This window comes from Pseudomonas sp. PvP001 (assembly GCF_040546375.1).
GTDB lineage: Bacteria > Pseudomonadota > Gammaproteobacteria > Pseudomonadales > Pseudomonadaceae > Aquipseudomonas > Aquipseudomonas coleopterorum.
Window position 1 is genome coordinate 2,509,865 of sequence record NZ_JBEPNQ010000001.1, and the last position, 57,671, is coordinate 2,567,535.

Below are 57,671 nucleotides of genomic sequence, written 5' to 3' on the forward strand. Positions count from 1 at the left end.
GGTGGTCCACCCCAGGATTTCGGCCCCGTACGCCAGACCATTCAGGATCACCGCGACGTCTTCCGGCCCGGCAACCCGCCTCCCGCCAGTATTCGCGCCATCAAGGGACAACCTCTACCTCGCGGCTACGGTGCCCGCCTCGACGGTCCCGCGCTGAAGCACCTACCACGTTACGAAGGCTACGAATGGCGCCGCATGGGCACGGACGTGGTGCTGATCGCCATTGGTACCGGGATCGTCTACGAGGTGTTGCAGGGGGTTTTGAACTGATTAATGACTTGAAGATGCAGTGCCTGTCGTGACGCTTTCGCGGCTGTAAGCCGCTCCTACACGGTCGCATTTCTCTGTAGGAGCGGCGTACAGCCGCGAAAACGGTGAGATAGGCGCTGCATAGCGTGGATCAGGGTTACTGAAAGCCCATTAGCAGCCGTTTCTCAAGTGAATGTGAGATATCCCCTCTACCGCCGGCTCTGCTCCTCCATCACCCAATCCACGAACCTTTGCACCATTTGGCCGCGGCGCTTGCGTTGCGGCACCACTACGAAATAGCCCAACGCCGATGTGGCGGCGCCTTCGAAAGGGCGGCAGAGCAGTTGCTGCTCCAGCAATGCATCCACCAGATGGCGCCAGCCGATGGCAACGCCTTGCCCGGCAATCGCGGCCTGGATGAGCAGTGTGTAGTTGTCGAAGCGCAATTGCCCCGGCGCTGGGGCACTGGGGATGTGCAGGGCGCGGAACAGGCCGCTCCAATCGAACCACTGACAGCTGCTTTCACCGCGCAGGTGCAGCAGCGGCCATTCGAGCAATGCATCGGAGCCCAGTGGTAGCGTTCGATCGCTCAACAGGCGCGGGCTGCAGACCGGGAAGACTTCTTCATTGAACAACCAGTGGCTTTCACCCTGACGGAACCGGCCATCGCCGAACAGGACTGCCACGTCGATGTTCGGGCCGAGCATGGCGTGGCTGCGTTCACTGGTGACCAGGCTGACATCGACCTGTGGATAACGCTGATGGAAGCGGTGCAGGCGTGGCATGAGCCAATAGGCGGCGAACGCGAAGTCGGTGGAGACCTGAAGCACTTCGTGCTGGGTCTGGGTGGTGATCAAGCCCAGACAGTCGTCGATGCTGCGCAGCCCTCCCTGTACCGCCTCGAACAGGGTGTAGCCTGCGTCGGTCAGCTCGATGCCTCGGTAGATCCGATCAAACAGGCGGATGGCCAGTTGTTCCTCGAGCCGTTTGATCTGCTGGCTGACGGCAGGTTGCGTCGTACCCAACTCGGCGGCGGCAGCCGTGAAACTGCGCAGCCTGGCGGCGGCCTCGAAGGCGCGCAACAGGTCAAGGGAGAGTTCTCCGAGGCTTGCCAACATAAGCGCTACTTATCCTAGGTATTGTTCTGCATGGGCTTTACCAGGCCACAGCGGCACCGCATGGTGAACGGTAGAAACTTCGCATTAATCTCCACTATGGAATGCCCTGAGCCGATGAAGCGCAAGAACATTCTTTTCATCATGGCCGATCAGATGGCCGCCCCTCTGTTGCCGATCTACGCGGCGTCTCCCATCAAGCTGCCGAACATCAGCCGCCTGGCCGAAACCGGCGTGGTGTTCGATGCCGCCTACTGCAACAGCCCGCTGTGCGCGCCGTCGCGTTTCACCCTGGTCAGTGGGCAATTGCCGAGCAAGATCGGCGCCTACGACAACGCTGCCGACTTTGCCGCCGACGTGCCCACCTACGCCCACTATCTGCGCCGCCTGGGTTATCGCACGGCGCTGTCGGGAAAGATGCATTTCTGCGGCCCTGACCAACTGCACGGTTACGAGGAACGCCTGACCAGCGATATCTATCCCGCCGACTATGGCTGGGCCGTCAACTGGGACGAACCCGACGTGCGCCCCAGCTGGTATCACAACATGTCCTCGGTGCTGCAGGCCGGCCCCTGTGTGCGCACCAACCAGTTGGATTTCGATGAAGAAGTGGTGTTCAAGGCCCAGCAGTACCTGTTCGATCACATTCGCCAAGACGGCGACCAGCCTTTCTGTCTGACGGTATCAATGACCCACCCGCACGACCCCTACACCATTCCCAAGCCGTTCTGGGACCTGTACCGCGACGAAGACATTCCCCTGCCGCAGAACGTGCCGAACCAGGCCGAGCTGGACCCGCATTCGCAACGCCTGCTCAAGGTCTATGACCTCTGGGAAAAACCCTTGCCTGTGGACAAGATTCGCGACGCACGCCGCGCCTATTTCGGCGCGTGCAGCTACATCGATCACAACGTCGGCAAGCTGATGCAGACCCTGGAAGAAACCGGGCTGGCAAACGACACCATCATCGTCTTCTCCGGTGATCACGGCGACATGCTTGGCGAGCGTGGGCTCTGGTACAAGATGCATTGGTTCGAGATGTCGGCGCGGGTGCCGCTGCTGGTCTGCGCCCCTGGCCAGTTCCAGCCGGGGCGCGTGCAGGCGGCCGTTTCCACCGCCGACCTGCTGCCTACCTTCGTCGAGCTGGCCGGCGGCGAACTCGAGCCCGGCCTGCCTCTGGATGGCCGTTCGCTGGTTTCCCACCTGCAAGGTGAGGGCGGCCACGACGAGGTGTTCGGCGAGTACATGGCCGAAGGCACCAACAGTCCGCTGATGATGATCCGCCGCGGGGCGATGAAATTCATCTACAGCGAGCAGGACCCCTGCCTGCTCTACGACGTGGACAACGATCCACACGAACGCGAAGACCTGAGCCAGTCACCCTCGCACCGGGCACTGTTCGAGGCGTTTATGAATGAAGCCCGCCGTAAATGGGACATGCCGGCGATACACCAACAGGTGCTTGCCAGCCAGCGCCGCCGCCGTTTCGTGGCCAGTGCATTGACCCAGGGCACGCTGAAGAGCTGGGATCACCAGCCGCTGGTGGACGCCAGTCAGCAATACATGCGCAACCACATCGACCTCGACGACCTGGAGCGCAAGGCACGTTATCCACAACCCTGCCCATTACATCAGACGCTTTGAGGGGAAGTCCGCATGAAGGTGACCATGAAGATATCCACAGCCCTGGCAGCCAGCTGGTGGGCGCTTGCCGGCTCGCCGGCGTTCGCCGATGAACCGCTGTCTGACCCACAAAGTTGCGCCACCGTGAAGATGGCCGACCCGGGCTGGAGCGACATCGCCGCCACCAATGCGCTGGCCAGCCTGGTGTTGGAGGGCATGGGCTACAAGCCCAAGATCGACACCCTGGCCGTGCCTATCATCTTCGGCGGCTTGAAGGATGGGCAGGTGGATGTCTTCCTTGGCAACTGGATGCCGGCTCAACAGGGTTTCTACGACAAGTTCGTCGCCAACGGCGATGTGGTGCAGTACGCCAAGAACCTGGACGGTACCGAGTTCACCCTGGCCGTTCCCGATTATGTCTACGACGCCGGAGTGAAGGATTTCGCCGACCTGGACAAGCATGCCGATCAGTTCGGCAAGAAGATCTACGGCATCGGTTCGGGGGCACCGGCCAACCTGTCACTGGCCGAAATCATCAAGAAAGACGAATTCGGCCTGGGTGACTGGAAGCTGGTGGAGTCCAGCGAGCAGGCCATGTTGGCCGAGGTCAATCGCAACGTGAAGAAGAAGGCGTTCGTGGTCTTCCTCGGTTGGACGCCGCACCCGATGAACGTGCAGATCAAGCTCAAGTACCTCACAGGCGGCGAGAAGTATTTCGGCTCCACCGGGACCGTGCACACTTTGACCCGCAAGGGTTATGCCCAGAGCTGCCCGAACACCGCCAAGCTGCTCAGCAACCTGGTATTCACCCAGGAGATGGAGAACGGGATCATGGCCGATGTGGCCAACAGCAAGAAAACCAGCGCTCAGGCAGCGCATGCCTGGTTGAAAGCCAATCCGGCAGTGCTGGAGAAGTGGCTGGACGGGGTGAAGACGCTGGATGGCAAGGATGCGCTGCAGGCGGTGCGGGCGAAGCTTTGATTTTATGGGCTTTGATTTGATGGGGTGTCAGTCATGGCCTCTTCGCGGGCAGAGCCCGCTCCCACACTCAGCAAGTCGTTAAGCAACCTCCTGTGGGAGCGGGGCGGGCGGCGAGCTCTCTGCCCGCGAAGAGGCCTTCACTGACACCCTTCAATCGACTCAACCCACCGCCATCTCCCGCCGCAACTGGCTCAGTACCGGCGCCGTATCCACTGCCACGCCGCGCCAGTAGGTGAAGGCTTCCGCCGCCTGCTCGACCAGCATGCCGAAACCATCCAGCGACAGCCGTGCACCCTGTTCGCTGGCCCAGCGACAGAACGGCGTCGGCTCCTTGCCGTACATCATGTCGTAGCAGACCGTGACGCCGGGTTCGATCAAGCTGCTGGCAATGGGCGGCAGATCGCCTGCCAGGCTCGCCGACGTGGCGTTGATGATGATATCAACAGGCTCTTCCAGCCAGTCGAAGCCACTGGCCGCAACCGGACCCAGATCAGCGAACAGCCGCGCCAGCTGTTCGGCTTTCTCGACCGTACGGTTGGCGATCACCAGCGACAGCGGCTGCTGTTCGAGCAGCGGCTCGATCACCCCTCGCACCGCACCGCCGGCACCCAGCAACAGAATGCGTTTGCCTTGCAAGGTCACACCGGCGTTGTCGACCAGATCGCGCACCAGCCCCACGCCATCGGTATTGTCGCCGCGCAGGCCGCCATCAGGCAGACGGCTGAGCATGTTCACCGCGCCGGCACGCTGCGCGCGTGGGGTCAGCACGCTGCACAGGCTGAAGGCCTGCTCCTTGAACGGCACAGTGACGTTGGCGCCCAGGCCTTCCTTGAAAAAGCCCAGGGCACAGTCGGTGAAGCCATCGATGGGCGCCAGCAGCGTGCTGTAGTCCAACGCCTGGCCGGTCTGCTCGGCAAACAATCGGTGAATGGCCGGTGACTTGCTGTGACCCACCGGGTTGCCGAAAACCACATAACTGTCCATGCGAAACGGTTCCTGAATCAAAGGGCGGAAGCTTGTGCCAGCCAGTCGCGGTCCTGGAGGAAGTAATCGGTCAACCGTGCTTCTTCGCTACCGGGTGCCGCCTTCCAGTCATAGCCCCAGCGCACCTGCGGCGGCAGCGACATCAGGATCGACTCGGTGCGGCCTCCCGACTGCAGACCGAACAGCGTACCGCGGTCGTAGACCAGGTTGAACTCGACGTAGCGGCCGCGGCGGAATTCCTGGAATTCACGCTGCTGCGCGGTGTAGGCCATGGCCTTGCGACGCTGCACGATGGGCAAATAGGCGTCGATGAAGGCATCGCCGATGGCGCGCATGAAGGCGAAGCTGGTGTCGAAATCCCATTCGTTCAGGTCATCGAAGAACAGGCCGCCTACACCGCGCGGCTCGCCGCGGTGCTTGAGGTGGAAATAGCGATCGCACCAGGCCTTGTAGCGCGGGTAGACATCGGCGCCAAAGGGCTCGCAGGCCTGCTGGGCGACGCGGTGCCAGTGGATGCAGTCTTCCTCGTGGGCATAGTAGGGCGTCAGGTCGAAACCACCACCGAACCACCAGACTGCCTCTTCGCCTTCCTTTTCGGCGATGAAGAAGCGCACGTTGGCGTGGGACGTGGGCACATGCGGGTTGTGCGGATGAATCACCAGGGACACGCCCAGGGCCTCGAAACCACGGCCGGCCAGTTCCGGGCGATGGGCGCTGGCCGAGGGCGGCAGGCCGGTGCCGAACACGTGGGAAAAATTGACCCCGCCTTTTTCGATCAACTCACCGTCGGCAATCACCCGGGTACGACCGCCGCCGCCCGCTGGACGCGTCCAGGCATCTTCGACGAAGTGCGCGCCGCCGTCTTCGGCCTGCAAGGCGTGGCAGATTCGGTCCTGCAGATCGAGCAGATAGGCTTTTACGGCCTCGGTGCGGGTAGTCATGGCATCACCTTGGAGAAGGGCAAATACCGCCAGCGGCCTGCGAACACGCCTGACCGGCGATCAAGTCGGCGCGTAGCATAGCATCGCTCACTGCCTGCGGCAGTTGACGCCGATCAAGCAAAGGCGTCCGATAGGCCTTCGCCCAACGACAGCAGGAGTGAACAGATGGCAAAGCGTATCCAGTTCGGTTCCACCGGCGGCCCGGAAGTCCTCGAGTTCGTCGACTTCGAGCCCAGGCAACCGGGCCCGCAGGAGATTCGCGTACGCAATCACGCCGTGGGCGTGAACTACATCGACAACTATTTCCGCAGCGGCCTGTACCCGACGCCACAACTGCCATCGGGCCTGGGCACCGAGGCGGCCGGCGTGGTGGAGGCAGTGGGCAGCGAGGTGGACGGCTTCAAGGTCGGCGACCGTGTGGCCTACGCAGGCGGCCCCCTGGGCGCCTACAGCGACCTGCACGTGTTGCCTGCGGCCATGGCCGTGCACCTGCCGCAAGCGATCAGCTTCGAGCAGGCCGCTGCGGTGATGCTCAAGGGCCTGACCGTTCAATACCTGTTGCGCCAGACCTACAAGGTCGAAGCCGGAGAAACCATTCTGTTCCACGCGGCCGCCGGTGGCGTGGGCTCGCTGGCCTGCCAATGGGCAGCGGCATTGGGCGTGAAGCTGATCGGTACCGTCAGCTCGCCCGCCAAGGCCGAGCGAGCCAAGGCACTGGGGGCTTGGGAGGTGATCGACTACAGCCACGAGGATGTGGCCAAGCGAGTCCTGGAGCTGACCGATGGCAAGAAATGCCCGGTGGTCTACGACGGCGTGGGCAAGGACACCTGGGAAACCTCGCTGGACTGCCTTCAGCCACGTGGCCTGATGGTCAGCTTCGGCAACGCCTCCGGCGCGGTCAGTGGGGTCAATCTGGGGATCCTGTCGCAGAAGGGCTCGCTGTACGTCACCCGGCCGACCCTTGCCAGCTACGCGGTGCCCGGTGCGGTACAGGGCATGGCCGACGAACTGTTCGAGATGATTGCCAGCGGCAAGCTCAAGGTCGACGTCAGCCAGCAGTACCCGTTGAGCGATGCGGCGAAGGCACAAACCGCCCTCGCCGCACGCGAGACGATGGGCTCGACCATACTGTTGCCGTGAAGCCGGGCAGGGAGCCGCACGCTGACGGCTCTCTCGCCATATTTTTTAGGGCAAGAGGCAGGGCCAGAGTCAGGTCCAGAATCAGGGCCTGATCACCTCGCCGGGTGACCAGGTCACGGATCACGCTCGGGCTTTTCCGCCCGCCCAGCGCGCCCCCCAGCACCAAGTCCACTTCGCCCCGGAAGTATTGCTCCACGCGCAGGCGACTGCGGGCAGCCGGACGGCCCTGGCGATTGGCCGAAGTCGACACCAGTGGCCCTACCAACGCACACAGCTCGCGCACCTGCGGGTGATCGCTCACGCGCAGGGCCACGGAGTCGTGGACACCGGTGATCCATTCGGGCAACAGGTCCTGATGAGGCACCAGCCAGGTGTTCGGGCCGGGCCAGGTGCTGGCCATCCGATCGATCCAGTCCTCGGGGAAGTCCTCGAACAGGAAGTCGAACTGACGAATGTTGTCGGCGACCAGGATCAGGCCCTTGTCGACCGAGCGCTCCTTGATGGCGAGCAAGCGGTAGACCGCCTCTTCGTCCCACGGATCGCAACCCAGCCCCCAGACAGCTTCGGTAGGGTAGGCGATCACCGCGCCCGCTCGGATCTCGCGCGCCGCTTGTTGCACACGCCAACTGCTCACCATCTGCTGTCACTCCCATTGGAAACTGCCGCCAGTGTACTTAGCTGGCACGTGCAAACCAACGCCCCGCCTGACTGACCACACGCCCCTGCAGTTCCAGCTCGGTGAGTTGCGCCATCACCCGGGGCAATGGCCAGCCGAGGGCTGCGGCCAGACCTTCAGTGGTATGCGCCGCTGCCACCAACGCGTTCAGCAGCGGATCTTGCGATCGTTGCGGTGCTGGCGACGAGGCTGGCGGCAGGCGCTGCCAACCCTGCAAGCCTTCGAGGATGTGATCGATGGTCTCGACCAACTGCGCACCGTCGCGGATCAACTGATGACAACCGCGGGCGCCAGGATGATGAATCGAGCCTGGCAGTGCCCACACTTCGCGACCATGCTCGGCGGCAAGACGCGCAGTGATCAGCGACCCGCTGGCCGGACTCGCTTCGACGACCAGCACGCCCAGCGACAAGCCGCTGATGATCCGATTGCGCCGGGGAAAATTGCCAGGCTGTGCCTGGGCCTGCAGGGGAAACTCGGAAACCAGCGCGCCACGGGCCTCGACGATGGCCTGCGCCAAGGCACGGTGCTTCTGTGGATAAAGTTTTTCCAGCCCGGTGCCCAAGACCGCGATGGTATGTCCACCCACGTCCAGCGCACCTTGGTGGGCAGCACCGTCCACACCCAGGGCCAGACCGCTGGTGATCGTGAATCCCGCGCCTGCCAGGCTGCGAGCGAAGGCCCGGGCATTGTCCAATCCGGGCGGCGAGGCGCGGCGACTGCCAACCACGGCGATCTGCGGCCGCTCCAGTACGCCGGGGTCCCCGCGCACGAACAGCAGCGGCGGTGGATCGGCGATCTCCTTGAGCAGGGCCGGGTAGTCGGGCTGGTCCCACATCAGCAAATGCTGGTCCGCACGCTCTAGCCAGGCCATCGCAGCCGCAGCGGAGTGGTGAATTCCGGAGTCGCGGCGAGCCTGGCCGCTGGCGTCGCTGCAACCTGCACCGCGCCATTGCACGGCCGAGGCATCGAGCGCCGAACGCGCACAGCCGAAGTGCGCAACGACCTTGTGAAAGCGTTGCGAGCCAATGTCGGGAAGTAGCTGCAAGCGCAGGCGCGCTTCGAGTTCGGAACAGGTGTGGGTGTTGCTTTCGAAAAGCGGCATCCGATCATCCTTGAATCGGCAGGCTCGCAAGCAGCTGGACAAGCTGTGGATAACTCTGTGCACAAAAGTATCGGAATGCGCCTGGGCACGATCCTCTCGTACCCAGGCGCCAGGTGCGGCTATGGGTTACCCACCTTGTCCATCACTGCCAGCGAGCGGTTGGCGTTGAGGATCAAACCATAGCTCAGCTTTTCATAGGTGCGGAACACCATGAGCAGTCCGGAACGCTCGTCCGGGACCTTGATCTGCTCGCCAGTGATACGATCGCGCACTGTCTCGCCAGTCTTGTAGACCGCCAGAACGTTGCCTTCGCGCAGCCCGTCGCGCTTTCCGCGGTTCAAGGTGACCACGTCGTACTTGCCGATCTGTGTAACACCTCGTGGCACATCAATGATCACACCATGGATGTCCGACTGCGGCGCGCTGGGAAAAAATGTCGAATTGACCGCACGCTGTTCATCGCTGAACAGCCGATCGCCCAGGCGAACTTCTTCGCGCGAGCGCTGCAGGACCAGGGTAGAGATGTCCCCTTCGGTCGCGACAATTTCGCCACCACCGATATTGTCGGCGTTGATGCCGAGAAACTCCTGGGTATCGGGGTCCGTGTAGGCCTTGCCCTGGCGGAAGATGCCATAGACCGACTGCGCCGGATCGAACACCCCACGTGCGTAGATGCGGTCGCCCATGCCACTGAGCACGCGCTCGGCATTGCCGGCGACGATATAGGGTGCGGCGTTGAAGTCGTCGACCGAATCCATGATGCGGTTGGTCAGCAGAAAGCTGTTGATCGATTCCAGCGGTATGCTGGGAATGGCTTCTGCCACGGGTGTGGTGCGCACCTTGGGCGAGAGCTTGATGGTGCCGCGCGAGGCGCCGCGTTCGAGCATCAGTTGCGGCTGACCGTCGACGAAGCCCAGCACCAGCGAGTCGCCGGGGTAGATCAGGTCGGGGTTGGCGATCTGCGGATTGGCGTGCCAGAGCTGAGGCCACTGCCACGGCTGGCGCAGAAACTTGCCGGAAATGTCCCACAATGTGTCGCCACGGACCACAGTGTAGCGCTGTGGGTAGCCGTCCCTGAGCTGCACCTGCGCCTGCGTCAGGCCGGACATTGCCAGCAGTAGCAGGGCGAGTAGTGATTTCCTCATGCCGTGAATCCCTTTATCATGTCTGTTCACGCGAAATAACGACTTTACCTCACAGTGCAGCACATACGCATATGGCTATTTTAAACATCCTCGAATTTCCAGACCCGCGCCTGCGTACCGTCGCCAAGCCGGTCACGGTGGTGGACGACAGCGTTCGCCAGCTCATCGATGACATGTTTGAAACCATGTACGACGCGCCGGGCATCGGTTTGGCCGCTACCCAGATCAATGTGCACAAGCGCATCGTGGTCATGGACCTGTCCGAAGATCGCAGCGAACCGCGGGTGTTCATCAACCCCGAGTTCGAGTCGTTGACCGACGAGATGGACCAGTACCAGGAAGGTTGCCTGTCGGTGCCCGGCTTCTACGAGAATGTCGATCGTCCGCAGAAGGTCAAGGTCACGGCGCTGGATCGCGACGGCAAGCCCTACGAACTGATTGCCGAAGGCCTGCTGGCCGTGTGCATCCAGCACGAGTGCGACCACCTCAACGGCAAGCTGTTCGTCGACTACCTGTCCAACCTCAAGCGTGACCGCATCAAAAAGAAGCTGGAAAAACTGCACAAGCAGCAGGCCTGATTCCGGTGCCCCTGTAGGAGCGGCTAGTAGCCGCGAACAACGTACCTCGGTGCGTCAGGAAGGGCCCCTTCGCGGCTGCCAGCCGCTCCTACAAAGGGTTGCGGCCCACCTCCAACAGCGAGAACTCCATGCGCATCGTCTTCGCGGGCACTCCCGAGTTTGCCGCCGAACACCTCAAGGCCCTGCTGGCCACCTCCCACGATATCGTCGCCGTGTACACCCAGCCGGATCGCCCGGCGGGACGCGGGCAGAAACTCATGCAAAGTCCGGTCAAGCAACTGGCCCTGGAGCACGGCATCCCTGTGCTCCAGCCAGTGACGCTGCGTGACCCGCAGGCACAGGCCGAGCTGCGTGAACTGGCTCCGGACCTGATGGTGGTGGTCGCCTACGGGCTGATCCTGCCGCAGGCGGTGCTGGATATTCCACCGCTGGGCTGCATCAACAGTCATGCTTCGCTGCTGCCACGCTGGCGCGGTGCAGCGCCGATCCAGCGGGCGGTGCAGGCTGGCGATGCGCAGAGCGGCGTCACCGTGATGCGCATGGAGGCCGGTCTCGATACGGGCCCGATGCTGCTCAAGGTCAGCACCCCGATCGACGCCCACGATACCGGCGGCAGCCTGCACGATCGGTTGGCGCAGCTTGGCCCGCCGGCCGTGGTCCAGGCCATTGCCGGCTTGGCTGCGGGTACCCTGCCGGGTGAAACCCAGGACGACAGCCTGGCCAACTACGCGCACAAGCTGGACAAGAACGAAGCACGCATCGACTGGAGCCAGCCGGCCGAAGTGCTGGAACGCCTGGTACGGGCGTTTTTCCCCTGGCCGATCTGCCACAGCACCTTGAACGGCGAGGCCCTGAAGGTGCTGGCGGCCGAGTTGGCCGAGGGCAGCGGTCAGCCGGGTGAAATCCTTCAGGTCGACAAGGACGGACTGACCGTCGCCTGCGGTGTGCAGGCACTGCGCCTGACCCGCCTACAGTTGCCGGGCGGCAAGCCACTCAACTTCAGTGACCTGTTCAACAGCCGCCGCGATCGCTTCGTGGTCGGCACGGTGCTGGGCCAATGAACCCGCGTCTGGCGGCGGCCCGCGCGCTCGCGGCAGTGCTCAACGGCAAGGCCTCGCTCAACAGCTCCCTGCCCAAGGAATTGGACAAGGTCGAAGCGCGGGACCGTGGCCTGGTTCAGGACCTGGCGTTCGGCACGGCACGCTGGCAGCCCCGTCTCGACGCACTGGCCGAGCGGCTGCTGCAAAAACCCTTCAAGGCCGCCGATGCCGATGTGCATGCCCTGCTGCTGGTGGGGCTCTACCAGCTGCTGTACACCCGCGTGCCGGCCCATGCCGCGATCGGCGAAACCGTCGGCTGCGCCGACAAGCTGAAGAAACCCTGGGCCAAGGCATTGCTCAACGCCGTACTGCGACGCGCCCAACGCGAGAGTGACGCCATTCTGGCCGAACTCGAACGCGATCCGGTAGTACGCACCGCCCACCCGCGCTGGCTGCAGAAATCGCTCAAAGCTTTCTGGCCAGAGCAGTGGGAAGCCATTTGCGCTGCCAATAACGCCCATCCGCCGATGATCCTGCGGGTCAACCGCCGCCATCACGACCGTGATGCCTACCTGGGCCTGCTGGCCGAGCAGGGCGTGGCCGCGCAGGCCTGTGTCCACAGCCGCGATGGCATTGTTCTTTCAGAAGCCTGCGATGTACGCGGGCTGCCCGGTTTCAGCGAAGGCTGGGTCAGCGTGCAGGATGAAGCCGCGCAGTTGGCCGCCGAGCTACTCGACCTGGCCTCCGGCCAACGCGTGCTCGATGCCTGCTGCGCGCCAGGTGGCAAGACATGCCATATCCTGGAAGCCGAACCGGCCCTGGCTGAGGTTGTGGGAATCGATCTCGAAGCGAAACGCCTGGTCCGGGTGCGCGAGAACCTGCAGCGTCTGGGGTTGCAGGCTCATTTGATCGCCGCCGATGGCCGCGATACCTCAGCCTGGTGGGACGGCAAGCCGTTCCAACGCATCCTGCTCGACGCACCCTGTTCGGCCACCGGCGTGATCCGCCGTCATCCCGACATCAAGCTGACCCGCCAACCCGACGACATCCATGCCTTGGCCGTGCTGCAAGGCAAGTTGCTCGACGCCATGTGGCCGACGCTGGAGGTTGGCGGCGTGTTGCTCTATGCCACGTGCTCGACCTTGCCCACGGAAAATACCGAGGTCATCGAGGCGTTCCTCGCTCGCACGCCCGGCGCCCGCGAACTGGACCTGGCCACCTCTGCCGGGATCAAGCAGGCCCATGGCCGCCAACTGCTGGCGCAAGAAGGCGGTCACGATGGCTTCTACTACGCCAAACTGATCAAGATCGCCGCCGTACGCGGCCATTGACGGGGAATAACGGATGAAGATCATCATCCTGGGCGCAGGGCAGGTGGGCGGCACTTTGGCCGAGCACCTGGCCAGCGAGGCCAACGACATCACCGTGGTCGATACCGACCCCGAACGCCTGCGCAACCTTGGCGACCGTCTGGACATCCGTACCGTGCAGGGCCGCGGCTCGTTTCCGACCGTGCTGCGCCAGGCCGGTGCCGACGACGCGGACATGCTGGTGGCAGTGACCAACAGCGACGAAACCAACATGGTCGCCTGCCAGGTCGCCTACACCCTGTTCCATACCCCGACCAAGATCGCCCGGGTACGCGAATCGGCCTATCTCACCCGTGCCGGCCTGTTCGACAACGATGCCATACCGGTGGATGTGCTGATCAGCCCGGAACAGGTGGTGACCAACTACATCAAGCGCCTGATCGAATACCCCGGCGCCCTGCAGGTCATCGACTTCGCCGGAGGCAAGGCGCAGCTGGTTGCGGTCAAGGCTTACTACGGCGGCCCGCTGGTGGGCCAGCAATTGCGGCAGATTCGTCACCACATGCCCAAGGTCGATACACGCGTGGCGGCCATCTTCCGTCGGGATCGGCCGATCCTGCCCCGCGGCGACACGGTCATCGAAGCGGACGATGAAGTCTTCTTCATCGCCGCCCGCGAAGACATTCGCGCGGTGATGAGCGAACTGCGCCGGGTCGACCAGAGCAACAAGCGGGTGGTCATCGCCGGCGGCGGGCAGATCGGCGAGCGCCTGGCCGAAGCCATCGAAAGCCGTTACCAGGTGAAGATCATCGAGATGAATCCGGCGCGCTGCCGCTATCTTTCCGACACCCTGGACAGCACCGTGGTGTTGCAGGGCAGCGCCTCGGACCGCGACCTGATGCTCGAAGAGAACATCGCCCAGGCCGATATCTTCCTGGCCCTGACCAACGATGACGAGGCCAACATCATGTCCTCGTTGCTGGCCAAGCGACTGGGCGCGCGCAAGGTCATGACCATCATCAACAACCCGGCCTACGTCGATCTGGTCCAGGGCGGCGAAATCGACATTGCCCTGAGTCCACAACTGGCGACCATCGGTACGTTGCTTGCGCACGTACGGCGTGGCGATATCGTCAGTGTGCATTCATTGCGCCGCGGTGCGGCCGAAGCCATCGAGGCCATTGCCCACGGCGATGCGCGCTCGAGCAAGGTGATCGGCAAGCCTATCGAAACCATCGACCTGCCACCGGGAACCACCATTGGCGCGATCATTCGCGATGACCAGGTGATCATCGCCCACAGCGACACGGTGATCGAAGCCGGTGACCACGTGATCCTGTTCGTTGTGGATAAAAAATACATCCGCGACGTGGAAAAGCTGTTCCACGTGGGCCTGAGCTTCTTCTGACCCCTGATCCCGCTCCTTCATGGAGCGGGCCCTCCAGCAGCCCGCTCTGTGAAAGCATATCGGGTGGGAGCGGGGCGGGCGGCTGAGCCCTCTGCCCGCGAAGAGGCCATCACGCCACGCCGCTATCTCAATACCACTTCGCCTCACCCGCCGGCCGCTTCTTGAAACGCTTCATGCTCCACATGTACTGGCTCGGATAAGCCCGCACATACTTCTCGACCACAGCGCTCATCGCCGCCACCGAGGTGTGCGTATCGGTGCTGTACATGGCCTCGGGCGCCGCTTCCAGAATGACCTTGTAGCCCGAACCGTCCGGCAGGCGCAGCGCATGCAGGAACACACCGACGGCCTTGCCGCCAGCCAGCATGTTGGGCACGAACTTGCTGGTCAGGGCCAGCGTACCGAGGAAGGGAACGAACATGCCGGCCGATTCGGCCGGTTCCGGGTCCGCCGGAATGCCCACCTGGCCGCCCTTGCGCACCTCCTTGATGACACTGAGGATGCCTTCCTTGGTCGAAGCCGCCACGCGGTTGCCCAATTGCACTCGCTGCTTCTGCAGCAGCTCGTCCACTGCCTTGAGCTTGGGCGGGCGGTAGAAAATGATCGGCTTGCATTGGTTGCAGTAGAAGTGATTGAGCACCTCCCAGTTGCCCAGATGGCTGGTGATGCCGACCACGCCCTTGCCCGAAGCCAGCGCCTGAGTGAGCACCTCCAGGCCCTCGACTTCGCGCACCAGATCGAGCGAGCGCTGCGCCGGCCAGATCCAGGCGCAGGCGCTCTCGGTCAAGGTCTTGCCGATGTCCATCAGGCTGCGGCCTACCAACTGCTCGCGCTCGGCGGCAGGCATGTCCGGAAAACACTTGGCCAGGTTGATACGCACCACATCGCGCGACCGGGTCGGCAACTTCCACATCAGCCAGCCGATGGCGGTGCCGACCCGTTGCACGGTGCGCCACGGCAGCAGCGCGAACAACCGCAAGGCACCGACCATCAGCGCCCCTTTGAACTTATCCACAGATCACTCCTTAATTGCCCAGGCGCTCATTCTAGCCTCAGCCGGCCAGCGCGGCGTAGCGATCGCAATCCTGGGTATGGTCCATGACCATGCCCGAGGCCTGCATGAAGGCGTAGCAGATGGTCGGGCCGACGAAGGTGAAGCCGGCTTTCTTCAAGGCCTTGCTCATGGCTCGGGCTTCGTCGGTTTCCATGGGGATGTCGCTGCGATCGTGCGGATGATTGATCTTCGGCTGCCCGCCGACGAACGACCAGAGAAAACCCACCGGGTCTTCAAGCTGCAGCCAGGCGCGGGCATTCTTGCGTACCCCGTTGAGTTTGAGGCGATTGCGCACGATGCCCGGATCCTGCATCAGCTCCTCGATCTCCGCGTCACTCAGCTGCGCGAGGCGCTGCGGGTCGAAGCCGTGGAGCACCTGCCGATAGCGTTCACGCTTGCGCAGCACGGTGATCCACGACAGGCCGGCCTGGAACCCTTCCAGCGAAAGCAACTCGAACAGGGCGCCCGCCTCGCGCAGCGGCACCCCCCACTCAAGGTCGTGATAGGCCTGGTACAACGGGTCTTGGGTACACCAAAAGCAGCGAGGCATTGGGGCTCCATGGGTAGAGGCGCCGCGGAATCGCGGTATACTCCCGCTCTTTATATTCGCAGCCCTAGAAACAGGTGAATTTCGTGAGCCAGCCTACGCCAGCCGTGCGTACCTTCCAAGACTTGATCCTCGCCCTCCAGCAATACTGGGCCGAGCAAGGTTGTGTGGTGCTTCAGCCCTACGATATGGAAGTGGGCGCCGGCACTTTTCATACCGCCACTTTTCTGCGCGCCGTAGGCCCGGAAACCTGGAACGCCGCTTACGTGCAACCCAGCCGCCGTCCGACTGACGGCCGCTATGGCGAGAACCCCAACCGCCTGCAGCACTACTACCAGTTCCAGGTCGTTCTGAAGCCCAACCCGGACAACTTCCAGGAGCTGTACCTGGGATCGCTCAAGCACATCGGCCTCGATCCGCTGGTGCACGACGTGCGCTTCGTCGAAGACAACTGGGAGTCGCCGACCCTGGGCGCCTGGGGCCTGGGCTGGGAAGTCTGGCTCAACGGCATGGAAGTCACTCAGTTCACCTACTTCCAGCAGGCCGGTGGCATCGAGTGCTACCCGGTCACCGGCGAAATCACCTACGGCCTCGAGCGCCTGGCCATGTACCTGCAGGGCGTCGACTCGGTCTACGACCTGGTCTGGGCCGATGGTCCGTTCGGCAAGGTGACCTACGGCGACGTGTTCCATCAGAACGAGGTGGAGCAGTCCACCTACAACTTCGAGCACGCCAACGTCGACAAGCTGTTCGAACTGTTCGATTTCTACGAGAGCGAAGCCAAGCGTCTGCTCGAGCTGGACCAGCCCCTGCCGCTGCCCAGCTATGAAATGGTCCTGAAGGCGTCCCACACCTTCAACCTGCTCGATGCCCGCCGCGCCATTTCGGTCACCGCGCGCCAGCAGTACATCCTGCGCGTGCGGACCCTGGCCCGCGGCGTGGCACAGGCCTACCTGATGGCCCGTGCCAAGCTGGGTTTCCCCATGGCGACCCCCGATCTGCGTGATGAAGTATTGGCCAAGCTGGAGGCTGCGCAATGAGTGCTCAAGATTTTCTGGTCGAGCTGGGCACCGAAGAGCTGCCACCCAAGGCCCTCAACACCCTGGCCGACGCTTTCCTGGCCGGTATCGAGAAAGGCCTGCAGGCCGCTGGCCTGAACTACAGCGCCAAGAACGTCTATGCCGCGCCTCGTCGTCTGGCCGTACTGATCACGGGCCTGGACACCCAGCAGCCGGACCGCAGCATCAACCTCGACGGCCCGCCGTTGCAGGCCGCGTTCAATGCCGAAGGCGAGCCGACCCAGGCCGCGCTGGGCTTCGCCAAGAAGTGCGGCGTGGACCTCAGCGAAATCGACCGCAGCGGTCCCAAGCTGCGCTTCAGCCAGAACATCGTCGGCAAGCCGACGGCCAGCCTGCTGCCGACCATCGTCGAAGACTCGCTCAACGACCTGCCGATCCCCAAGCGCATGCGCTGGGGCGCGCGCAAGGAAGAGTTCGTGCGGCCGACCCAGTGGTTGGTGATGCTGCTGGGTGACGACGTCGTCGATTGCACCATCCTGGCTCAGAAGGCCGGACGTGAATCACGCGGTCACCGCTTCCATCATCCAGAGAGCGTGCGCATCAGCTCGCCGGCCAGCTACCGCGAAGACATGCGCCAGGCCTACGTGCTGGCCGACGCTCAGGAGCGCCGTGAACTGATCGCCCGACGCACCGCCGAGCTGGCCACCCAGCAGGAAGGCAGCGCCATCGTGCCACCGGCCCTGCTCGACGAAGTGACGGCGCTGGTCGAATGGCCCGTACCTCTGGTGTGCTCGTTCGAAGAGCGTTTCCTGGAGGTGCCGCAGGAAGCCCTGATCACCACCATGCAGGACAACCAGAAGTACTTCTGCCTGCTGGATGCCGACGGCAAGCTGCTGCCACGCTTCATCACCGTGGCCAACATCGAGAGCAAGGATCCGCGTCAGATCGTCGAGGGCAACGAAAAAGTCGTACGCCCACGCCTGACCGACGCCGAGTTCTTCTTCAATCAGGACAAGAAGCAGCCGCTGGAAAGCTTCAACGCGCGCCTGGAAAACGTGGTGTTCCAGGCGCAGTTGGGCAGCGTCTACGACAAGGCCGTACGGGTCTCCAAACTGGCGGCCTACATTGCCTCGCGCATTGGTGGCGATGCCCAGCGCGCCGCGCGGGCAGGCTTGCTGTCGAAGTGCGACCTGGCCACGGAAATGGTCGGTGAATTCCCGGAAATGCAGGGCGTGGCCGGTTACTACTACGCGCTCAACGATGGCGAGCCCGAAGACGTCGCTCTGGCGCTCAACGAGCAGTACATGCCGCGTGGCGCGGGTGCCGAACTGCCCAGCACCCTGACCGGCGCAGCCGTGGCCATCGCCGACAAGCTCGACACCCTGGTCGGCATCTTCGGCATCGGCATGCTGCCCACCGGCAGCAAGGACCCCTATGCCCTGCGCCGTGCCGCGCTGGGCGTGCTGCGCATCCTGATCGACAAGCAACTGGACCTGAACATCAACGATGCCGTGGGCTTCGCGGTCTCGGCCTTCGGCAGCAAGGTGAAGTCCGCAGGGCTGGCCGAGCAGGTGCAGGAGTTCATCTTCGACCGCCTGCGTGCTCGCTACGAAGACGAAGGCATCGATGTCGCCACCTACCTGTCGGTCCGTGCACTGCAGCCTGGTTCGGCGCTGGATTTCGACCAGCGCGTGCAGGCTGTCCAGGCGTTCCGCCGGTTGCCCGAAGCGGCTGCCCTGGCGGCGGTGAACAAGCGCGTCTCGAACCTGTTGAGCAAAGCCGACGGCAAGATCTCCGCCACCGTGGAGCCCAAGTACTTCGACAACGCCAACGAGTTCTCGCTGTATTCGGCCATCACTCAGGCCGACCAGGCCGTGGTGCCCATGGCCGCCGAGCGTCGCTACAACGAAGCACTGACCCGCCTGGCCGCCTTGCGCGAGCCAGTGGATGCGTTCTTCGAAGCGGTGATGGTCAATGCCGAAGATGCCAATGTGCGGGCCAACCGCTATGCCTTGCTGGCACGGCTGCGCGGTCTGTTCCTGGGCGTCGCCGACATTTCGTTGCTGGGGTAAGCCTTGAAACTGCTGATTCTCGATCGCGATGGGGTCATCAACCATGACTCCGATGCCTACATCAAATCGGTCGCCGAATGGCTGCCATTGCCTGGCGCGATCGAGGCCATTGCGCAGTTGCACCAGGCCGGCTGGACGGTGGCGGTCGCCACCAACCAATCCGGCCTGGCGCGCGGATACTACGACCTGGCCACCCTCGACGCCATGCACGAGCGCCTGCGCTCGCTGGTGGCCGAGCAGGGCGGCGAGGTCGGTCTGATCGTGCACTGTCCACATGGTCCGGATGACCATTGCACCTGCCGCAAACCGCGTCCGGGCTTGTTGCAGACCATCGCTGCGCACTACGACGTGCCTCTGGCTGGCGTCTGGTTCGTGGGTGATAGCTTGAGTGACCTGAACGCCGCAATGGCGGTGGCTGCTCAGCCGGTGCTGGTGAAAACCGGCAAAGGCCTGCGTACCCTGACCCATGAACTGCCCGAAGGGACGCTGATTTTCGATGACCTGGCGGCAGTCGCCGGGCACCTTATCCACACTTGACGGTACCCACCGCTATGTCGATCCTGCGGGCAATCAGAATCTTTGCCTTTTATCTGCTATTGGGCAGCAGCGCCTTGCTGTGGTGCACGCTGAGCTTCTTCATCGCGCCGTTCCTGTCGTTCAAGGCGCGTTACCGTTTCATCAACGTGTACTGGTGCCGCTGTGCGCTGTGGCTGACACGCGTCATGCTCGGCATCGATGTGCAGATCAAGGGCGCACACAACGTTCCCAAGACACCCTGCGTCATCGTCTCCAACCATCAGAGCACCTGGGAAACCTTTTTTCTCTCGGCCTATTTCCAGCCCCTGAGCCAGGTGCTCAAGCGTGAGCTGCTGTTCGTCCCGTTCTTTGGCTGGGCCATGGCCATGCTGCGCCCCATCGCCATCGATCGCGACAACCCAAAGCTGGCACTCAAGGAAGTCGCGAGCAAAGGGGACACCCTGTTGAAAGATGGGGTGTGGGTGCTGATCTTTCCTGAAGGTACTCGCGTTCCCTACGGCCAGATTGGCAAATTCACCCGCAGCGGCAGTGCCCTGGCGGTGAATGCCGGGTTACCCGTATTGCCCATCGCTCACAACGCCGGGCGCTATTGGCCCAAGGAAGGCTGGAACAAGCACCGTGGCACCATCGAGGTGGTCATTGGTGAACCGATGTACGCCGAGGGTACAGGCCCGCGGGCCATTGCAGCCCTGAACGAGCGCGTACAGACGTGGAATGAGCAAACCCAGCAGGCCATGGGCGCGCTGCCGGAAAAGCCCGAAATCGCACCGACACCGGTTATCTGATTTCTGTGGATAACTTGTGTATTGTTTCTCGCGTAAACTATTTGAAAACTGCGTAACCATTTGTTGGATATACAGTTTTCTAAAGGCTATAAATCCCTGCCATTGGTGCATAAGTTTTTTGCACGGCGGTGAAAGGCTCGATTTTCGAGCCCTTCACCGCAGCGTCTAGACCTTGTCCAGATCAACGTGCCGCGTTTCCTTCAGACAGAACATCCCCACCACGAAGCTGATCCCGGTCACCAGTACTGGGTACCACAGTCCGTAGAAGATATCCCCTGTGTACACCACCAACGCGAACGAGACCGTGGGCAGGAATCCGCCGAACCAGCCGTTGCCGATGTGATAGGGCAGGGACAGGGAGGTATAGCGGATGCGTGTGGGGAAGAGTTCCACCATCACCGCTGCCAGCGGGCCATAGGTCATGGTAGCGATCAGAATCATGGCAACGATGATCAACACCACCATGGGTTGATTCACCAGGCTCGCATCGGCCTTGGCAGGATAGCCGGCCTGGGCGATGGCAGCCCGCAACGCCGGCTCGTCATAGCCTGTGATGCGCTGCTCGCCGATCGTGATCGCCACATCGCTGCCGTCGGCTGGAGCCGAGGAATACGGCACACCCGATTTGATCAGCAACGTCTTGACCTTGTCGCAGGGACTGTCGAATTTGGCCTTGCCCACCGGATCGAACTGGAAGGTGCAGGTGGCCGGGTCAGCCATCACCGTCACTGGCGCTGTGCGAGTGGCCTGGTCGATCTGCGGATTGGCGTAGTGGCTCAAGCCCTTGAACAGCGGGAAATAGGCGAAGGTTGCCAACAGCAACCCCAGCATCAGGATGGGCTTGCGTCCAATGCGGTCGGACAACCAACCGAAGAATACGAAGAACGGCGCACCGATGATCACACTGATGATCAGCAATTGGTTGGCCAGCGCCGGATCCATCTTCAGCATTTGCGTCAGGAAGAACAGCACGTAGAACTGCGCGCAGTAGAAGGTCACCGCCTGCCCGGCGTTGATGCTGAACAGCGCGGTCAGCACGATCTTCAGGTTCTGCCAGGAACCGAAGGACTCCCGGATCGGTGATTTACTGGTCTTGCCCTCGGACTTCATCTTGGTGAAAGTCGGCGACTCGCTCAGGCTCAGACGAATCCAGGTCGAGATACCCAGCAACACGATCGACAGCAGGAACGGCAGGCGCCAGCCCCAGACCTCGAACTGATCGCCGCTGATGTAGCGGCTGCCCAGCACCACCAGCAACGACAGGAGCAAGCCCAGGGTGGCGGTCGACTGGATCCAGCCGGTATGAAAACCTCGCTTGCCCTGTGGCGCATGTTCGGCCACATAGGTCGCCGCGCCACCGTACTCACCTCCCAGTGCCAGGCCCTGCAGCATGCGCAGGATCACCAGGATGATCGGCGCCGCGATGCCGATGCTGGCGTAGGTCGGAAGCAAGCCTACCGCGAAGGTCGATATCCCCATCAGAATGATGGTCATGAGAAAGGTGTACTTGCGCCCGATCATGTCGCCGAGGCGACCGAACACCAAAGCGCCGAAAGGGCGCACCAGAAAGCCTGCTGCAAATGCCATGAGGGCAAAGATGAAGGCTGTGGTCTCGTTCACTCCGGCAAAGAACTGCTTGCTGATCACCGCAGCCAGGGCGCCGTACAGAAAGAAGTCGTACCATTCGAACACCGTCCCCAGGGACGAGGCGAAGATGATCTTCTTCTCGTCCCGGTTCACGGCAGGCGCGGCCGCCGCGCCCTGTTGCAGATAATCCGCCATATTCGCATCCTCAGTGATTATTGTTGTTGTTCCACTGTTGCTTGTCCCGAGTACTGCCTGTGCTCGGTCAAATCCTTTCCGGCATTTGCAGCGATGTCGCCGGCACAGCTTGCAATGGCTGTGGGTCAAGGATCATCTGCGCAGCCTTTTCGGCGATCATCACCGTCGGCGAGCAAGTATTGCCCGAGACGATTTCCGGCATGATCGACGCGTCCGCCACACGCAGGCCCTGTACGCCACGTACCTTGAGTTGCGCATCCACCACCGCGAGGGTGTCATTGCCCATGCGGCAGGTACCCGCTGGATGAAAGATAGTCGTTCCTATGCGTCCTGCCGCTGCGCGCAACGCTTCCTCACTCTGCACGTCTTCCCCTGGCAGGTATTCCTGTGGAGCAAAGCCTTGCAGTGCCGAGCCTTGAACGATCTTGCGCGTCAGGCGGATGGCATCCACGGCCACCTGAACATCCTCGGGATCGCTCAGATAATTAGGATCGATCAACGGCGCTGCGTCCGGATCGGCAGAACTGATATCAACCCGCCCGCGACTTTTCGGACGCAGGTTGCACACCGAGGCCGTGAACGCAGGAAACCGATGCAGCGGTTCGCCGAAGCGCTCCAGCGACAGGGGCTGTACGTGATACTGAAGGTTGGGGGAGGGCTGCTCGGGGCTTGAGCGCACGAACGCACCCAGTTGGCTGGGCGCCATGGCCAGCGGCCCACTGCGGTCGTACAGGTAGCGCACACCCATGCCGAACTTGCCCCACAGGCTGTTGGCCACCTGGTTGAGGGTGCGTGCATTGCTGACCTTGTAGACCAGACGCAGTTGCAGATGGTCCTGCAGGTTGCCGCCCACTCCAGGCAGTTCGTGCTGCACGTGGATGCCCAGGCGTTCGAGCAATGGCCGCGGACCGATGCCGGATCGCTGAAGGATGTTCGGGGAGCCGATCGCGCCTGCACAGAGTATGATTTCCCTTGCAGCCTGGAACTGATGGTCCTCACCCTGCCAGCGGGCAACCACGGTGCGAGCACGGCCATCCTGCAACAGCACCTTGTCCACTCGAACGCCCGTATGGACCGTCAGGTTCGCCCGTTTGAGCGCCGGACGCAGGAACGCCTTGGTCGAATTCCAGCGCACTCCGGCTTTCTGATTGACCTGGAAATACCCACACCCCTGATTGTCGCCGGTGTTGAAGTCATCGATGCTGGCAATGCCGGATTCCGCCGCCGCACTGCGGAACGCATCGAGAATGGGCCAGCGGTAACGCTGCTGCTCCACGCGCCACTCGCCCTCGGCGCTATGGAATTCCGAATTGCCGGCATGGTGGCTCTCGCTCTTGCGAAACAGCGGCAGGACGTCCTTCCAGCCCCAGCCCGGATTACCCAAGGCCTCCCAGCGGTCATAGTCGCTGGACTGGCCGCGCATGTAGATCATGCCGTTGATCGAAGAACAGCCACCCAGGACCTTGCCCCGTGGGTAGTTCAGGGCACGGCCGTCGAGGCCCGGTTGCGGTTGGGTCTTGAAGCACCAGTCGGTGCGGGGGTTGCCGATGCAGAACAGGTAGCCCACCGGAATATGGATCCAGGCATAGTTGTCCCGGCCTCCGGCCTCCAGCAACAACACCTTGACCGAGGGATCGGCGGACAGTCGATTGGCAAGCAGGCAGCCTGCAGGACCGGCGCCGACAATGATGTAGTCGTAGACGGATGAGATCGATGGCATGGTGTACTCCGCGCCGTTTTATTGTTCTTGTCGTTCCCCATGTTATTGATTAGCTTCGTGGTGAAAACGAAAGATTTCACCCAGGGGCTGAGCGTTTTCGCACAGCGCACCGCGCAGTTGATTAACAAGGGAAAATCGATGTTCGACTGGAACGACCTGCGCTTCTTTCTCGAACTGCACCGCAGCGGTCGCCTGCTGACCGCCGCCAAGCGCCTGCACACGACCCATAGCACCGTCGCCCGGCACATCGAAAGCATCGAGCGCCATCTGGGTACGCCACTGTTCGTACAGAATGCCCATGGCTACGAACTGACCCCGGCGGGGCAGACGCTGCTCAAGCATGCCGAGGCCATGGAAAACGTGGCGCTTCGCGCGCAGGAAGACATCACGCAGTCGTTCAACCCGCTGGGCAAGATCCGCCTGGGCGTGACCGAAGGGATCGGCATCGCCTTCATCACTCCCCGCATCGGTGAACTGTTCCGCCGCTACCCGGGCCTGGAAGTGGAGCTGGTGGCTGTTCCACGCTTCGTCAGCATCCTCAACCGCGAAGCCGAAATCAGTGTGCACCTGGAGCGTCCCAACGCGGACTTGCTGATTACCCGCAAACTCACCGATTACCACCTGGCCCTGTATGCCAGTGCCGATTACCTCGCCACCGCGGCACCGTTGCGTAGCCGTGAAGACCTGGCACAGCACCGCTGGATCGGCTATGTCGACGACCTGTTGTTCAGTCAGGAACTGCTCATGCTCAACAGCTTCTGCCGCAGCCCGGTGGTTGCCTTCCGCAGCACCAGCGTCCTGGCCCAGCAGGAGGCTGCCTGCATCGGTCTCGGCATCGCCGTGCTTCCCGTGTACATGGCCGCCCAGGACCCGCGCCTGGTGCGCGTACTACCTGACGAAACCATTCAGCGCAGCTACTGGATAAGCACCCGGCGCGAGCTGCACAAATCGGTGCGGCTGCGCGTGGTCTGGGATTTCCTCCTGCAACTGTGCGCCGACCAGCAAGCCACCTTACTCGCCACCTGAAGCCATGCCCGGCTCCCACATGGGAGCGATGTGTTGCCGTCATGTGGGAGCGGGCTCTGCCCGCGAAAGAGGCCCTTGCAGCGTATCAGTTGCACCGAGGTGTATCGTTCGCGGGCAGAGCCCGGCTCCCACAAGGGAGAGGTGTGTTGCCTTCATGTGGGAGCGGTGTGTTGCCGTCATGTGGGAGCGGGCTCTGCCCGCGAAAGCGTCAGTCGCGCCACCACGGATTCAGCGGGCTCAAACAACCACCGGCTGCCCGCCATGAACAGCTTCCCCCGCATCGCCATGCAGGGAAATTTTCGACGTCTCGGGCAACGCCAACCCTCCCGCAAGCGCCAGCACCGAAACCCCCATCAGGTAGAACGCCGGCGACAGGTTGCTCCCGGTCATGCCGATCAACCAAGTAGCCATCAACGGCGCCGTACCGCCAAACAGGGTATAGGCCAGGTTGTAGGTAATCGCCGACGCCGTGTAGCGGGTCCGGGTCGGGAAGGTTTCCGAGAGCAGGGCAGCAGTCACCACACCGCTGAGCACTGCGCCCACCGCCAGCATCATCACCCCGAACACAGAGGCGGCGAACGAACCCGAACTGGCCAGCAGGAACGAAGGGTAAACCACCGCAATCAGCAACACGCCAGTGGTGGCCACCGTCGCGCGGCGACCGACCTTGTCGGAAAACGCACCCGCCACCGGACACATCAATGCGGCGAACACCAGCGCGATCACCGAGATCAGCAGCGCGGTGGCCCTGCTCAGCCCACCCACCACCTGCAGGTAGGTCGCGAAATAGGTCGTGAATATATAGAAGGAGAGGGCGGTCAGCGACACGAATGCCCCCAGGCACAGGATTGCGCCGCCATGACTTCGCAGGGTGTCCTTGAGCGGCGAATGGGCGACATCGTGATCCTGTTTAACAGCCTGGAATGCGGGGGTCTCATCCAGGCGCCAGCGCAGATAAAGACCGACCAGACCTAGCGGCGCCGCAATCAGGAAGGGCACTCGCCATCCCCAACTGGCCATCGCCTCGGGCGACAGCGATGCGTCCAGTGCATAAGCCATGACCGCCGCACAGGCAAACGCGCTGAAGGTCGACACCGGGATGAAGCTGCCATACCAGGCACGTTGGGTACGCGGGGCGTGCTCCATGAGGTAGGCACAGGCTCCAGCGTATTCGCCTCCTGCAGAAAAACCCTGCGCGCAGCGGATCAGCGTGAGCAGGATCGGCGCGGCAATACCAATGGCGGCATAGGTAGGCAGCAAGCCGATGAGCGTCGTTGCACCAGCCATGAGCAGAATGGTCATGGCCAGCACCTTCTTGCGTCCGATCCGGTCGCCCAGCATACCAAACACGATCCCGCCCAATGGCCGGAAAGCGAACGCAACGGCGAACACCGCAAAGGTCTTTAACAACCCCGTCGTGGCATCCCCGCTGGGAAAGAACTGCTGGGCAATCGCCGTGGCCAGGAAACCATAGACGGCAAAGTCGAACCATTCCACGAAGTTGCCCACGGCAGCCGCGCAGATCACCTTTTTCAACGTCGCGGGAGAAACCCGCCCCTCCATTGCCTGGTTCATGATCTCCACCCCTGCACAGTTGTATCGAGCGATCGATTATCCGGTGCGTGCCATCCCACGATTGCCAAAAAACGGCATTGGCGTAGTCATGGCCGCAACGCACCTGTGACAGGCCTTCGCAAGATCCACGCCAGCGTCGCGCTCGTTACCTGCCAGGCAAGAGACCCAAGATCAGCACCCATAAAAAAACCCCGGGCCAAAGGCACCGGGGTCTGGTCTGCTGAGCACGTCGACCTATCAGAAGTCCAGGTTCGAAACCGCCAATGCGTTGCTTTCGATGAACTCGCGACGTGGCTCGACCGCATCACCCATCAGGGTGTTGAAGATCTGGTCAGCGCCGATCGCATCCTCGATGGTGACCTTGAGCATGCGGCGCACGCTTGGGTCCATCGTGGTTTCCCACAGCTGATCCGGGTTCATCTCACCCAGCCCTTTGTAGCGCTGGATGGTATGACGCTTGGTGCTTTCGGTCATCAGCCAGTCCAGGGCCTCCTTGAACTCGACCACAGCCTTCTTGCGCTCGCCACGTTTCACGTAGGCACCTTCATCCAGCAGACTGGCCAACTGTGCGCCCAGAGCGGTCACGGTCTTGTAATCGTTGCTGCCGAAGAAATCGCGGTTGAAGGTGATGTAGCTGGCCAGGCCATGGGAAGTGATCTCCACTTCCGGCAGCCAGACGTTGCGCTCACGGTCTTCACGCAGGCTGGCTTTGTACACCAGACCGGATTTCTCGCTGGTGCGCAGACGCGCATCGAACTTGGCCAACCAGGATTGCATGGCTTTATGATCGCCCAGTTGCTCGAGCGAAACCGCCGGCAGGTACACGAAGTGCTCGGTGAGCTCCTGCGGATACAGACGCGACAGGCGCTTGAGCGTCTTCATGACCATGCGGAAATCATTGACCAGACGCTCCAGTGCTTCACCGGAAATCCCTGGCGCCGAATCATTGAGGTGCAGGCTCGCATCTTCCAGGGCCGACTGCGTCATGTATTCTTCCATGGCGTCGTCGTCCTTGATGTACTGCTCCTGCTTGCCCTTCTTGACTTTGTACAGCGGCGGCTGGGCGATGTAGATATAGCCGCGCTCGATCAGCTCCGGCAGCTGGCGGAAGAAGAATGTCAGCAGCAGGGTACGAATGTGCGAACCGTCGACATCGGCATCGGTCATGATGATGATGTTGTGATAGCGCAGCTTGTCGATGTTGTACTCTTCGCGACCGATACCGCAGCCCAGCGCCGTAATCAGGGTGCCGACTTCCTGCGACGAGATCATCTTGTCGAAGCGCGCCTTCTCGACGTTGAGGATCTTGCCCTTGAGCGGCAGAATCGCCTGGGTCTTGCGGTTACGACCTTGCTTGGCCGAACCACCGGCGGAGTCACCCTCCACCAGGTACAGTTCGGAAAGGGCAGGGTCCTTCTCCTGGCAGTCGGCCAATTTGCCTGGCAAGCCAGCGATGTCCAGAGCCCCTTTACGGCGAGTCATCTCGCGCGCTTTACGAGCCGCCTCGCGAGCACGCGCGGCATCGATCATCTTGCCGACCACGGCCTTGGCTTCGTTCGGGTTTTCCAGGAGGAAGTCCGAGAAGTACTTGCCCATTTCCTGCTCGACTGCAGTCTTTACTTCGGACGAAACCAGCTTGTCCTTGGTCTGCGAGCTGAACTTGGGATCCGGAACCTTGACCGAAATGATCGCGGTCAAACCTTCACGCGCATCGTCACCGGTGGTCGAGACCTTGTTCTTCTTGGCCAGACCTTCCTGCTCGATGTAGTTGTTCAGGTTGCGCGTCAGCGCCGACCGGAAGCCCACCAAGTGAGTGCCGCCATCGCGCTGTGGAATGTTGTTGGTAAAGCACAGCAGATTTTCGTTGAAGCTGTCGTTCCACTGCAGGGCAACTTCCACGCCCACGCCATCATCGCGCTGCACGTTGAAATGGAAGACCTGATTCACAGCTGTCTTGTTGGTATTCAGGTACTCGACAAACGCACGCAAACCGCCTTCGTATTTGAACAACTCTTCTTTGCCGCTGCGCTCGTCCTTCAGCAGAATGCCAACACCGGAGTTGAGGAACGACAGCTCACGGATCCGCTTCGCCAGAATGTCCCAGCTGAAATGAATGTTCTTGAAGGTTTCAGCCGACGGCTTGAAGTGAATCTTGGTGCCGGTGGTCTCGCTGTCGCCGACGATCTTCATCGGTTCCTGCGGCACGCCGTGCACGTAGAACTGCTCCCACAACTTGCCAGCGCGGCGCACGGTCAGTTGCAGACCTTCGGACAGGGCGTTCACCACCGACACACCTACGCCGTGCAAACCACCCGACACCTTGTACGAGTTGTCATCGAACTTACCGCCAGCGTGCAGTACGGTCATGATGACCTCGGCTGCAGATACGCCTTCTTCCTTATGCACGTCCACGGGAATACCGCGGCCGTTGTCGGTTACGGAAATGGATTCGTCTGGATGAATGGTGACGGTGATTTCGTCACAGTGGCCAGCCAGTGCTTCGTCGATGGAGTTGTCCACCACTTCGAAGACCATGTGGTGCAGGCCGCTACCATCATCGGTGTCGCCGATGTACATACCGGGACGTTTGCGTACGGCATCAAGCCCTTTCAACACCTTGATGCTGGAGGAGTCGTACGTTTGATTCTCGCTCATGCCTTCACTCCCGATGATCGTGGGTCTGGGTAATACCGCCTTGTTCCACGTGGAACAAAGCAACTGGCGTTTCCGTCTGCCAGCCTTCCCTCAATAATTCCTGGTCTACGCAGGTGATGAACACCTGGCAACGTAAGTCTTCAAGCAAGCGGCACAATGCGCGACGGTGCTGTTCATCCAGCTCGGACGGCAAGTCGTCTACCAGATAGATGCATTGACCGCGGCGGGCTTGGCCGACCAGATGACCTTGGGCAATGCGGAGTGCGCACACCACGAGCTTCTGCTGACCGCGCGACAATATGTCGGCCGCGTTGTGGGCGCCCATTCGCAATCGAAGGTCAGCGCGCTGAGGTCCAGCCTGGGTATGCCCCATCTGCTGATCTCTCAACAAGGACCCTGCCAGGACGTCTGCGAGTTCGCGATCCTTGTCCCAGCCTCGGTAATAGCTCAATGTGAGACCTTCCAGCTTCAACAACTCGGCGAGTGTCTGTTCGAACACTGGCTTGAGCGCTTTGATATAAGCGCGCCGATAGTCGTCGATTTCAGCGCTGGCTAGGCAGAGCTCACGGTCCCATGCCGCTTGCGAAGCAACGTCAAGTGTACCATGCCGAAGCCATGAGTTCCGTTGCTTCAGGGCCTTCTGCAACCGCTGCCAGGTCGACATGAATCGAGGTTCCACGTGGAACACTCCCCAGTCTAGGAACTGTCGGCGGATCTTCGGAGCCCCCTCCAACAGTCGAAAGCTATCGGGGTTGATCAGCTGCAAGGGCAATATCTGGGCAAGCTGAGCCGCGCTTCGAGCGTTCTGGCCGTCGATACGAATAGTGAAATCGCCCTGTCTTTCCCGTGAAATACCCAGGTTGCTATGACCGCCTTCGGCCAGCTCAACCTGGCCAAATACAGTCGCAGTGGCTTGCTCGTGCTGAATGATCGGCACCAGACGCGTGCTGCGAAACGATCGCGCGAGGCCCAAGAGGTGAATGGCTTCCAGCACACTGGTTTTGCCACTGCCGTTGGCGCCGTAGAGGATGTTGATACGCGGGGAAGGGGAGAAGGTCACCGGGTGCAGGTTGCGCACCGCGGTGACTGTAACGCGGGTCAGGGACATTCAGGTGGCTGTCAGAGGCGCATCGGCATGACGACGTATGCCGAGTCGTCATTGTCGGATTCCTGGACCAACGCGCTGCTGTTGGAGTCAGATAGGATCAGGCGAACCTGCTCGGTCGTCATCACTCCCAGCACGTCGAGTAGATAGCTGACGTTGAAGCCGATTTCCAGCGCACCGCCGTTATAGTCCACGGCCACTTCTTCTTCCGCTTCTTCCTGTTCAGGGTTGTTGGCCTGAATCTTCAGCTGACCGGCTGCCAGTTGCAGGCGGATGCCGCGATACTTTTCATTGGACAGGATCGCGGTGCGGCTGAAGGCCTCACGCAGTGCCTGACGGTCACCCAGTACCAGCTTGTCGCCACCTTTGGGCAGCACACGCTCATAGTCAGGGAATTTGCCGTCGACCAGCTTGGAGGTGAAGGTGAACTCACCCGTGGTTGCGCGGATGTGATGCTGGCCCAGCACGATGCTGACATTGCCGTCGGGCTCGGTCAGCAGACGGGCGAGTTCCAGAATGCCCTTGCGCGGCACGATGACCTGATGGCGGTCGGCTTGACCAATATCAGCCTGCATCGAGCACATGGCCAGACGGTGGCCGTCGGTGGCGACTGCTCGGATGATGCCGGCCGATACTTCCAGCAGCATGCCGTTGAGATAATAGCGTACGTCCTGCTGGGCCATGGCGAAGCTGGTGCGTTCGATCAGGCGACGCAGCTTGCTCTGCACCAGGCTGCAGGTCAGCGAACCCGGGCCTTCTTCGACGGTAGGGAAGTCATTGGCCGGCAGCGTCGACAAGGTGAACCGACTGCGCCCGGCCTTGACCACGACCTTCTGCTCATCGACCTTGATGTCGATCAGGGCGTCGTTGGGCAGGCTCTTGCAGATGTCCATCAACTTGCGCGCAGGCACGGTGATCTCGCCAGGCTCGGCCGGCTCTTCCAGCTGCACGCGGCCAACCAGTTCCACTTCCAGGTCAGTACCGGTCAGAGACAGCTGCTGCCCCTGAACCACCAGAAGGACGTTGGAAAGCACAGGCAAGGTCTGGCGGCGTTCGACGACGCCGGCGACCAGTTGCAGGGGTTTCAACAGGGCTTCGCGTTGAATGGTGAAATGCATGGTCTAGTCCCTTGCCTCAAAAGCTGCGTAGTGAGTGTTCACGTGGTCAGTGTACGCAGCAGGTTCTTGTAGTCCTCGCGGATATCCGCGTCGGATTCCTTGAGTTCGTTGATCTTGCGGCACGCGTGCAGCACAGTCGTGTGATCGCGCCCACCAAACACATCGCCGATTTCCGGCAGGCTGTGGTTGGTCAATTCCTTGGACAGCGCCATCGCCACCTGCCGTGGCCGGGCCACCGAGCGCGAACGGCGCTTGGAGAGCAGATCGGAAATCTTGATCTTGTAATACTCGGCCACCGTTCGCTGGATGTTATCCACACTCACCAGCTTGTCCTGCAGTGCCAGCAGGTCCTTGAGCGACTCACGGATCAACTCGATGGTGATCTCGCGACCCATGAAGTGTGAGTGCGCAATGACCCGCTTGAGTGCACCTTCCAGTTCGCGGACATTGGAACGGATGCGCTGGGCGATGAAGAACGCCGCGTCATGAGGCAGCTCGACCTTGGCCTGGTCTGCCTTCTTCATGAGGATGGCGACACGGGTCTCCAGTTCGGGCGGCTCGACAGCGACGGTGAGACCCCAGCCGAAGCGCGATTTCAACCGCTCCTCGAGTCCTTCGATTTCCTTGGGGTAGCGATCGCTGGTGAGAATGACCTGCTGGCCGCCTTCCAACAGTGCATTGAAAGTGTGGAAAAACTCCTCCTGGGAGCGTTCCTTGCGCGCGAAGAACTGGATATCGTCGATCAGCAACGCATCGACCGAGCGGTAGAAGCGCTTGAATTCGTTGATCGCGTTCAACTGCAACGCCTTGACCATGTCTGCAACAAACCGCTCGGAATGCAGGTAAACCACCTTGGCATTCGGATTCTTCTTGAGCAGGTGGTTACCCACAGCGTGCATCAAGTGCGTCTTACCCAGGCCGACACCACCATAAAGGAACAGCGGGTTGTAGCCATGCTTGGGATTGTCCGCCACCTGCCAGGCAGCCGCGCGTGCCAGCTGGTTGGATTTACCTTCCACGAAGTTTTCGAAGGTAAAGGTGCGGTTCAGGTAACTGGTGTGCTTGAGCGCACCTTCTACCTGAACAGTGCGTTGCTCGGAGCGCACGGGTGCCGGCTGCGAGCTGGCGCCGGCCATGGGGTCGAAACTGTCACGCGAAGGCTCTTCGCTGGCCACTGAAGGCTTGGCAACGGCTTCTACAGGCGCTGCCGCAGGCGCGGCTGCCACCGGGGCGGCCTGCACCTGATTCGCGGCTGCGGCGGCTGCCAGCGGCGCGTTGGGGGCAGCGCGGGGCGTCGAGCTGCGACGGCTGCCGATCAGCAACGAAAGTGCCGGCGCCAGGCCATTGCCATGCTCACCCAACAATTCGAGGAGCCGCGTCAGGTACTTCTCGTTGACCCAGTCCAGCACGAACCGGTTAGGCGCATAGACGCGCAACTCGTCGCCTTCGGCTTCGACCTGTAGCGGACGGATCCAGGTGTTGAATTGCTGGGCAGGCAGTTCATCGCGCAGGAGTTCCACGCACTGCTGCCAAAGTTCCACTGACACAGGTATCCCCTGAATTGAAAGCCGGCAAGGCAAAAACAACGGCCATTGTACCGACGCTCCGCACACTTATCCACATGTAGGTCGGGTCCGCTGTTCTGCGGCTTGGAAAAACACGACAAGAATGCTTCGAAAACCGGCGTGTGAGCTCTGTGGATAACCCGCCCTGAGATCTATGCACAAGTGGGGGTCGAGCTCTGTGCATAACTCGCCTGTGGATATCCATCGATTCCATCCACAGGTTGTGCGGAGCAATGACACAGGCGCAGCACGTCTTCTGGACAGGGTTGCGGATCGCCAGAACGCCCTGTGAATAAGGCCTCAAGGCGGTTATCCACAGATATCGTCCTCTCTAAGATCTATAAGCATTACAGAAAAGCTTTAAATAAGTCCCTTCTCTATTTTTATATTTGATCGCCTGAATCGTCCAACCCATCCCCCTGAGCAGGCATCGGCAATGAAGGTGCCCAATCACCGACCGGTGTTCATCAGCTCCCCTCTATCTGAGGAAAGCGGTCAAAAAGTAATAGTTGGTTGGAAATTGACCTTCTGCCGCGCTTTCACTAGAATCGCCGGTCTCTTAAAACGGGGTCCATTCCGGCCCGTTGTGGACGAACCAGGTAACAACCATGAAACGTACTTTCCAACCCAGCACCATCAAGCGCGCTCGCACTCACGGTTTCCGTGCTCGCATGGCTACCAAGAACGGCCGTACCGTCCTGTCGCGTCGTCGCGCCAAGGGCCGCAAGCGTCTGGCAGTTTGATCCTTCGGCACGGGTGGTGAGTCAGGACTACGGTCGGGAAAAGCGTCTGCTGACAGCCCGGCATTTCAAAGCAGTCTTCGACTCGCCATCTGGCAAGGTACCCGGCAAGAACCTGCTGCTCCTTGCGCGTGAGAACGGCCTCGAACATCCCCGTCTGGGGCTGGTCATCGGTAAAAAGAGCGTCAAGCTCGCCGTTCAGCGCAATCGCTTGAAACGCTTGATGCGTGACTCGTTCCGTCTGCACCAGGGCATCCTGGCGGGCTGGGATATCGTCATCGTCGCGCGTAAAGGTTTGGGCGACGTGGAAAACCCTGAATTGCATGAGCATTTTGGCAAGCTCTGGAAGCGCCTCGCACGTAACCGGCCCGCTCCAGTGGTGAAGACCGAACCTGCAGGAGTGGACAGTCAAGATGCGTAAACTGGCAATCGTTCCGATCCAGTTCTACCGCTACGCCATCAGCCCTCTCATGGCGAATCACTGTCGTTTTTACCCCAGTTGCTCTTGCTACGCGCTTGAAGCCATCGAAATCCACGGCCTCTTGCGTGGAAGCTGGCTGACCGTTCGTCGCCTTGGCCGCTGTCACCCATGGAATGCCGGTGGTTTCGACCCGGTTCCAGACGCCCCATCACCCCGTTCTTCTTCGATAGCCGAGTAATCATGGATATTAAACGCACGATCCTGATCGTCGCCCTGGCAGTCGTGGCCTACGTCATGGTCCTGAAATGGAACCAGGATTACGGTCAAGCCGCCTTGCCGACTCAGAATGTGGCTACCCAGAACCCGACGCCGGCGTTGCCGGAAACGGTACCGGGCACCAACACTCAAGCCAGTGCCGATGTACCCAGCGCCAATCCTGATGCCAATCTGCCTGTGCCGACCCCTGTTGTGGTCAGCAAGGACCTGATCTGGGTCAAGACCGACGTGCTCAACTTCGCTATCGATCCTACCGGTGGTGATATCGTCCAGCTGAACCTGCCCGAGTATCCTCGTCGCCAGGACATGCCGAACATTCCGTTCCAATTGTTCGACAACGGTGGCGAGCTGACCTACCTGGCCCAAAGCGGGCTGACCGGTACGAACGGCCCGGATGCACGTCCAAGCGGACGTCCCGTGTACAGCGCCACGCAGAAAAGTTATCAACTGGCCGACGGCCAGAACCAGCTCGTGGTCGACCTGACCTACAGCGACAATGGTGTGAACTACCTCAAGCGCTTCACCGTCGATCGCGGTGAGTACGACCTGAAAGTCAGCTACCTTGTGGATAACCAGAGCGCGCAGAACTGGAGCGGCAACATGTTCGCCCAGCTCAAGCGCGACAACAGCTCCGATCCTTCGTCGACCACGGCCACCGGTACCGCTACCTACCTGGGCGCAGCCCTGTGGACAAGTGGCGAGCCGTACAAGAAAGTGTCGATGAAAGACATGGACAAGGCCGGCCTCAAGGAAACCGTCCAAGGCGGCTGGGTCGCATGGCTGCAGCATTACTTCGTGACTGCCTGGATTCCTGCCGCTGGCGACAGCAACAATGTCATGACGCGCAAGGACAACCAGGGCAACTACATCATTGGCTACACCGGCCCGACACTGTCGGCAGCGCCAGGTGGCAAGGTTGAAACCACAGCTACGCTGTACGCCGGCCCCAAGGTTCAGGACAAGCTCAAGGAGTTGTCCCCAGGTCTGGAGCTGACGGTCGACTACGGCATCCTGTGGTTCATCGCTCAACCGATCTTCTGGTTGCTCAAGCACATCCACGCGATCCTGGGGAACTGGGGCTTCTCGATCATCTGCCTGACCATCCTGATCAAGCTGCTGTTCTTCCCGCTGTCGGCCGCCAGCTACAAGTCGATGGCGCGCATGCGTGCCGTGGCGCCGAAATTGGCTGCCCTCAAGGAACAGCATGGCGATGACCGGCAGAAAATGTCCCAGGCCATGATGGAGCTGTACAAGAAAGAGAAGATCAATCCACTGGGCGGCTGCCTGCCGATCCTGGTGCAGATGCCGGTCTTCCTTTCCCTGTACTGGGTATTGCTGGAAAGGCGTCGAGATGCGTCAGGCACCTTGGTTGCTGTGGATAACCGACCTGTCTATCAAGGATCCGTACTTCATCCTGCCGATCATCATGGGTGCGACCATGTTCATCCAGCAGCGCTTGAACCCGACGCCTCCGGATCCGATGCAGGCCAAGGTGATGAAGATGATGCCGATCGTGTTCACCTTCTTCTTCCTGTGGTTCCCGGCAGGTCTGGTGCTGTACTGGGTAACCAACAACACCCTGTCGATCGCCCAGCAGTGGTACATCACACGCAGCATCGAGAAAGCCGCGGCGAACAAACCTGCCGTCTGACGGGTTGCTCGACTAACCTGTGTACAAGGCGCCCCCTCGTGGGGCGTTTTGCTATCTGAAATTCGACCGGAGTACCTGCATGAACGTCGTTCGCGAAACCATCGCTGCCATTGCCACCGCCCAGGGTCGAGGCGGAGTAGGGATCGTACGCATCTCCGGACCGCTGGCCAGCCAGGCCGCCCAGGCTATCATCGGCCGCGTGCCGACCCCTCGCCATGCGCACTATGGGCCAATGCTCGATGCACATTCCCAGGTCATCGATGAAGGGCTGGGGCTGTACTTTCCAGGACCCAACTCGTTCACCGGCGAAGACGTGCTCGAGCTGCAGGGTCATGGCGGACCCGTGGTGATGGACATGCTGCTGCAGCGCTGCCTGGAATTGGGCTGCCGTCTGGCACGTCCCGGCGAGTTCAGCGAGCGAGCTTTTCTCAACGACAAGCTGGACCTTGCCCAGGCCGAGGCCATTGCCGATCTCATCGAAGCGAGCTCCGCCCAGGCAGCACGCAACGCGGTACGCTCGCTACAAGGGGCGTTTTCTCGGCGTGTGGATAACTTGACCGAGCAGCTCATCGCGCTGCGGATCTATGTGGAAGCTGCCATCGACTTTCCCGAGGAAGAAATCGACTTCCTTGCCGATGGCCACGTATTGAGCATGCTCGACAAGGTACGCGACGAGTTATCCACCGTGCTGCGCGAAGCCGGGCAGGGTGCCCTGCTGCGTGATGGGATGAACGTCGTGATCGCCGGGCGGCCGAATGCCGGCAAGTCCAGCCTGCTCAATCTGCTGGCCGGACGTGAAGCGGCCATCGTCACCGACATCGCCGGTACCACCCGTGACGTGTTGCGCGAACATATCCACATCGACGGCATGCCGCTGCATGTGATCGATACTGCCGGATTGCGTACCACCCTCGATGAAGTCGAGCAGATCGGCGTCCAACGCGCGCTGAAGGCCATTGCCGAAGCCGACCGTATCCTGCTGGTGGTGGACGCGACTTCTGCCGAGGCAGCTGACCCGTTCGCCGTCTGGCCGGAGTTCCTGGAGCTCACGCCTGACATCGGCAAGGTCACGGTGATTCGCAACAAGGCGGATCTGAGCGGTGAAGCGATCGGTATCCAACATGACCACGATGGTCACGTGACCTTGAGCCTCACGGCCAAGGGGTCCGGCCAAGGCCTGGAACTGCTGCGTGAGCATCTCAAGGCGTGCATGGGCTACGAGCAGACAGCTGAAAGCAGCTTCAGCGCTCGTCGCCGTCATCTCGATGCCTTGCGCCATGCAGGCAATCACCTCGACCACGGCCGTGATCAGCTGACATTGGCCGGCGCTGGTGAGCTGTTGGCAGAGGATCTGCGCCAGGCACAGCAGGCGTTGGGCGAAATCACCGGTGCTTTCAGCTCCGATGACCTGCTGGGAAGAATATTTTCCAGCTTCTGCATCGGTAAATAGGCGGCATCACGCCGCATCGAGCTCGAAGCGAAAAATCGAGCCTTGAGGCTTGGCCGGTATCACCGTCACTTCGCTGCCGTGCAGTTGCAACATGCGCTGCACGATAATCAAGCCCAGCCCGCCGCCCTCGCGCGGCGCATGCCTGAGAGCAGATGTACGAACGAACAGACCGTCGCGAAGATCGGCGCTGATACCGACGCCCGAATCCTGCACGTCTACCTGAATGCATTTTCCTCGCGCACTCAGCCGTACGACGATCGCTGTCTGAGGTGGATTGTGCCGAATCGCGTTGTCGAGCAAGTTGGTCAGAACACGCTCGATCATCCCCAGGTCGGCTTTGACCGGCACCAGGCCCGGCAACATATCCACAGCCACCGTCTGCCTGCGTGCATGGGCGCTGAGTTCGAACTTGTGGACGACGTCCTGGACCACGTCACCCAGCGCAAACGCTTCGAGGTCAGGCTGTACCAGGCCTGATTCCAGTCGAGCCAGTTCGAACAGCTCTTGCGCCATGCGACCCACCTTATGGCTCTGCCCCAAGGCGATATTCAGATAACGTCGGCGTTCCTCGGCATCGAGCATACTGTCCTTGAACCTCAGGGTTTCCAGATAACCGTGCAGTGAGGTCATGGGGGTGCGCAGGTCGTGGGAAATGTTGGCGATCATGTCCCGACGATCCTGATCCTGCTTGGTCAGTTGCTGCCACTGTTCCAGGATCCGTCGGCTCATCTGTTCGAAAGCATGGCTGAGTGTGGCGATTTCCCGGGTCCAGGAGTTATCCCCAGGCCGGACAGTGAATAACGGCAGGTTTTGTCCATCGAAAGTACTGACGCTGTAGGTAAGTTCGCTCAAGGGACGCGTGATCAAATGGAATGCCACCAGCCCGCCCATCAGCGTCAACAGACCCATCAGGGCCATTAGACCCAACGTCATCCTCAGCAACGAGTCTGCGGCAAGACAATCGGCCAGCGCCTTGAACGCCTGACCCTGCAGGATCACATAGACGAACCCGGTCCTTTGTCCATCCACTTCGAGCGTAGCCACGCTGAATACCTTGCGTACCCCCAATTGCCGGGGATCGTCGCCCAGTATGGGTAGAGCGCCACCTGCCAACAGTTCATGCACAGGGGTTAGGTCCACCATGTCGAGCTTGAGCTGTTCCAGCGCAGCGGCGCTGCCGACCACTTGACCACTGTCGTTCAGCAGGTAGACCTCGACGGACGGATTCACGGCCATCAGTTCATCGAACAGCACGCGCATTGCCTCGGGGCGCCAGCCGCGTTTGTCGACCAACCGAGTGGTGCTGGCGATGTGTCGAGCCAGGTCCGCCGACAGCCGCTGTATCAGCTCCTGCTCGTAACGGGCGTTGTAGCTGACCTGCAGCCACATCGAAACGCCACTGCAGGCCAGCAGCAACACCGCGAAGACCAAGGACAATTGACGGGTCAGGCTCCTCATCGAGCGCCGCCTGGCGCGGCAACGCCCTCGAATCTATACCCGCGCCCCCATACGGTAAGAATGCGCTGGGGGTTGGTCGGGTCCAGTTCTACCTTGGCCCGCAAGCGATTGATGTGGGTGTTGACCGTATGCTCGTAGCCGTCATGTCGATAGCCCCAGACCTCGTTGAGCAGATCGATACGTGAGTACACATGGCCTGGATTGCGTGCGAAAAAATACAGCAGATCGAACTCGCGGGGGGTGAGCGTCAGTGCCTGACCCTCCAGTTGCGCCTCGCGGGCCAGTGGATCGATCGTCAGACCATTGATGCGCAGGAAGCCGGCGCCCACGCGTGCGCTCAGCGCCATCGCTTCGGTGCGGCGTACGAGTGCGCGAACACGAGCGACCAGTTCGAGCATGGAAAAAGGCTTGGTCAGGTAATCGTCGGCACCCAGTTCCAGGCCGAGAATGCGGTGCACTTCGCTGGAGCGCGCGCTGGTGATGATGATGGGCGTGTAATGCACCATGGCGCGAGCTCGCTTGCAGATCTCCAGGCCGTCCACGCCCGGCAGCATCAAGTCCAGCACCAATGCGTGCCAATGGCCCTGTTCCAACAGGCGAATCCCTTCGTGACCGTCTGCCGCGTGTTCTACCTCATAGCCTTCATCACGCAGGTGCAAGCGCAGCAGATCGGCAATATGTGCATCGTCTTCGACGATCAGAATGTGTTTGAGGGGCTCTGACACGGGTTTTCCAAAACATGGGCAAACGCGCATTTTCGCCAATCACGCCATCGAGAGTTATCACATTTTATTTAGATTTGTGTGAGGACTTGGAAATCCGAGCCGTTCGACAATGGTTGCCATCAGAGCAGACGAGATGCGGCCATGGCCTCTCCATCCACCCTCCATCCTTGCTGGTTGCGTATCAACCATTGGCTGAACGTAGTCGCGGTGCTGATCATGGTCACCAGTGGCGCGCGGATCTACAACGCATCGCCTCTTTTCGATTTCGTGATTCCAGCGAGCTTGACCCTGGGCGGATGGCTCGGTGGCGCCTTGCAGTGGCATTTCGCAGGCATGTGGTTGCTGGGGCTCAATGGCGTGCTCTACCTGAGCCTCAACCTGGCGACAGGTCGTATGTGGCGGCGCTTCTTCCCAATCTCGCCCCGCGGGATCGTTTGCGATCTGGCTGCGGCGCTGCGTGGGAAACTCGCTCATACCGATACACACCGCTACAACCAGGTTCAGAAAGCGGCCTACCTGCTGGTCATGCTCGACATTGCGTTGTTGACGGTATCCGGCCTGGTGCTGTGGCAGTCGGTACAACTGGGTCTGTTGCGCGATCTGTTGGGAGGCTATGAGACAGCACGCCTCGTGCACTTCATTGCCATGGGTCTGTTGATAACTTTCGTTTTGGTCCATCTGTTCATGGTCGCGTCAGCGCCTCGCACATTGCGCGCCATGATCACGGGTCGTTGAGGGGATGACTATGCCAGTCGAGAAAACCACTCGATCTACGGATCTGGATAAGCCGGCGATCCTTGCCGAGGCACGCAGCCTTCTTGCGCCGCGTATCGAAGATGCCTCCCGGCGTGCTTTTCTGACGCGTTCCCTGACACTGGGTGGCGTGGCCATGCTCTCGGGTTGCAGCCTTTCCAACGACGACCAGGTGGAAGGCGTCCTGGCTTCCATCTCTCGGTTCAACGACAGGGTTCAAGGATGGCTCTTCGATCCCCGCTCACTGGCACCGCAATACCCGGCCGCGATGATCACGCGGCCCTTTCCCTTCAATGCCTTCTATGGCCTCGATGACATACCCCAGGTCGATCAGGATACCTATCGACTGGAAATCACCGGAAAGGTCGCCGACAAACGTAGCTGGCGCCTCGAAGAGCTCCACGCGATGACGCAGGTGGAACAGATCACTCGTCATATCTGCGTGGAAGGCTGGAGCGCGATCGGTCGATGGGGTGGTGTGCGCTTCTCGGATTTTCTCGTACGAATTGGTGCCGATACCGATGCTCGCTATGTCGGCTTCAAATGCGCGGACGATTACTACACCAGCATCGACATGGCGACGGCACTGCATCCACAGACCCTGCTGGCGTTGACTTACGACGGTCAGGTGCTGCCTCGCCAGTACGGCTTTCCGATGAAGCTGCGCATGCCCACCAAGCTGGGCTACAAGAACCCCAAGCATATCCAGGCAATTTTCGTGACTGACACCTATACCGGCGGCTACTGGGAAGACCAGGGCTACAGCTGGTTCGGTGGCAGTTGAGCAAGGCGATTCATCCATACCACGCAACCTCTGCGTGTTCATCCTGCAACAGGAGATTCATCATGAAAAAACTATCCACAGTCGTGCTTGCACTGAGCTTGGTCTCGGCAATGGCCAATGTCTGGGCCGCAGACAGTATGGGCAAGGATGAGATGAGCAAGGACGCCATGACGAAAGACAGCATGAAAAAGGATGGCATGAGCAAAGACGCCATGCACAAGGACAGCATGAAAAAGGACACCATGAGCAAAGGTGAAGAAACGAAGAAAGACGAAATGGCCAAATAAAGCCGCACCCGACGTTACCGCTGTGCCGATGTACCTTGCTTCCTCCTTACCTCCCTTTGACCGCCTTGACGGCGGTTTTTTTTCGCCTTCACGTTATACAGAGCAATTGAGCCCTGTGGAAAACCCGCCTTCAGCTCGGTTGATAAGCGTGCTCAAAAGCAGGTGATAGATCGGGCTGTGCATAAGGCGGCTTGTTATGCACAGGTTGATTCGACTTATCCAGAATGCTCCTGAGCACATGACCACAACCTTTTGATCCTCTGTACACCACGGCTCACGTGGCTCTTGTGGCCTTATCCACAGAAAACCGTCTACGTAGAAATAAACATAAAAACAAAGCTTTAATAAATCTCTCTCTTTTAATTTCTATTGCCTGGTCTATCCACAGCTGGTTATTTTTTGTGCAGAAGGGTTCTTTAGCCGAGGCAAATTCCCTATACTGCGCAGCTATCCCAATTACCCACATAGAACAGGCACGAGGTGCGTGGTGGATTTCCCTTCCCGTTTTGAAGTGATCGTCATCGGCGGCGGTCATGCCGGTACCGAGGCAGCACTGGCCTCAGCACGCATGGGTGCAAAGACCCTGCTGTTGACGCACAACGTGGAAACCCTCGGTGCCATGAGTTGCAACCCGGCCATTGGCGGCATCGGCAAGAGCCATCTGGTCAAGGAGATCGATGCGCTCGGCGGCGCCATGGCGCTGGCTACCGACAAGGGTGGCATTCAGTTTCGCGTGCTCAACAACCGCAAAGGCCCGGCGGTGCGGGCTACCCGTGCGCAGGCCGACCGCGTTCTGTACAAGGCAGCCATTCGCGAGATTCTCGAGAATCAACCCAACCTGTGGATATTCCAGCAGCCGGCTGACGACCTGATCGTCGAGCAGGACGAGGTCAAGGGTGTAGTCACCCAGATGGGCCTGCGTTTCATGGCCGATTCCGTGGTGCTCACCACCGGTACGTTCCTGGGCGGGCTTATCCACATTGGTTTGCAGAATTATTCGGGTGGCCGTGCCGGCGATCCGCCGTCCATCGCGTTGGCCCATCGTCTGCGCGAGCTGCCTCTGCGGGTAGGTCGCTTGAAGACCGGTACACCACCGCGTATCGACGGCAAGTCGGTGGACTTCTCGGTCATGACCGAGCAGCCAGGCGATACCCCCATCCCGGTGATGTCGTTCATGGGCTCCAAGGCGCTGCACCCACGTCAGGTCAGTTGCTGGATCACCCACACCAACGCGCGCACCCATGAAATCATCGCGGCCAACCTCGATCGCTCGCCGATGTACTCGGCTGCCGGCGAAATCGAAGGGGTGGGTCCACGGTACTGCCCGTCGATCGAAGACAAGATCCACCGCTTCGCCGACAAGCAGAGCCATCAGGTGTTCATCGAACCCGAAGGGCTGACCACCCACGAGCTGTACCCCAACGGTATTTCCACGTCCTTGCCGTTCGACGTGCAGTTGCAGATCGTGCGTTCGATTCGCGGCATGGAAAACGCGCACATCATGCGACCCGGCTATGCCATCGAATATGATTACTTCGATCCGCGTGATCTCAAGTACAGCCTGGAAACCAAGGTGATCGCCGGGTTGTTCTTCGCCGGGCAGATCAACGGCACCACGGGTTACGAAGAGGCTGGCGCCCAAGGTCTGCTGGCTGGTGCCAACGCTGCACTGCGCGCCCAGGGCAAAGAGGCCTGGTGCCCACGCCGCGACGAGGCGTACATCGGCGTCCTGGTCGACGACCTGATTACCCTGGGAACCCAGGAACCGTACCGGATGTTCACCTCGCGAGCCGAGTACCGGCTGATCCTGCGCGAAGACAACGCCGACCTGCGCCTGACCGAAAAGGGCCGTGAACTGGGTTTGGTCGATGACGCTCGCTGGGCGGCCTTCAGTGCCAAGCGCGAAGCGATCGAAATCGAGGAACAGCGGCTCAAGAGCACCTGGGTACGCCCCAACACCGCTCAGGGGAATGCCGTCGCCGAGAAGTTCGGTACGCCGTTGACCCATGAATACAACCTGCTTAACCTGCTCAGCCGCCCCGAGATCGACTATGTCGGTCTGGTCGAAGTCACCGGCGGCGGAGCGCATGATCCACAGGTGGCCGAACAGGTCGAGATCAAGACCAAGTACGCGGGTTACATCGATCGTCAGCAGGACGAGATCGCCCGGCTGCGCGCCAGCGAGGACACCCGTCTGCCTGTGGATATCGACTATGCCGGGATCTCCGGACTGTCCAAGGAGATCCAGGGCAAGCTGGGCGCGACCCGCCCCGAAACCCTCGGTCAGGCATCGCGCATCCCGGGCGTCACGCCTGCAGCCATTTCGCTGTTGATGATTCACCTGAAAAAACGCGGCGCAGGCCGCGAGTTGGAGCAAAGCGCTTGAGTTCCATGGTCACCGAACAGCACCGCGAAGAGTTGTCCACAGGCGCCCGGCAATTGGGTGTCGAATTGTCCGAAGGCCAGCGCGAACAACTGCTGGCCTATCTGGCCCTGTTGATCAAATGGAACAAGGCCTACAACCTGACGGCAGTGCGCAATCCGGACGAGATGGTGTCACGGCACCTGCTCGACAGCCTGAGCATTCTTGCGCACCTGGGTAATGCCCAGCGCTGGCTCGATGTCGGTAGCGGCGGTGGCATGCCGGGTATTCCTCTGGCGATCATGTTTCCCGAGAAGCACATCGCCACCCTCGACAGCAATGGCAAGAAGACCCGTTTCCAGACGCAGGTGAAGCTGGAACTGGGACTCGCCAATCTTCAGGTTATCCACAGCCGCGCAGAAACGTTCGTACCCGAGCAGCCCTTCGATGGCATCGTTTCCCGCGCCTTCAGCAGCCTGCACGACTTCGCTCACTGGACACGCCACCTGGGCGACAGCGATACGCGCTGGTTGGCGATGAAAGGGCTGCATCCGGCCGACGAACTGGTAGCATTGCCAGCGGACTTCCACCTCGATAGCGAACACGCCCTGGCCGTACCCGGTTGCCAAGGCCAACGCCATCTGCTGATACTGCGCCGCACGGCATGATTGGGAACACGAGCACTAATGGCTAAGGTATTCGCGATAGCGAACCAGAAAGGTGGTGTGGGCAAGACCACCACCTGCATCAACCTCGCAGCATCGCTGGTCGCGACCAAGCGCCGCGTGCTGCTGATCGATCTCGATCCGCAGGGCAACGCCACCATGGGCAGCGGTGTGGACAAGCATGCGCTGGAAAATTCGATCTACGACGTGTTGATCGGCGAGTGCGACCTGGCTCAGGCCATGCATTTTTCCGAACACGGCGGATATCAGTTGCTGCCTGCCAACCGCGACCTGACCGCGGCCGAGGTGGTCCTGCTGGAAATGCAGATGAAGGAAAGCCGTCTGCGCAGCGCCCTGGCGCCGGTGCGTAACAACTACGATTACATCCTCATCGACTGTCCGCCATCGCTGTCGATGCTGACCCTCAATGCGCTGGTGGCCTCCGATGGCGTGATCATCCCGATGCAGTGCGAATATTTCGCCCTGGAAGGGTTGAGCGACCTTGTGGATAACATCAAGCGCATTGCCGAGTTGCTCAATCCGGACCTGAAGGTCGAGGGTCTGCTGCGCACCATGTACGACCCGCGCCTGAGCCTGATGAACGATGTCTCGGCACAGCTCAAGGAGCATTTCGGCGATCAGCTGTACGATACGGTGATCCCGCGCAACATTCGTCTGGCCGAAGCGCCCAGTTACGGGATGCCGGCGCTGTCGTACGACAAATCATCACGCGGCGCGCTGGCCTATCTGGCACTGGCCGGCGAGATGGTTCGTCGGCAACGTCGCCACTCTCGCACCGCTGCAGTCATTTAAGGATTCCAATGGCCGTCAAGAAACGTGGTCTCGGACGTGGACTGGATGCGCTGCTCAGCGGTCCGACCGTCAGCTCGCTCGAGGAGCAGGCTGTCAAGGTCGACCAGAACGAGTTGCAGCACCTGCCGCTGGACGTCATTCAGCGGGGCAAGTATCAGCCGCGCCGGGACATGGACCCGCAGGCGCTCGAAGAGCTGGCGCACTCGATCAAGACCCAGGGCGTGATGCAACCGATCGTGGTACGGCCGGTGGCCAACGCACGCTTCGAGATCATCGCCGGCGAACGTCGCTGGCGTGCAGCGCAACAGGCTGGCCTGGAAACCATCCCGGCCATGGTCCGCGATGTGCCGGACGAAGCGGCGATCGCCATGGCGCTGATCGAGAACATCCAGCGCGAAGACCTCAACCCGGTGGAAGAGGCCATTGCCCTGCAGCGTCTGCAGCACGAGTTCCAGCTGACGCAGCAGCAGGTCGCCGATGCGGTGGGCAAGTCGCGGGTCACCGTGGCCAACCTGTTGCGCCTGATCGCGCTGCCTGAAGTGATCAAGACCATGCTGTCCCATGGCGATCTGGAAATGGGTCATGCGCGCGCATTGCTCGGTCTGCCCGATGAGCAGCAGGTCGAAGGCGCGCGACACGTTGTCGCACGAGGCCTCACCGTTCGGCAGACCGAGGCCCTGGTTCGCCAGTGGTTGAGCGGTAAACCCGAGCCGGTGGAACCGGCCAAGGCCGACCCTGACATCACCCGGCTGGAGCAAAGACTGGCCGAACGCCTAGGCTCTGCGGTGCAGATCCGCCATGGGCAGAAAGGAAAAGGCCAGTTGGTCATCCGCTACAACTCTCTGGATGAGTTGCAAGGTGTGCTCGCACACATCCGCTGAAACAATTCCTTGTGTAGCGCGCAGTCGGAAATCACTACCCGGCAGTTGAATAGGGGAGGAACCGCCCCTATACTCTGCGCGCATTTTGTCGGCACAATTTATGCCAAGTTACGGCTTATGGCACGTCGACCATTGAGGAGTCGTCACGATGGAAACCCGCACGCCAAACCGCCTGCCGTTCCATCAGTGGGTCGTTTTCCCGATGTTGTTGGCGCAAGGTGTCGTCGTGTTGCTGGCAGCTCTGGTGCTGTGGCAATGGCTCGGGACGGTCAGCGGTTATTCGGGTCTCTGCGGAGGCCTGATCGCCTGGTTGCCCAATCTGTATTTCGCCTGGAAGGCTTTCCGGTTCACCGGAGCCCGGGCCGCACAAGCCATCGTTCGGTCGTTCTACGCCGGCGAGGCAGGCAAGCTGATTTTGACGGCAGTGCTGTTCGCACTGACGTTCGCAGGAGTGAAACCACTGGCGCCGCTGGCTGTATTCGGCGTCTTCGGGCTGACCCAGCTGGTCAGCTGGTTCGCACCCCTGCTCATGAAAACAAGACTTTCGAGACCTTAGGGCGTTTGAGGCAACCATGGCAGAAACAACCGCTTCGGGCTATATCCAGCACCACTTGCAGAACTTGACCTTCGGTCAGCTACCAGAAGGCGGCTGGGGCTTTGCCCACACCGCTGCAGAAGCCAAGGAAATGGGGTTTTGGGCGTTCCACGTCGATACACTCGGCTGGTCGGTTGCCCTGGGCCTGATCTTCATCCTGATCTTCCGCATGGCAGCCAAGAAGGCGACGTCCGGCCAGCCGGGCGCTCTGCAGAACTTCGTCGAGGTTCTGGTCGAGTTCGTCGACGGCAGCGTGCGTGACAGCTTCCACGGCCGCAGCGCGGTGATCGCACCGTTGGCGCTGACGATCTTCGTCTGGGTGTTCCTGATGAACGCCATCGACCTGATTCCGGTCGACTGGATCCCGATGGCCGCGGCCTGGATCTCCGGCGATTCGCACATCCCGTTCCGCGCCGTGTCGACCACCGACCCGAACGCGACACTGGGCATGGCCCTGTCGGTATTCGCGCTGATCATCTTCTACAGCATCAAGGTCAAGGGCATCGGCGGCTTCATCGGCGAACTGACCCTGCACCCGTTCGGCAGCAAGAACATCTTCGTTCAGATCCTGCTGATTCCGGTGAACTTCCTGCTCGAATTCGTCACCCTGATCGCCAAGCCGATCTCGTTGGCCCTGCGACTGTTCGGCAACATGTATGCCGGCGAGCTGGTGTTCATCCTGATCGCCGTGATGTTCGGCAGCGGCCTGTTGTGGCTCAGCGGCCTGGGCGTCGTGCTGCAGTGGGCGTGGGCTGTGTTCCACATCCTGATCATCACGCTGCAGGCATTCATCTTCATGATGCTGACCATCGTCTACCTTTCGATGGCTCACGAAGAAAATCATTAAGGCCCGCCTGGCGAGCCTGATGCCCCTCGCGCCCTGGCGCGAGGGAGGTCCACACGGGCCGAAACACCGGTTTGTAACACCGCTTTAAAACCTAAAAACCAAGCAAAAGACGACGTAAAAAGTCGGGAGGAAAGATGGAAACTGTAGTTGGTCTAACCGCTATCGCTGTTGCTCTGCTGATCGGCCTGGGCGCACTGGGTACCGCTATCGGCTTCGGCCTGCTGGGCGGCAAGTTCCTGGAAGGCGCTGCTCGCCAGCCAGAAATGGTCCCAATGCTGCAAGTTAAAATGTTCATCGTCGCCGGTCTGCTCGACGCCGTGACCATGATCGGTGTTGGTATCGCTCTGTTCTTCACCTTCGCGAACCCCTTCGTTGGTCAACTCGCTGGCTGATCTCTCGAACCTTCGAGTGGATTGGTGTGATGGACAAAGAACGAGCGAGGTGTTGGCGTGAACATTAATGCAACCCTGATTGGCCAGACCGTTGCGTTCTTCATTTTTGTGCTGTTCTGCATGAAGTTCGTGTGGCCTCCGGTCATCGCGGCTTTGCACGAACGTCAGAAGAAGATCGCTGATGGTTTGGACGCTGCCAGCCGAGCAGCTCGCGACCTGGAGTTGGCCCAAGAGAAAGTGGGTCAGCAACTGCGCGAAGCGAAAGCTCAGGCAGCCGAAATCATTGAGCAGGCAAAGAAACGCGGCAACCAGATCGTCGAAGAGGCCGTTGAAAAGGCCCGTATCGACGCTGACCGCGTGAAAGTGCAGGCTCAAGCCGAGATCGAGCAGGAACTGAACGGCGTCAAAGACGCGCTGCGTGCCCAACTGGGCGTGCTGGCCGTAGGCGGTGCCGAGAAGATCCTGGGCGCCACAATCGATCAAAACGCGCACGCGGAGCTGGTTAATAAACTGGCTGCTGAAATCTAAGCGAGGGCGATCATGGCAGAACTGACCACGTTGGCCCGACCTTACGCTAAGGCGGCCTTCGAGCACGCTCAGGCCCACCAGCAGCTGGCCAATTGGTCAGCCATGCTCGGCCTGGCTGCAGCGGTGGCGCAAGACGCTACCATGCAGAGCCTGCTCAAGGCCCCGCGACTGACGAGCGCAGACAAGGCCGCCACGTTCATTGACGTGTGCGGCGACAAGTTCGATGCCAAGGCACAGAATTTCATCCACGTCGTTGCCGAAAACGACCGTCTCCTGCTTCTGCCGGAGATCGCCGAACTGTTCGACCTGTACAAGGCCGAGCAGGAAAAATCGGTCGATGTGGAAGTCACCAGTGCCTTCGCATTGAACCAAGAACAGCAAGACAAACTCGCCAAGGTTCTCAGTGCACGACTCGACCGGGAAGTGCGCCTGCAAGTTGCGGAGGATGCCAGCCTGATAGGTGGCGTCGTCATCCGCGCCGGCGACCTGGTTATCGATGGCTCGATTCGCGGCAAACTCGCGAAACTGGCCGAAGCATTGAAATCTTGAGTTTGAAGGGGCAGCAGAGCAATGCAGCAACTCAATCCTTCCGAAATAAGTGAAATCATCAAGGGTCGCATCGACAAGCTCGATGTGACCTCCCAAGCCCGTAACGAAGGCACCGTCGTCAGCGTTTCCGACGGTATCGTACGGATCCACGGTCTGGCCGACGTCATGTACGGCGAAATGATCGAGTTTCCTGGCGGCGTCTTCGGCATGGCACTCAACTTGGAGCAGGACTCCGTAGGTGCCGTGGTACTGGGCGCCTACACCAGCCTGGCCGAAGGCATGAGCGCCAAGTGCACCGGCCGCATCCTGGAAGTTCCGGTTGGCAAGGAACTGCTGGGTCGCGTCGTCGACGCACTGGGCAACCCTGTCGATGGCAAGGGTCCGCTGGGCAACACCGAGACCGACGCGGTCGAAAAGGTTGCACCGGGCGTTATCTGGCGTAAGTCGGTAGACCAGCCTGTACAGACTGGCTACAAGGCTGTGGACGCCATGATCCCTGTCGGCCGTGGCCAGCGCGAGCTGATCATCGGCGACCGTCAGATCGGCAAGACCGCTCTGGCGATCGACGCGATCATCAACCAGAAGAACTCCGGTATCTTCTGCGTCTACGTTGCCATCGGTCAGAAGCAGTCGACCATCGCCAACGTGGTTCGCAAGCTGGAAGAAAACGGCGCCCTGGCCAACACCATCGTGGTGGCTGCCAGTGCTTCGGAATCTCCTGCGCTGCAATTCCTGGCACCTTATGCCGGTTGCACCATGGGCGAGTTCTTCCGTGACCGTGGCGAAGACGCACTGATCGTCTACGACGACCTGTCCAAGCAAGCAGTGGCCTACCGCCAGATTTCCCTGCTGCTGCGTCGTCCACCAGGCCGTGAAGCCTACCCAGGCGACGTGTTCTATCTCCACTCCCGCTTGCTGGAGCGTGCATCGCGCGTTTCCGAAGAATACGTCGAGAAGTTCACCAACGGTGCAGTGACTGGCAAGACCGGTTCCCTGACCGCGTTGCCGATCATCGAAACCCAGGCTGGCGACGTTTCCGCGTTCGTTCCGACCAACGTGATCTCGATCACCGACGGTCAGATCTTCCTGGAATCGGCCATGTTCAACTCGGGCATCCGCCCTGCAGTGAACGCCGGTGTTTCGGTATCCCGCGTAGGTGGTGCCGCTCAGACCAAGATCATCAAGAAGCTGTCCGGTGGTATCCGTACCGCTCTGGCTCAGTACCGTGAACTGGCGGCATTCGCCCAGTTCGCTTCTGACCTGGACGAAGCCACCCGCAAGCAGCTCGAGCACGGCCAGCGCGTGACCGAGCTGATGAAGCAGAAGCAGTACTCGCCGATGTCGATCGCCGACATGGCGCTGTCGCTGTATGCAGCCGAGCGTGGTTTCCTGACCGACGTCGAGATCGCCAAGGTTGGTAGCTTCGAGCAGGCCCTGATTGCTTACTTCAACCGCGATCACGCCGACCTGTTGGCGAAGATCAACGTGAAGGGTGACTTCAATGACGAAATCGACGCTGGCCTCAAGGCCGGTATCGAGAAGTTCAAGGCCACCCAAACCTGGTAAGCCGCAGCAGGGGCCGCAAGGCCCCTGCTTGCTAACCTGATAGGTGTTACATGGCAGGCGCAAAAGAGATTCGCAGTAAGATTGCGAGCATCAAAAGCACGCAAAAAATTACCAGCGCCATGGAAAAAGTGGCGGTCAGCAAAATGCGCAAGGCACAAATGCGCATGGCAGCCAGCCGTCCCTACGCGGAGCGTATCCGCCAGGTGATTGGACATCTGGCCAACGCCAACCCGGAATACCGCCACCCGTTCATGATCGAACGCGCCGTCAAGCGCGTCGGCTATATCGTGGTGAGCAGCGACCGTGGTCTGTGCGGCGGCTTGAACACCAACCTGTTCAAGGCCCTGGTCAAGGACATGGCGGCCAATCGCGAACGCGGCGTCGAAATCGACCTGTGCGTGATCGGCAGCAAGGGTGCAGCGTTCTTTCGCAACTTCGGCGGCAACGTCGTGGCAGCGATCAGCCATCTGGGCGAAGAGCCGTCGATCAATGATCTGATCGGCAGCGTCAAGGTGATGCTGGACGCGTACCTGGAAGGCCGTATCGATCGCCTGTCCGTGGTGTCCAACAAGTTCATCAATACCATGACGCAACAACCAACGGTGGAGCAGTTGATCCCGTTGGAGGCAACCCCGGATCAAGAACTCAAGCACCACTGGGATTACCTGTACGAACCCGACGCCAAAGAGCTGCTTGAAGGCCTGATGGTGCGTTACGTGGAGTCGCAGGTGTACCAGGCGGTGGTCGAGAACAACGCTGCTGAACAAGCGGCGCGGATGATCGCAATGAAGAATGCAACCGACAACGCCGGCGACCTGATCAGCGATTTGCAGCTGATCTACAACAAGGCGCGTCAGGCTGCGATCACCCAAGAGATCTCGGAAATCGTCGGCGGCGCTGCCGCGGTTTAACGGTTCAAATATTCAGAGGATCCAGCTATGAGTAGCGGACGTATCGTTCAAATCATCGGCGCCGTTATCGACGTGGAATTTCCACGCGACAGCGTACCGAGCATCTACAACGCGCTGAAGGTACAAGGCGCTGAAACCACTCTCGAAGTCCAGCAGCAGCTGGGCGACGGCGTGGTTCGTACCATCGCCATGGGTTCCACCGAAGGCCTGAAACGCGGCCTGAACGTGCTCGACAGCGGCGCAGCCATTTCCGTCCCTGTCGGCAAGGCCACTCTGGGCCGCATCATGGACGTTCTGGGCAACCCGATCGACGAAGCGGGCCCGATCGATACCGAAGAGCGCTGGGGCATTCACCGTCCAGCACCTTCCTTCGCGGAACAGGCAGGCGGCAACGACCTGCTGGAAACCGGCATCAAGGTTATCGACCTGGTCTGCCCGTTCGCCAAGGGCGGTAAAGTCGGTCTGTTCGGTGGTGCCGGTGTCGGCAAGACCGTGAACATGATGGAGCTGATCCGTAACATCGCCATCGAGCACAGCGGTTATTCCGTGTTCGCCGGTGTGGGCGAGCGTACCCGTGAGGGTAACGACTTCTACCACGAGATGAAGGACTCCAACGTTCTGGACAAGGTAGCCCTTGTCTACGGCCAGATGAACGAGCCGCCGGGTAACCGTCTGCGCGTCGCCCTGACCGGTCTGACCATGGCCGAGAAATTCCGTGACGAAGGTAACGACGTTCTGCTGTTCGTCGACAACATCTATCGTTACACCCTGGCCGGTACCGAAGTATCCGCACTGCTGGGCCGTATGCCTTCGGCAGTAGGTTACCAGCCGACCCTGGCCGAAGAGATGGGCGTTCTGCAGGAACGCATCACTTCGACCAAGGAAGGTTCGATCACCTCGATCCAGGCGGTATACGTACCAGCGGACGACTTGACCGACCCGTCGCCGGCGACCACCTTCGCCCACTTGGACGCCACCGTCGTACTGTCCCGTGACATCGCTTCCCTGGGTATCTACCCAGCGGTCGATCCACTGGACTCGACTTCGCGCCAGCTGGACCCGAACGTGATCGGCCAGGAGCACTACGACACCGCTCGCGGCGTTCAGTACGTGCTGCAGCGCTACAAAGAGCTGAAGGACATCATTGCGATCCTGGGTATGGACGAGCTGTCGGAAACCGACAAGCAGTTGGTATCCCGCGCTCGTAAGATCCAGCGCTTCCTGTCGCAGCCGTTCTTCGTGGCTGAAGTCTTCACCGGTGCCTCGGGTAAATACGTTTCCCTGAAAGACACCATCGCAGGCTTCAAAGGCATCCTCAACGGCGACTACGACCACCTGCCGGAACAAGCGTTCTACATGGTCGGCGGCATCGAAGAAGCGATCGAGAAAGCCAAGAAACTGTAATCCTGGCGCCCGGCAACGGGCGCTAATCAGGTTGAGGCAAGTATGGCTATGACAGTCCATTGCGATATCGTCAGCGCGGAAGGAGAAATCTTTTCCGGCCTGGTCGAGATGGTGATTGCGCACGGTAACCTGGGTGATATCGGTATCGCTCCAGGCCACGCCCCGCTGATCACCGATCTCAAGCCGGGCCCGATCCGCCTGATCAAGCAGGGTGGCGAAGCCGAGGTGTTCTACATCTCTGGTGGTTTCCTCGAGGTTCAGCCGAACATGGTCAAGGTTCTTGCCGACACCGTGCAGCGCGCTGCCGACCTGGATGAAGCTTCCGCTCAGGAAGCCGTCAAGGCTGCCGAGAAGGCCCTGAACGAAAAAGGCGCAGACTTCGATTACGGATCTGCCGCCGCACGTCTGGCCGAGGCTGCAGCCCAGCTGCGCACCGTCCAGCAGATCCGCAAGAAATTCGGCGGCTGATGCGTCGATTCACTTGCGATTGAGTAAAAGGGTAGCCTCGGCTACCCTTTTTCTTTTTCAGCATTTCCTCCCCGGTCAGCCTGCTGGCCATTCTCCGGATTGGTAGCCGTCCATGTCTCTCGATATCGTCATTCTCGCCGCCGGCCAGGGCACGCGCATGCGCTCGGCCCTGCCCAAGGTATTGCACCCTGTCGCCGGCAATTCCATGCTCGGCCATGTTATCCACAGCGCGCGCCAACTTCAGCCGCAGGACATCCACGTGGTGATCGGCCATGGTGCCGAGGCGGTACGCGAACGCCTCGCTGCCGATGATCTGAATTTCGTGTTGCAGGACAAGCAGCTGGGTACGGGCCATGCGGTCGCACAGGCGGTTCCGGGCCTGAGCGCCGACAATGTGTTGATTCTCTACGGTGACGTCCCGCTGATCGAGGTGGCGACCCTGCAGCGGCTGCTGCAGAAGGTCAGTGCCGATCAGCTAGGTCTGCTCACCGTCAACCTGGCCGACCCAACAGGGTACGGGCGCATCGTGCGTGATGCCGATGGTCAGGTGCAGGCCATCGTTGAGCACAAGGACGCCAGCGACGCACAGAAAGCGATCAAGGAAGGCAACACAGGTATTCTTGCAGTCCCGGGTAAGCGCCTGGCCGACTGGCTGGCGCGCCTGTCCAACGACAACGCCCAGGGTGAGTATTACCTGACCGACGTGATCGCCATGGCGGTCAGCGACGGCTTGGTGGTTGCTACTGAAACCGCTCAGGATCCGATGGAAGTGCAGGGTGCAAACGACCGACGTCAGCTCTCGGAACTGGAGCGCCATTACCAGCTGCGTGAAGGTCGTCGCCTGATGGCCCAAGGCGTGACCTTGCGCGACCCGGCACGCTTCGATGTACGCGGAGACGTCACCGTGGGCCGAGATGTCCTAATCGACGTCAACGTGGTGCTCGAAGGCCGCGTGGTGATCGAGGACGATGTGGTCATCGGTCCCAATTGCTACATCAAGGATAGCACCCTGGGCCGCGGCGTGGTGGTCAAGGCCAATAGTCATCTCGACGGTGCCGTGTTGCATGAAAACAGCGACGCCGGCCCGTTCGCGCGGCTGCGACCGGGTACGGTGCTGGAAGCTCGCGCCCATGTGGGTAACTTTGTCGAGCTGAAGAACGCGCGCATGGGCGAGGGCGCCAAGGCCGGTCACTTGACCTACCTGGGTGATGCGGACATTGGTGCCGGCAGCAACATCGGTGCGGGGACCATCACCTGCAACTACGACGGCGCGAACAAGTGGAAAACCACCATCGGTGCAGACGTATTCATTGGTTCGAACAATTCGCTGGTAGCGCCTGTGGATATCTTGGCGGGGTCGACCACTGCTGCGGGTTCGACCATTACCCAAGAGGTGCCGGAAGGGCAGTTGGCAGTGGCGCGGACCCGGCAGCGCAATGTTGAAGGATGGAAACGGCCGGTGAAGATCAAAAAGCCCTAGTTATCCACAGCACGGTGATTTATCACTGACCTCTTCGCGGGCAGAGCCTGCTCCCACAGTGTCCTGTGTCCCAATTCGTGAGAGCGAGGCGGGCGGTGAGCCCTCCGCCCCACGAAGAGATTACAGAAAAGCCTTACTTCACCATTGACGAACCTTTCAGTTTAGGTTTCTATTGCCTTCGTTATCTTTCGAAACGAAACTTAGGTCGTCATGTCGAAGCGCAATACGCCTCAACGCCGTCACAGCATCCTTGCCCTGCTCAACGAGCAGGGCGAAGTGAGTGTGGATAACTTGGCCAGGTATTTCGCCACGTCCGAAGTGACCATTCGCAAGGACCTTGCCGCCCTCGAGAGTCATGGTCTGCTCCTGCGTCGCTACGGCGGCGCGGTGACCATGCCTCAAGAGCTGATTGGCGAACCGGGCCCGCGCGTCTCGGCCATCAAGCAATCCATCGCCCGTGCAGCCGTTCTGCGTATCAAGGAACACGCACGCATCATCATCGACAGTGGCAGCACCACGGCGGCGATGATTCCGGAGTTGGGCAAGCAACCGGGTCTGGTCGTCATGACCAACTCTCTGCACGTGGCCAACGCTCTGGGTGCGCTGGAGCACGAGCCCGTACTGCTGATGACCGGTGGCACCTGGGATCCGCACTCCGAATCGTTCCAGGGCCAAGTGGCCGAACAGGTGTTGCGCTCCTATGACTTCGATCAGCTCTTCATCGGTGCCGACGGCATCGATCTGGAGCGCGGCACGACGACCTTCAACGAGTTGCTGGGCCTGAGCAGGGTAATGGCCGAAGTCGCTCGCGAAGTGATCGTCATGGTCGAGTCCGACAAGGTCGGACGCAAGATTCCCAATCTGGAGCTGCCCTGGGGCCGCATCAGTACCCTCATCACCGATGATCGTCTGCCGCTCGAGGCGCGCGATCAGATTCAGGCGCGCGGGATCGATCTCGTGCTCGCCGCTACCAGCTAGGAGAAGCGAACATGTGTGGAATCGTCGGCGCCATTGCGGAGCGCAACATCACAGCCATTCTGGTCGAGGGTCTCAAGCGCCTGGAATATCGCGGCTACGACAGCGCCGGTGTCGCGGTGCTGGGCGAAGATGGCAGCGTGCAGCGCCGACGTCGTGTGGGCAAGGTCGCCGAACTGCAAACTGCGCTGGCGGATGAGCCACTGCTCGGCAAGCTGGGGATTGCCCACACCCGCTGGGCTACCCACGGTGCGCCTACCGAACAGAACGCTCACCCGCACTTTTCCACAGACGAAGTGGCCGTGGTGCACAACGGCATCATCGAAAACCACGAAGTGTTGCGCACCCAGCTCAAGGAGCTGGGCTACGTGTTCACCTCGCAGACCGACACCGAAGTCATCGCCCACTTGCTGCACCACACCCTCAAGGCCCTCCCGGACCTGGCCGACGCGCTCAAGGCGACGGTCAAGCAACTGCACGGCGCCTACGGCCTGGCTGCCATCAGCGTGCACCAGCCCGATCGTCTGGTCGCCGCCCGCAGCGGCAGTCCGCTGGTGATCGGCCTGGGCATGGGCGAGAACTTCCTGGCCTCCGACCAGTTGGCCCTGCGCCAGGTGACCGACCGCTTCATGTACCTGGAGGAAGGTGACATCGCCGAGATCCGTCGTGAAAGCGTGCAGATCTGGGACGCCGCGGGCGCACCTGTGGAACGCGAAAGCGTGCAGTACCACGAAGGCGCCGAGGCCGCCGACAAGGGCGAATACCGCCACTTCATGATGAAGGAGATCCACGAACAACCTACCGTGGTACAGCGCACCCTGGAAGGCCGACTTGGGCAGAACCAGGTGCTGGTGCAGGCCTTCGGCCCACAGGCGGCCGAACTGTTCGCCAAGGTGCGCAACGTGCAGATCGTCGCGTGCGGCACCAGCTATCACGCCGGCATGGTTGCGCGCTACTGGCTCGAAGGCCTGGCCGGCATCCCTTGCCAGGTCGAGGTCGCCAGCGAGTTCCGCTATCGCAAGGTCGTGGTGCAGCCCGACACCTTGTTCGTCTCCATCTCCCAGTCCGGCGAAACGGCTGACACCCTGGCCGCATTGCGCAACGGCAAGCAACTCGGGTTTCTCGGCAGCCTGGCCATCTGCAACGTCGGCATAAGCTCCTTGGTGCGCGAGTCCGACCTGACCCTGCTGACTCAGGCAGGCCCGGAGATCGGCGTGGCTTCGACCAAGGCGTTCACCACGCAGCTGGTCGCGCTGATGTTGCTGACGCTTTCCCTGGGCCAGGTCCACGGATCATTGGAGGGAGGGTGTTGAGGCGCAGTTGGTGGCCGAACTCCGCCGCCTGCCCACCCGCCTGGGCGAAGCCCTGGCCATGGACACCACCATCGAGCGTATCGCCGAGCTGTTCGCCGAGAAGCACCACACGCTGTTCCTGGGCCGCGGCGCGCAGTTCCCGGTGGCAATGGAAGGTGCACTGAAGCTCAAGGAGATCTCCTACATCCACGCCGAAGCCTATCCTGCTGGCGAATTGAAGCACGGGCCGCTGGCGCTGGTGGACAAGGACATGCCGGTGGTCACCGTGGCGCCGAACAACGAGCTGCTGGAAAAACTCAAATCCAACCTGCAGGAAGTGCGCGCGCGCGGCGGCGAGCTGGTGGTGTTTGCTGATGAGCAGGCGCAACTGAGCAATGGCCCCGGCACTCATGTGGTGGCCATGCCGCATATCATCGATGCGTTGGCGCCGATCCTCTACACCATTCCGTTGCAGCTGCTTTCGTACTACGTGGCGGTGCTGAAGGGGACGGATGTGGATCAGCCGCGTAATTTGGCGAAGTC

The 57,671-nt window shown here is 60.9% G+C and carries 51 protein-coding genes and 3 pseudogenes (2 of these 54 running past the window's edge); 37 read left to right on the plus strand and 17 right to left on the minus strand.

What is annotated here, in order from left to right; genetic code table 11:
- Positions 1-270, plus strand: partial view of an anti-virulence regulator CigR family protein gene (locus tag ABMD26_RS11395; protein WP_354309559.1) — the 3' portion only. Its footprint begins 222 nt before the window's first position; only the last 270 of its 492 coding nucleotides appear in the window; the start codon falls outside the window, past its left edge; the stop codon is at positions 268-270.
- A gap of 188 nt (positions 271-458) precedes the next feature.
- Here the strand turns inward: ABMD26_RS11395 and ABMD26_RS11400 are convergent, their stop codons facing one another.
- Positions 459-1,367 carry a choline sulfate utilization transcriptional regulator gene (locus ABMD26_RS11400; RefSeq protein WP_286916609.1) on the minus strand — a complete coding sequence of 303 codons (909 nt, stop codon included), beginning with the start codon at positions 1,365-1,367 and terminating at the stop codon, positions 459-461.
- Positions 1,368-1,481: 114 nt separating this feature from the next.
- Between ABMD26_RS11400 and betC the strand changes: the two genes are divergently transcribed.
- On the plus strand, positions 1,482-3,008 hold the full coding sequence (gene betC / locus ABMD26_RS11405; protein ID WP_354309562.1) for a choline-sulfatase: 1,527 nt from the start codon (positions 1,482-1,484) through the stop codon (positions 3,006-3,008).
- 24 nt (positions 3,009-3,032) lie between these two features.
- Entirely contained in the window at positions 3,033-3,968 is a 936-nt protein-coding gene (gene choX / locus ABMD26_RS11410; protein ID WP_354309564.1) for a choline ABC transporter substrate-binding protein, read from the plus strand.
- 159 nt (positions 3,969-4,127) lie between these two features.
- On the opposite strand, the gene aroE is transcribed toward choX, so the two are convergent.
- Positions 4,128-4,952, minus strand: a complete 825-nt coding sequence (gene aroE, locus ABMD26_RS11415; protein ID WP_354309566.1) for a shikimate dehydrogenase — start codon at positions 4,950-4,952, stop codon at positions 4,128-4,130.
- A gap of 17 nt (positions 4,953-4,969) precedes the next feature.
- Positions 4,970-5,893, minus strand: coding sequence for an oxygen-dependent coproporphyrinogen oxidase (gene hemF, locus ABMD26_RS11420; RefSeq protein WP_192000417.1), 924 nt, complete (start codon positions 5,891-5,893; stop codon positions 4,970-4,972).
- Between the two features lie 165 nt (positions 5,894-6,058).
- Here hemF and ABMD26_RS11425 point away from each other — a divergent pair, with 165 nt between their 5' ends.
- Positions 6,059-7,033, plus strand: a complete 975-nt coding sequence (locus ABMD26_RS11425) for an NADPH:quinone reductase (RefSeq protein WP_354309568.1) — start codon at positions 6,059-6,061, stop codon at positions 7,031-7,033.
- An 81-nt stretch (positions 7,034-7,114) separates the two neighbouring features.
- Here the strand turns inward: ABMD26_RS11425 and tsaC are convergent.
- The 3 genes and pseudogenes from tsaC to ABMD26_RS11440 all read right to left on the minus strand — a co-directional run bounded on the left by tsaC (position 7,115) and on the right by ABMD26_RS11440 (position 9,959).
- Positions 7,115-7,670: pseudogene (gene tsaC / locus ABMD26_RS11430) on the minus strand (L-threonylcarbamoyladenylate synthase type 1 TsaC).
- Positions 7,671-7,707: 37 nt separating this feature from the next.
- Entirely contained in the window at positions 7,708-8,814 is a 1,107-nt protein-coding gene (gene dprA / locus ABMD26_RS11435; protein WP_354309570.1) for a DNA-processing protein DprA, read from the minus strand.
- Positions 8,815-8,933: 119 nt separating this feature from the next.
- Positions 8,934-9,959: a LysM peptidoglycan-binding domain-containing protein gene (locus ABMD26_RS11440; RefSeq protein ID WP_192066327.1), complete on the minus strand. Its 1,026-nt coding sequence runs from the start codon at positions 9,957-9,959 to the stop codon at positions 8,934-8,936.
- Positions 9,960-10,030: 71 nt separating this feature from the next.
- Here ABMD26_RS11440 and def point away from each other — a divergent pair, with 71 nt between their 5' ends.
- From def to trkA, 4 genes are all read left to right on the plus strand, one after another.
- On the plus strand, positions 10,031-10,537 hold the full coding sequence (gene def, locus ABMD26_RS11445) for a peptide deformylase (RefSeq protein ID WP_049860474.1): 507 nt from the start codon (positions 10,031-10,033) through the stop codon (positions 10,535-10,537).
- 128 nt (positions 10,538-10,665) lie between these two features.
- Complete coding sequence (gene fmt, locus ABMD26_RS11450) at positions 10,666-11,598, plus strand: methionyl-tRNA formyltransferase (RefSeq protein ID WP_354309573.1); 933 nt, start codon at positions 10,666-10,668, stop codon at positions 11,596-11,598.
- Positions 11,595-12,908, plus strand: coding sequence for a 16S rRNA (cytosine(967)-C(5))-methyltransferase RsmB (gene rsmB, locus ABMD26_RS11455; protein ID WP_354309575.1), 1,314 nt, complete (start codon positions 11,595-11,597; stop codon positions 12,906-12,908). Before fmt ends, rsmB begins: the two co-directional genes overlap by 4 nt.
- Before the next feature lie 13 nt (positions 12,909-12,921).
- Positions 12,922-14,295, plus strand: coding sequence for a Trk system potassium transporter TrkA (gene trkA, locus ABMD26_RS11460; RefSeq protein ID WP_056844856.1), 1,374 nt, complete (start codon positions 12,922-12,924; stop codon positions 14,293-14,295).
- A gap of 127 nt (positions 14,296-14,422) precedes the next feature.
- Here the strand turns inward: trkA and ABMD26_RS11465 are convergent, their stop codons facing one another.
- Positions 14,423-15,310 carry a lysophospholipid acyltransferase gene (locus ABMD26_RS11465; protein WP_134722115.1) on the minus strand — a complete coding sequence of 296 codons (888 nt, stop codon included), beginning with the start codon at positions 15,308-15,310 and terminating at the stop codon, positions 14,423-14,425.
- Between the two features lie 37 nt (positions 15,311-15,347).
- Positions 15,348-15,899, minus strand: coding sequence for a DNA-3-methyladenine glycosylase I (locus ABMD26_RS11470; RefSeq protein ID WP_354309578.1), 552 nt, complete (start codon positions 15,897-15,899; stop codon positions 15,348-15,350).
- 83 nt (positions 15,900-15,982) lie between these two features.
- Between ABMD26_RS11470 and glyQ the strand changes: the two genes are divergently transcribed.
- Genes glyQ through ABMD26_RS11490 form a run of 4 tightly spaced genes read left to right on the plus strand, consistent with a single transcriptional unit; the run spans position 15,983 to position 20,309 of the window.
- Positions 15,983-16,936 carry a glycine--tRNA ligase subunit alpha gene (gene glyQ, locus ABMD26_RS11475; protein ID WP_043193756.1) on the plus strand — a complete coding sequence of 318 codons (954 nt, stop codon included), beginning with the start codon at positions 15,983-15,985 and terminating at the stop codon, positions 16,934-16,936.
- Positions 16,933-18,987, plus strand: coding sequence for a glycine--tRNA ligase subunit beta (gene glyS / locus ABMD26_RS11480; RefSeq protein ID WP_354309581.1), 2,055 nt, complete (start codon positions 16,933-16,935; stop codon positions 18,985-18,987). The genes glyQ and glyS overlap by 4 nt, the downstream gene beginning before the upstream one ends.
- A 3-nt stretch (positions 18,988-18,990) precedes the next feature.
- On the plus strand, positions 18,991-19,524 hold the full coding sequence (gmhB, locus tag ABMD26_RS11485; RefSeq protein WP_134722113.1) for a D-glycero-beta-D-manno-heptose 1,7-bisphosphate 7-phosphatase: 534 nt from the start codon (positions 18,991-18,993) through the stop codon (positions 19,522-19,524).
- Positions 19,525-19,538: 14 nt separating this feature from the next.
- Positions 19,539-20,309: a lysophospholipid acyltransferase family protein gene (locus tag ABMD26_RS11490; RefSeq protein ID WP_049860466.1), complete on the plus strand. Its 771-nt coding sequence runs from the start codon at positions 19,539-19,541 to the stop codon at positions 20,307-20,309.
- 165 nt (positions 20,310-20,474) lie between these two features.
- Here the strand turns inward: ABMD26_RS11490 and ABMD26_RS11495 are convergent, their stop codons facing one another.
- Positions 20,475-22,091, minus strand: coding sequence for an MFS transporter (locus ABMD26_RS11495; RefSeq protein WP_122743057.1), 1,617 nt, complete (start codon positions 22,089-22,091; stop codon positions 20,475-20,477).
- Between the two features lie 67 nt (positions 22,092-22,158).
- Positions 22,159-23,811, minus strand: a complete 1,653-nt coding sequence (locus ABMD26_RS11500; RefSeq protein ID WP_354309584.1) for a GMC family oxidoreductase — start codon at positions 23,809-23,811, stop codon at positions 22,159-22,161.
- Between the two features lie 138 nt (positions 23,812-23,949).
- Between ABMD26_RS11500 and ABMD26_RS11505 the strand changes: the two genes are divergently transcribed.
- Entirely contained in the window at positions 23,950-24,837 is an 888-nt protein-coding gene (locus ABMD26_RS11505; protein ID WP_134722111.1) for a LysR family transcriptional regulator, read from the plus strand.
- 237 nt (positions 24,838-25,074) lie between these two features.
- On the opposite strand, the gene ABMD26_RS11510 is transcribed toward ABMD26_RS11505, so the two are convergent.
- The 5 genes from ABMD26_RS11510 to dnaA all read right to left on the minus strand — a co-directional run bounded on the left by ABMD26_RS11510 (position 25,075) and on the right by dnaA (position 32,837).
- Positions 25,075-26,412 carry an MFS transporter gene (locus ABMD26_RS11510; RefSeq protein WP_354311825.1) on the minus strand — a complete coding sequence of 446 codons (1,338 nt, stop codon included), beginning with the start codon at positions 26,410-26,412 and terminating at the stop codon, positions 25,075-25,077.
- Between the two features lie 237 nt (positions 26,413-26,649).
- Positions 26,650-29,067, minus strand: coding sequence for a DNA topoisomerase (ATP-hydrolyzing) subunit B (gyrB, locus tag ABMD26_RS11515; RefSeq protein WP_354309587.1), 2,418 nt, complete (start codon positions 29,065-29,067; stop codon positions 26,650-26,652).
- Between the two features lie 4 nt (positions 29,068-29,071).
- A complete protein-coding gene (gene recF, locus ABMD26_RS11520; protein ID WP_049860461.1) occupies positions 29,072-30,175 on the minus strand; it encodes a DNA replication/repair protein RecF in 1,104 nt (367 codons plus the stop codon).
- An 11-nt stretch (positions 30,176-30,186) separates the two neighbouring features.
- Entirely contained in the window at positions 30,187-31,290 is a 1,104-nt protein-coding gene (gene dnaN / locus ABMD26_RS11525) for a DNA polymerase III subunit beta (protein WP_049860460.1), read from the minus strand.
- A 38-nt stretch (positions 31,291-31,328) separates the two neighbouring features.
- Positions 31,329-32,837 carry a chromosomal replication initiator protein DnaA gene (gene dnaA, locus ABMD26_RS11530; RefSeq protein ID WP_056844846.1) on the minus strand — a complete coding sequence of 503 codons (1,509 nt, stop codon included), beginning with the start codon at positions 32,835-32,837 and terminating at the stop codon, positions 31,329-31,331.
- Between the two features lie 626 nt (positions 32,838-33,463).
- Between dnaA and rpmH the strand changes: the two genes are divergently transcribed.
- From rpmH to mnmE, 5 genes and pseudogenes are all read left to right on the plus strand, one after another.
- On the plus strand, positions 33,464-33,598 hold the full coding sequence (rpmH, locus tag ABMD26_RS11535; RefSeq protein ID WP_043192020.1) for a 50S ribosomal protein L34: 135 nt from the start codon (positions 33,464-33,466) through the stop codon (positions 33,596-33,598).
- A gap of 13 nt (positions 33,599-33,611) precedes the next feature.
- Complete coding sequence (gene rnpA, locus ABMD26_RS11540) at positions 33,612-34,016, plus strand: ribonuclease P protein component (protein WP_043192022.1); 405 nt, start codon at positions 33,612-33,614, stop codon at positions 34,014-34,016.
- Positions 34,009-34,254, plus strand: a complete 246-nt coding sequence (gene yidD, locus ABMD26_RS11545) for a membrane protein insertion efficiency factor YidD (RefSeq protein ID WP_082223633.1) — start codon at positions 34,009-34,011, stop codon at positions 34,252-34,254. The genes rnpA and yidD overlap by 8 nt, the downstream gene beginning before the upstream one ends.
- Positions 34,255-34,256: 2 nt before the next feature.
- A pseudogene (gene yidC, locus ABMD26_RS11550) lies at positions 34,257-35,943 on the plus strand (membrane protein insertase YidC).
- A 79-nt stretch (positions 35,944-36,022) separates the two neighbouring features.
- On the plus strand, positions 36,023-37,393 hold the full coding sequence (gene mnmE / locus ABMD26_RS11555; protein ID WP_320523315.1) for a tRNA uridine-5-carboxymethylaminomethyl(34) synthesis GTPase MnmE: 1,371 nt from the start codon (positions 36,023-36,025) through the stop codon (positions 37,391-37,393).
- 6 nt (positions 37,394-37,399) lie between these two features.
- Here the strand turns inward: mnmE and ABMD26_RS11560 are convergent, their stop codons facing one another.
- Together ABMD26_RS11560 and ABMD26_RS11565 are read right to left on the minus strand one after the other, a co-directional pair.
- Positions 37,400-38,851 carry a sensor histidine kinase gene (locus ABMD26_RS11560; protein WP_354309592.1) on the minus strand — a complete coding sequence of 484 codons (1,452 nt, stop codon included), beginning with the start codon at positions 38,849-38,851 and terminating at the stop codon, positions 37,400-37,402.
- The gene (locus ABMD26_RS11565) at positions 38,848-39,576 is read right to left on the minus strand and encodes a response regulator transcription factor (RefSeq protein WP_320523313.1); all 729 of its coding nucleotides are present in this window, start codon (positions 39,574-39,576) and stop codon (positions 38,848-38,850) included. Before ABMD26_RS11565 ends, ABMD26_RS11560 begins: the two co-directional genes overlap by 4 nt.
- 141 nt (positions 39,577-39,717) lie before the next feature.
- Between ABMD26_RS11565 and ABMD26_RS11570 the strand changes: the two genes are divergently transcribed.
- From ABMD26_RS11570 to glmS, 19 genes and pseudogenes are all read left to right on the plus strand, one after another.
- Complete coding sequence (locus ABMD26_RS11570; protein WP_354309594.1) at positions 39,718-40,311, plus strand: cytochrome b/b6 domain-containing protein; 594 nt, start codon at positions 39,718-39,720, stop codon at positions 40,309-40,311.
- A 4-nt stretch (positions 40,312-40,315) separates the two neighbouring features.
- Positions 40,316-41,113 (plus strand): molybdopterin-dependent oxidoreductase, encoded by a 798-nt coding sequence (locus tag ABMD26_RS11575; protein WP_502948315.1) that lies wholly within the window; start codon positions 40,316-40,318, stop codon positions 41,111-41,113.
- A 62-nt stretch (positions 41,114-41,175) separates the two neighbouring features.
- Entirely contained in the window at positions 41,176-41,400 is a 225-nt protein-coding gene (locus ABMD26_RS11580) for a pentapeptide MXKDX repeat protein (protein ID WP_354309598.1), read from the plus strand.
- A 487-nt stretch (positions 41,401-41,887) separates the two neighbouring features.
- Positions 41,888-43,786 carry a tRNA uridine-5-carboxymethylaminomethyl(34) synthesis enzyme MnmG gene (gene mnmG / locus ABMD26_RS11585; protein WP_056844843.1) on the plus strand — a complete coding sequence of 633 codons (1,899 nt, stop codon included), beginning with the start codon at positions 41,888-41,890 and terminating at the stop codon, positions 43,784-43,786.
- Entirely contained in the window at positions 43,783-44,430 is a 648-nt protein-coding gene (rsmG, locus tag ABMD26_RS11590) for a 16S rRNA (guanine(527)-N(7))-methyltransferase RsmG (RefSeq protein ID WP_049860454.1), read from the plus strand. The genes mnmG and rsmG overlap by 4 nt, the downstream gene beginning before the upstream one ends.
- Before the next feature lie 18 nt (positions 44,431-44,448).
- On the plus strand, positions 44,449-45,240 hold the full coding sequence (locus ABMD26_RS11595) for a ParA family protein (protein WP_134722101.1): 792 nt from the start codon (positions 44,449-44,451) through the stop codon (positions 45,238-45,240).
- A gap of 8 nt (positions 45,241-45,248) precedes the next feature.
- Complete coding sequence (locus ABMD26_RS11600) at positions 45,249-46,121, plus strand: ParB/RepB/Spo0J family partition protein (protein ID WP_056844842.1); 873 nt, start codon at positions 45,249-45,251, stop codon at positions 46,119-46,121.
- Positions 46,122-46,269: 148 nt separating this feature from the next.
- Positions 46,270-46,677: a F0F1 ATP synthase subunit I gene (locus ABMD26_RS11605; RefSeq protein ID WP_354309602.1), complete on the plus strand. Its 408-nt coding sequence runs from the start codon at positions 46,270-46,272 to the stop codon at positions 46,675-46,677.
- A 16-nt stretch (positions 46,678-46,693) separates the two neighbouring features.
- Positions 46,694-47,563, plus strand: coding sequence for a F0F1 ATP synthase subunit A (gene atpB / locus ABMD26_RS11610; protein ID WP_049860451.1), 870 nt, complete (start codon positions 46,694-46,696; stop codon positions 47,561-47,563).
- A 134-nt stretch (positions 47,564-47,697) separates the two neighbouring features.
- Entirely contained in the window at positions 47,698-47,955 is a 258-nt protein-coding gene (gene atpE / locus ABMD26_RS11615) for a F0F1 ATP synthase subunit C (RefSeq protein ID WP_002555987.1), read from the plus strand.
- Between the two features lie 57 nt (positions 47,956-48,012).
- On the plus strand, positions 48,013-48,483 hold the full coding sequence (locus tag ABMD26_RS11620) for a F0F1 ATP synthase subunit B (protein WP_043192045.1): 471 nt from the start codon (positions 48,013-48,015) through the stop codon (positions 48,481-48,483).
- Between the two features lie 12 nt (positions 48,484-48,495).
- Positions 48,496-49,032, plus strand: a complete 537-nt coding sequence (locus tag ABMD26_RS11625) for a F0F1 ATP synthase subunit delta (protein ID WP_043192047.1) — start codon at positions 48,496-48,498, stop codon at positions 49,030-49,032.
- A 21-nt stretch (positions 49,033-49,053) separates the two neighbouring features.
- Positions 49,054-50,598, plus strand: a complete 1,545-nt coding sequence (gene atpA, locus ABMD26_RS11630) for a F0F1 ATP synthase subunit alpha (RefSeq protein ID WP_049860450.1) — start codon at positions 49,054-49,056, stop codon at positions 50,596-50,598.
- A gap of 50 nt (positions 50,599-50,648) precedes the next feature.
- A complete protein-coding gene (gene atpG / locus ABMD26_RS11635) occupies positions 50,649-51,509 on the plus strand; it encodes a F0F1 ATP synthase subunit gamma (protein WP_043192052.1) in 861 nt (286 codons plus the stop codon).
- A 27-nt stretch (positions 51,510-51,536) separates the two neighbouring features.
- Positions 51,537-52,913, plus strand: a complete 1,377-nt coding sequence (gene atpD, locus ABMD26_RS11640) for a F0F1 ATP synthase subunit beta (protein WP_049860449.1) — start codon at positions 51,537-51,539, stop codon at positions 52,911-52,913.
- Between the two features lie 42 nt (positions 52,914-52,955).
- Positions 52,956-53,381 carry a F0F1 ATP synthase subunit epsilon gene (locus tag ABMD26_RS11645; RefSeq protein ID WP_043192055.1) on the plus strand — a complete coding sequence of 142 codons (426 nt, stop codon included), beginning with the start codon at positions 52,956-52,958 and terminating at the stop codon, positions 53,379-53,381.
- Between the two features lie 112 nt (positions 53,382-53,493).
- Entirely contained in the window at positions 53,494-54,861 is a 1,368-nt protein-coding gene (glmU, locus tag ABMD26_RS11650) for a bifunctional UDP-N-acetylglucosamine diphosphorylase/glucosamine-1-phosphate N-acetyltransferase GlmU (protein WP_354309646.1), read from the plus strand.
- A gap of 210 nt (positions 54,862-55,071) precedes the next feature.
- Positions 55,072-55,839, plus strand: a complete 768-nt coding sequence (locus tag ABMD26_RS11655) for a DeoR family transcriptional regulator (RefSeq protein ID WP_354309648.1) — start codon at positions 55,072-55,074, stop codon at positions 55,837-55,839.
- A gap of 11 nt (positions 55,840-55,850) precedes the next feature.
- Positions 55,851-57,671 (plus strand): annotated as a pseudogene (glmS, locus tag ABMD26_RS11660) (glutamine--fructose-6-phosphate transaminase (isomerizing)); it runs 16 nt beyond the window's last position.

Coding starts and splice junctions, on each gene's coding strand:
- ABMD26_RS11570 (WP_354309594.1), top strand. CDS start 39,718: ATGGCCTCTCCATCCACCCTCCATCCTTGCTGGTTGCGTATCAACCAT.
- def (WP_049860474.1), top strand. CDS start 10,031: ATGGCTATTTTAAACATCCTCGAATTTCCAGACCCGCGCCTGCGTACC.
- rpmH (WP_043192020.1), top strand. CDS start 33,464: ATGAAACGTACTTTCCAACCCAGCACCATCAAGCGCGCTCGCACTCAC.
- ABMD26_RS11595 (WP_134722101.1), top strand. CDS start 44,449: ATGGCTAAGGTATTCGCGATAGCGAACCAGAAAGGTGGTGTGGGCAAG.
- betC (WP_354309562.1), top strand. CDS start 1,482: ATGAAGCGCAAGAACATTCTTTTCATCATGGCCGATCAGATGGCCGCC.
- ABMD26_RS11655 (WP_354309648.1), top strand. CDS start 55,072: ATGTCGAAGCGCAATACGCCTCAACGCCGTCACAGCATCCTTGCCCTG.
- glyS (WP_354309581.1), top strand. CDS start 16,933: ATGAGTGCTCAAGATTTTCTGGTCGAGCTGGGCACCGAAGAGCTGCCA.
- atpE (WP_002555987.1), top strand. CDS start 47,698: ATGGAAACTGTAGTTGGTCTAACCGCTATCGCTGTTGCTCTGCTGATC.
- atpD (WP_049860449.1), top strand. CDS start 51,537: ATGAGTAGCGGACGTATCGTTCAAATCATCGGCGCCGTTATCGACGTG.
- ABMD26_RS11580 (WP_354309598.1), top strand. CDS start 41,176: ATGAAAAAACTATCCACAGTCGTGCTTGCACTGAGCTTGGTCTCGGCA.
- ABMD26_RS11500 (WP_354309584.1), bottom strand. CDS start 23,811: ATGCCATCGATCTCATCCGTCTACGACTACATCATTGTCGGCGCCGGT.
- ABMD26_RS11495 (WP_122743057.1), bottom strand. CDS start 22,091: ATGGCGGATTATCTGCAACAGGGCGCGGCGGCCGCGCCTGCCGTGAAC.
- ABMD26_RS11425 (WP_354309568.1), top strand. CDS start 6,059: ATGGCAAAGCGTATCCAGTTCGGTTCCACCGGCGGCCCGGAAGTCCTC.
- trkA (WP_056844856.1), top strand. CDS start 12,922: ATGAAGATCATCATCCTGGGCGCAGGGCAGGTGGGCGGCACTTTGGCC.
- glmU (WP_354309646.1), top strand. CDS start 53,494: ATGTCTCTCGATATCGTCATTCTCGCCGCCGGCCAGGGCACGCGCATG.
- hemF (WP_192000417.1), bottom strand. CDS start 5,893: ATGACTACCCGCACCGAGGCCGTAAAAGCCTATCTGCTCGATCTGCAG.
- ABMD26_RS11645 (WP_043192055.1), top strand. CDS start 52,956: ATGGCTATGACAGTCCATTGCGATATCGTCAGCGCGGAAGGAGAAATC.
- ABMD26_RS11575 (WP_502948315.1), top strand. CDS start 40,316: ATGACTATGCCAGTCGAGAAAACCACTCGATCTACGGATCTGGATAAG.
- choX (WP_354309564.1), top strand. CDS start 3,033: ATGAAGATATCCACAGCCCTGGCAGCCAGCTGGTGGGCGCTTGCCGGC.
- aroE (WP_354309566.1), bottom strand. CDS start 4,952: ATGGACAGTTATGTGGTTTTCGGCAACCCGGTGGGTCACAGCAAGTCA.
- gyrB (WP_354309587.1), bottom strand. CDS start 29,067: ATGAGCGAGAATCAAACGTACGACTCCTCCAGCATCAAGGTGTTGAAA.
- yidD (WP_082223633.1), top strand. CDS start 34,009: ATGCGTAAACTGGCAATCGTTCCGATCCAGTTCTACCGCTACGCCATC.
- ABMD26_RS11605 (WP_354309602.1), top strand. CDS start 46,270: ATGGAAACCCGCACGCCAAACCGCCTGCCGTTCCATCAGTGGGTCGTT.
- rsmB (WP_354309575.1), top strand. CDS start 11,595: ATGAACCCGCGTCTGGCGGCGGCCCGCGCGCTCGCGGCAGTGCTCAAC.
- atpB (WP_049860451.1), top strand. CDS start 46,694: ATGGCAGAAACAACCGCTTCGGGCTATATCCAGCACCACTTGCAGAAC.
- ABMD26_RS11560 (WP_354309592.1), bottom strand. CDS start 38,851: ATGAGGAGCCTGACCCGTCAATTGTCCTTGGTCTTCGCGGTGTTGCTG.
- atpG (WP_043192052.1), top strand. CDS start 50,649: ATGGCAGGCGCAAAAGAGATTCGCAGTAAGATTGCGAGCATCAAAAGC.
- ABMD26_RS11625 (WP_043192047.1), top strand. CDS start 48,496: ATGGCAGAACTGACCACGTTGGCCCGACCTTACGCTAAGGCGGCCTTC.
- ABMD26_RS11400 (WP_286916609.1), bottom strand. CDS start 1,367: ATGTTGGCAAGCCTCGGAGAACTCTCCCTTGACCTGTTGCGCGCCTTC.
- atpA (WP_049860450.1), top strand. CDS start 49,054: ATGCAGCAACTCAATCCTTCCGAAATAAGTGAAATCATCAAGGGTCGC.
- ABMD26_RS11440 (WP_192066327.1), bottom strand. CDS start 9,959: ATGAGGAAATCACTACTCGCCCTGCTACTGCTGGCAATGTCCGGCCTG.
- ABMD26_RS11510 (WP_354311825.1), bottom strand. CDS start 26,412: ATGAACCAGGCAATGGAGGGGCGGGTTTCTCCCGCGACGTTGAAAAAG.
- recF (WP_049860461.1), bottom strand. CDS start 30,175: ATGTCCCTGACCCGCGTTACAGTCACCGCGGTGCGCAACCTGCACCCG.
- fmt (WP_354309573.1), top strand. CDS start 10,666: ATGCGCATCGTCTTCGCGGGCACTCCCGAGTTTGCCGCCGAACACCTC.
- ABMD26_RS11600 (WP_056844842.1), top strand. CDS start 45,249: ATGGCCGTCAAGAAACGTGGTCTCGGACGTGGACTGGATGCGCTGCTC.
- mnmE (WP_320523315.1), top strand. CDS start 36,023: ATGAACGTCGTTCGCGAAACCATCGCTGCCATTGCCACCGCCCAGGGT.
- ABMD26_RS11505 (WP_134722111.1), top strand. CDS start 23,950: ATGTTCGACTGGAACGACCTGCGCTTCTTTCTCGAACTGCACCGCAGC.
- ABMD26_RS11490 (WP_049860466.1), top strand. CDS start 19,539: ATGTCGATCCTGCGGGCAATCAGAATCTTTGCCTTTTATCTGCTATTG.
- dnaN (WP_049860460.1), bottom strand. CDS start 31,290: ATGCATTTCACCATTCAACGCGAAGCCCTGTTGAAACCCCTGCAACTG.
- ABMD26_RS11470 (WP_354309578.1), bottom strand. CDS start 15,899: ATGCCTCGCTGCTTTTGGTGTACCCAAGACCCGTTGTACCAGGCCTAT.
- dprA (WP_354309570.1), bottom strand. CDS start 8,814: ATGCCGCTTTTCGAAAGCAACACCCACACCTGTTCCGAACTCGAAGCG.